This is a genomic window from Citrobacter sp. Cpo089, from assembly GCF_030332695.1.
GTDB lineage: Bacteria > Pseudomonadota > Gammaproteobacteria > Enterobacterales > Enterobacteriaceae > Citrobacter > Citrobacter portucalensis.
The window spans coordinates 57,672-114,735 of record NZ_JAOWHJ010000067.1 but is presented as its reverse complement, the minus strand read 5'-3'; the positions used below and the strand labels follow the sequence as shown (position 1 = coordinate 114,735).

Genomic DNA, 57,064 nt, shown 5'->3' with positions numbered 1-57,064 from the left:
GGCTTTCACGATCATAGAACTGACAGCCGATAAATTCAGTACCACTTAGGTCGGCACCTGAAAAATCACAGTTAAAAAATGTACTATTTTCAATTTTCTCACCGGTGAAACGGTTTCTGTCAATTTTTTCGCCAACGAGTGCCAGAGCCATATTTGTACCTGTTTTTTTATACAGTAATGGCGTCATGGTAAACCCTGATGAGGTTATGCGTCAAATCCGCCAATATGACATCTGCAAATGTGCTTTAAATCTGGTGTTTTTTCAGCAAAGCGCGAAGCTGATGGTAAGTCAGACCCAGTAATTCAGCGGCTTTTTTCTGGTTAAATTTTGCCTGCTGTAAGCTGGTTTGTAGAAAGTCTTTCTCTTGCTGCTGCTGGAATTCACGCAGATCCAGCGGTAACCCTACAGACATCGGTTTAGTTTCCGGCGCCTGCGGCTGCGTAGTGTGGCGGCGGAAGGGGTCAATGATTATCTCATCCAGCGGGTAATCACTGGTTCCATGCCGGTAAACGGATCGCTCCACGACGTTTTTCAGTTCACGAATATTGCCCGGCCAACGGTAGTGGAGAAGCGTTTCTCTGGCCTCGGCACTAAAACCCGGAAACAGAGGTAACCCGATCTCGCGGCACATCTGAATGGCAAAATGTTCGGCCATTAACATAATGTCACTTTGACGCTCGCGTAACGGTGGGAGTTGCACCACGTCAAAGGCCAGGCGATCCAGCAGGTCCGCGCGGAAAGTGCCTTCGCTAACCATGCGAGGTAAGTCGGCATTGGTTGCACAAACAAGTCGTACGTTAACCTGTAATGGTTGGCTACCACCTACGCGCTCAAGCTCGCCATATTCGATAACGCGCAGTAATTTTTCCTGTACCAACATCGGGGCGGTTGCCAGTTCATCGAGAAACAGCGTACCGCCGTCGGCGCGTTCGAAACGTCCCGGATGGCGTTTTTGCGCGCCGGTAAAGGCGCCCGCTTCGTGACCAAACAGTTCGGAATCAAGCAAATTTTCGTTTAGCGCCGCGCAGTTAAGCGAAATAAACGGGCCTTGCCAGCGGGTGGAGAGGTAGTGCAGGCGGTTGGCAATAAGTTCTTTCCCGGTCCCGCGCTCACCTATAACCAGTACAGGTTTATCCAGCGGTGCCAGATGAGAAACCTGCTCCAGCACTTCAATAAAGCTGTCCGCTTCACCCAGAAGATTATCTTTGTATCCAGCCATGATGAAATTCACCATTTGTTAGTGTTATTCACCAATTTACGCTAATTAGCCTGGCAGGTAAAATTATATAATTACAATAAAATCAATCATATAAAAAGTTGGCACGCCAAGTGCATTATGGAAACAGCAGGGCATAGCCCGATATCAGAACAGTAAGTGAGGATTACATTATGGGTATTTTTTCTCGTTTTGCCGACATCGTGAACGCCAACATTAATGCGTTGCTGGAAAAGGCTGAAGATCCGCAGAAACTGGTGCGGTTAATGATCCAGGAAATGGAAGACACGCTGGTTGAGGTACGTTCTAACTCAGCGCGTGCGCTGGCAGAAAAGAAACAATTATCTCGCCGTATCGAACAGGCCAGTGCCCAACAGGCAGAGTGGCAGGAAAAAGCAGAACTTGCGCTGCGTAAAGAGAAAGAAGATTTGGCGCGTTCTGCGTTAATTGAAAAGCAGAAACTGACCGATTTAATTGCCTCTCTGGATCATGAGGTGACGCTGGTTGACGATACGCTGGCGCGTATGAAAAAAGAGATCGGTGAGCTGGAAAATAAACTCAGTGAAACCCGTGCTCGTCAGCAGGCGTTGATGCTGCGTCATCAGGCAGCGAGTTCTTCGCGTGATGTTCGTCGTCAACTGGACAGCGGTAAACTCGATGAAGCGATGGCGCGCTTTGAATCTTTCGAGCGTCGTATCGATCAGATGGAAGCCGAGGCTGAAAGCCATAACTTCGGTAAACAGAAGTCTCTGGATCAGCAATTTGCTGACCTGAAAGCAGATGATGAAATCAGCGAGCAGCTGGCGCAACTTAAAGCCAAAATGCAGCAAGACAAGCAATAATAACATCTGGCGGCGCCCGAACGCGCCGCCGCTCATCACCTGTAAGGAGTACTCATGAGCGCGCTATTTCTGGCCATCCCGTTAACCATCTTTGTGTTGTTCGTTTTACCGATTTGGCTCTGGCTGCATTACAGCAACCGTTCCAGCCGTGGCGAACTGTCGCAAAGTGAACAGCAACGTCTGGTCGAACTCAACGATGACGCACAGCGGATGCGCGAGCGCATTCAGGCGCTGGAAGACATCCTTGATGCTGAACACCCAAACTGGAGGGACCGCTAATGGGAGGCGTTAACCTGAACAAAAAACTGTGGCGTATTCCGCAGCAGGGCATGGTAAAGGGGGGTTGCGCTGGGATTGCGCATTATCTCGATGTGCCTGTGAAGCTGGTACGGATCCTGGTGGTGTTGTCAGTCTTTTTTGGCCTGGCCTTTTTCACCTTCGTCGCTTACATCGTGCTGACCTTTGTGTTGGATCCGATGCCGGACAATGTGGTTTCCGGCGAGCAGCAGCCATCAAGCGGTGAGCTGTTGGATGCCGTCGATCGCGAGCTGGCGGCTAGTGAAAAGCGTTTACGTGAAATGGAGCGTTATGTGACGTCCGATACTTTTTCCTTACGTAGTCGCTTCCGTCAATTGTGAGGATAGAAATGAACAATCGCTGGCAACGTGCCGGGCAAAGGGTTAAGCCGGGCTTTAAAATAGCAGGTAAGCTGGTGCTTCTGACCGCACTGCGCTACGGCCCGGCGGGTGTAGCAGGGTGGGCGGTGAAGTCCGTCGCCAGACGCCCGCTAAAAATGCTGCTGGCGTTGGTTCTGGAACCGGTGTTGAGTCGGGCTGCGGCAAAATTGTCGAAACGTTATTCAGGTAATCAACCCTGATATTTGAATCAGCAAAAGCAAGCAACAATTAATCAACATTCCCTCAGTTAATTTGCGGCAGCTCACAAATATAATTTTGGGGCTGTCAAAATTCTTTTGGGTCGTTACCACGGGTATTGAAGGTGAACTAAAAAATCTATTTCGCAGGGCATTAATACCCAGGTTTTATATCAGGAAGTCGGTCAGCAATATTTGTGTTCCTATAGTGATATTCTGTAATCCTTTCTCACCTGCAATCAGATTAAATAATAAATTACAGATTGGCTCACCTAATTGTTGGGAAGGAACGTCAAATGCGGGTAGAAAAATCAACAGGCTAACTGCAGCATGGGTAACCTGAGTGACAATCGTCCGCGCCTGCAGACGGTGATAATGCGGTCGCAATATTTTCTTAAGAACTGGCGTATAGTGTAGAGGTAAATCCAACTATCAGTCAGGAAGATATTATGTTGAAAAAAGGTGTATTAGCGTTGGCTCTGGTCATCGGCATGCCGGTTTATGCTGCGGAACATTGGATCGATGTTCGCATTCCTGAACAGTATCAACAGCAGCATATTCAGGGGGCCGTCAATATTCCGTTAAAAGAGATGAAGGCACGTATTGCAGCTGAAGTTCCTGATAAGAACGACACTGTGAAGCTGTACTGCAACTCCGGGCGTCAATCGGGACAAGCGAAGGATATGTTGACTGAAATGGGCTATACGCAGGTGACGAATGAAGGTGGCATCAACCAGATCTCGCTTCCTAAAGTAGAGAATAAATAAGCCGTACGCAGTTCTTCTGCTCTTGGCGGTAAGAATAATGCCGCCAGGAACCGCCCAGGTAGTTGATAAGTAAGAATTGACCCCTATCTTTACTTCCTGTTTGTTATAATTTCTTCGGTTCCTTCAGCAAAACGGGATGGCGATGAAGCGACTTAAAAATGAACTCAATTCGCTGGTTAATCGCGGGGTAGACCGGCATTTACGCCTGGCTGTTACCGGACTTAGCCGCAGCGGTAAGACGGCGTTTATCACCGCGATGGTAAATCAGTTACTCAATATTCATGCCGGTGCACGTCTGCCGTTGCTCAGCTGCGTGCGCGAAGAGCGTTTGCTCGGCGTGAAACGGGTTCCTCAACGCGATTTTGGCATTCCGCGCTTTACCTATAATGAGGGACTGGCTCAGCTGTACGGCTCTCCGCCGACCTGGCCGACCCCTACGCGCGGCGTGAGTGAAATACGTCTGGCGCTACGCTATAAATCCAATGACTCTTTACTGCGCCACTTTAAAGACACCTCCACGCTGTACCTGGAGATCGTCGATTATCCGGGGGAGTGGCTGCTCGATTTACCGATGCTTGCCCAGGATTATCTGAGCTGGTCGCGGCAAATGACCGGATTATTGCAGGGGCTGCGGGGCGAATGGTCGGCAAAATGGCGGCAGTTATGCCAGGGGCTGGATCCGTTGGCGCCTGCTGATGAAAACCGTCTGGCGGAAATTGCTGCCGCCTGGACGGAGTATCTGCATCAGTGTAAACAGCAGGGCCTACATTTTATTCAACCGGGCCGTTTTGTCCTGCCCGGGGATATGGCGGGCGCGCCTGCGCTGCAATTCTTCCCGTGGCCGGATGTCGATGCCTGGGGGGAATCAAAGCTGGCGCAGGCTGACAAACACACCAACGCGGGCATGTTGCGCGAAAGATTCAATTATTACTGCGAAAAGGTCGTCAAAGGGTTTTATAAGAATCACTTCCTGCGCTTTGACCGCCAGATTGTGCTGGTCGATTGCCTGCAGCCGCTCAACAGCGGGCCACAGGCGTTCAACGACATGCGCCTGGCGCTTACTCAGTTGATGCAAAGCTTCCATTATGGGCAGCGTACGCTGTTTCGTCGGCTATTTTCTCCAGTGATCGACAAGCTGCTGTTTGCCGCCACCAAAGCCGACCACGTCACGGTGGATCAGCACGCCAATATGGTGTCGTTATTGCAGCAGCTGATCCAGGACGCATGGCAAAACGCTGCGTTCGAAGGTATCAGCATGGATTGTCTGGGGCTGGCATCTGTGCAGGCAACCACCAGCGGCTTGATCGATGTGAAAGGTGAAAAGATCCCGGCGTTGCGTGGTAATCGTCTGAGCGATGGCGAACCGCTGACAGTCTATCCGGGGGAAGTGCCCGCGCGTTTACCTGGGCAGGCATTTTGGGACAGCCAGGGCTTTCAGTTTGAGGCGTTTCGCCCGCAGGTTATGGATGTCGATAAACCCTTACCACATATCCGCCTCGATGCCGCGCTGGAGTTTTTAATAGGAGATAAATTGCGATGAGCGAGCCGTTAAAACCGCGTATCGATTTCTCAGGTCCGCTGGACGTGGAACAAAACACGGCGTTTAAAGCACAACAAATGTTCAACGAAACGGAGGCGCAGACTTTTTCTCCGGCGAAAGTGGATGAACCCCTGGAAGACGAAGGTCAGGCGGAGGCCGTCATTGATGCGGCCTTACGCCCCAAACGCAGTCTGTGGCGCAAGATGGTGATGGGCGGGCTGGCGCTGTTTGGCGTGAGCGTTGTTGCTCAGGGTGTGCAGTGGACCATGAACGCCTGGCAGACTCAGGACTGGGTCGCGCTGGGAGGATGTGCCGCAGGCGCATTGATTATCGGCGCAGGTGTCGGATCGGTGGCGACCGAGTGGCGCAGATTGTGGCGATTGCGTCAGCGCGCGCACGAACGTGATGAAGCGCGAGACTTGCTCCACAGCCATGGAACCGGAAAAGGTCGTGCATTTTGTGAAAAACTGGCGCAGCAGGCGGGTATCGATCAGTCGCATCCAGCATTGCAGCGTTGGTATGCCTCAATTCATGAAACGCAGAACGATCGCGAGGTGGTCAGTCTGTATGCCCATCTTGTGCAGCCGGTACTGGATGCGCAAGCCCGGCGTGAGATTAGCCGTTCTGCGGCAGAGTCCACGCTGATGATTGCCGTCAGCCCATTGGCGCTGGTGGATATGGCGTTTATCGCCTGGCGAAATCTACGGCTGATTAATCGCATTGCATCGCTGTATGGCATTGAACTTGGTTATTACAGCCGTCTGCGTCTGTTCCGCCTGGTGCTGCTGAATATCGCTTTTGCCGGGGCCAGTGAGCTGGTGCGGGAAGTAGGGATGGACTGGATGTCGCAGGATTTAGCCGCCCGCTTATCAACGCGTGCCGCACAGGGCATTGGCGCGGGGTTGTTAACGGCGCGTCTGGGCATTAAAGCTATGGAACTTTGCCGACCGCTGCCGTGGATCGATGATGATAAGCCACGACTGGGCGATTTTCGCCGTCAACTGATTGGTCAGGTGAAAGAGACCTTACAAAAAAACAAATCTCCGCGCGAAAGTTAGCTAAAAAACAGGCGCCGATCGTATAACTTTACGCCCCGGCGCCCAATTTTCCAGCGCGCTGTCAATATTTGTTGACAGAGTTCTTCCTGCGAACCAAATACTGTCTTATCATTTACTACATAATCCCTTGTCCTGATGAAGGTTCCTATGCGTTTGGAAGTCTTTTGTGAAGACCGTCTTGGTCTGACCCGCGAATTGCTCGATTTACTGGTGCTGAGAAGCATTGATTTACGCGGCATCGAAATTGACCCCATCGGGCGGATTTACCTTAATTTTGCGGAGCTGGAGTTCACCAACTTCAGCAGCCTGATGGCTGAAATTCGCCGTATTTCAGGGGTTACGGATGTGCGTACCGTGCCATGGATGCCTTCCGAACGTGAACATCTGGCACTAAGTGCGCTGCTTGAAGCGTTGCCAGAGCCGGTCCTTTCTCTTGATATGAAAAGCAAAGTTGAGATGGCGAACCCTGCGAGCTGTCAACTTTTTGCGCACACCCAGGAGCGGATGCGCAACCATACCGCAGCCCAGTTAATCAATGGGTTTAACTTCCAGCGCTGGCTGGAAAGCAATCCGCAGGATTCCCATAGCGAACATGTCGTGATTAACGGGCAGAATTTCCTGATGGAAATTACGCCCGTCCATTTGCAGGGTGAAAATCAGGAGCAGATGTTGACCGGCGCGGTGGTGATGTTGCGCTCCACCATCCGAATGGGACGTCAGCTGCAAAATATGACAACGCAGGATCTCAGTGCGTTTAGCCAGATTATTGCCGTCAGCACCAAAATGAAACACGTCGTAGAGCAAGCGCGCAAGCTGGCGACGCTGAGCGCGCCGCTACTGATTACTGGTAATACCGGCACCGGCAAAGATCTCTTTGCTCATGCCTGCCATCTGGCAAGCCCGCGTGCGTCGAAACCGTATCTGGCGCTGAACTGTGCGTCAATCCCTGAAGATGCGGTTGAAAGCGAGCTGTTTGGCCATGCGCCGGAAGGTAAAAAAGGGTTCTTTGAGCAGGCGAATGGCGGTTCGGTTCTGTTAGATGAAATTGGCGAAATGTCGCCGCGTATGCAGACCAAATTGCTGCGTTTTCTCAATGACGGTACGTTCCGTCGCGTGGGAGAAGATCACGAAGTTCATGTTGATGTCCGTGTGATTTGCGCCACGCAAAAGAACCTTGTGGAGCTGGTGCAGAAAGGACTTTTCCGTGAAGACCTCTATTATCGTCTGAATGTACTGACGTTAAACCTGCCGCCGCTGCGCGATTGCCCACAAGATATTATGCCGCTCACCGAACTGTTCGTGGCGCGTTTTGCCGATGAGCAGGGCGTGCCGCGTCCGAAGCTGTCCGCCGATCTCAGCACGGTGTTAACCCGTTACGGTTGGCCGGGCAACGTGCGTCAGCTTAAAAATGCTATCTACCGGGCGCTGACCCAGCTTGAAGGCTATGAACTGCGGCCACAGGATATTTTGCTGCCGGATTATGATGCGGCAACGGTTGCGGTCGGAGAAGAGGTAATGGAAGGGTCGCTGGATGAAATTACCAGCCGCTTTGAACGCTCCGTGCTGACGCAGCTGTATATGAATTATCCCAGCACGCGCAAGCTGGCCAAACGCCTCGGCGTTTCGCATACCGCGATTGCCAATAAATTGCGCGAGTACGGCCTGAGCCAACAGAAAAAAAGCGAAGAGTAATGCCGTAAATGAAAATGCCTCCATGTGGAGGCATTTTTGTATGCAAACGCAGCTTACGCTTTCAGTACGTCCAGCGCCGCTGTGTAGTCTGGTTCGTTGGTGATTTCATTGACCAGTTGGCTGAAGACGACGTTGTCATTTTCATCGATAACAACTACGGCACGTGCGGCCAGACCTTTCAGCGGGCCTTCAGCGATTTCAACACCGTAGTTTTTCAGGAATTCTGCGTTGCGCAGGGTGGACAGCGTGATAACGTTGCTCAGACCTTCCGCGCCGCAAAAACGAGAGTGGGCGAATGGCAGGTCGGCCGAAATACACAGTACGACGGTATTGTCGATTTCTGTCGCCAGTTGGTTAAACTTACGTACCGATGCCGCGCAAACGCCAGTATCGATGCTTGGGAAAATATTCAGCACTTTGCGCTTGCCTGCAAACTGGCCCAGCGTAACGTCAGACAGGTCTTTAGCCACAAGGGTAAAAGCCTGAGCTTTGCTTCCAGCCTGAGGAATGGAGCCGGCAACTGCAACCGGGTTGCCCTGGAAATGAACGGTTTGTGACATGGTTATCTTCCTGTTTACATATAGTTAACGTCGAGGCTAGTTTATGCCATCAACAGTTAACACGGCAAACGCTATTTGCGGATATCCGCTTCAGGGACTGCATTAAGGAAAACAAATGAGAACAGTTAAGGTATATGAGGAAGCCTGGCCGCTGCACACTCCCTTTGTCATCGCCCGTGGGAGCAGGACCGAAGCGCATGTGGTTGTCGTCGAATTGACAGAAAATGGCGTCACAGGTATTGGCGAGTGCACACCGTACCCGCGCTACGGTGAAAGCGATGCCTCTGTCCTGGCGCAAATTATGAGCATTGCGCCACAACTGGAAAACGGACTAACGCGTGAAGAGCTGCAAAAGCTGCTGCCAGCAGGGGCTGCGCGAAATGCCGTAGATTGTGCGTTGTGGGATCTGAGTGCGCGTCAACAGCAGACGTCGCTGGCAGAATTGGTGGGAAGTGAACTGGCGGAAGTGGTGACGACGGCGCAAACCGTGGTGATTGGCTCGCCGGAACAAATGGCCGCGAGCGCGGCTGCGCTGTGGGGAAATGGTGCGAGACTGCTGAAAGTTAAACTGGATGCTCGCTTGATTAGTGAGCGGATGGTTGCCATTCGTGCGGCTGTTCCTGACGCCACGATTATTGTCGACGCCAACGAATCCTGGCGGGCAGAAGGCCTTGCGGCACGCTGTCAGCTGTTGGCTGATTTAGGGGTGGCGATGCTGGAGCAGCCGCTGCCGGCTCAGGATGATGCCGCGCTGGAGAATTTTGTGCATCCGCTGCCCATCTGCGCAGATGAAAGTTGCCACACTCGCAGTAGCCTGAAAGCGCTGCACGGACGCTATGAAATGGTCAATATCAAACTGGACAAAACAGGCGGTCTGACGGAAGCACTGGCGCTGGCAACGGAAGCCCGCGAGCAGGGATTTGCGCTGATGCTGGGCTGCATGCTGTGTACCTCCCGGGCGATCGGTGCGGCGTTGCCGCTTACGCCGCAGGTTAACTTTGCCGATCTTGATGGCCCGACCTGGCTGGCCAGCGATGCGGAGCCAGCCCTGCATTTTACGACCGGGCAGCTCCATCTCTAGGGTGCCAGCGCAGCAGATTGGACATGGCCAGCAGGTATTTTTCGCTCGCTTCATCCGATGAAATGGGCGGAAATTCGGCGGTTATGCAGTGTAAATTCAGATCTGCGCACCAGCTCCCAAAAGAGCCGGGCGTTTCATAACCTACGCTGGTGACCAGAGGCAATTCAAACGACTGTGCCAGCCACGAGCCCAGCTCGCTGCTTCTGGGATCTTCAATACAGGCCAGTGGATCGTGGAAAGAGACTACCCAGGCGGGATGAATTCGGTGAATAAGCTGACACAACGCCTGGGTTTCTGGTTCCGAACCCGGACTTTCGCCGGTCAACAACACCACATCACGCTCTTCTGCACTACTGTTCCAGCGATACACCGTTTCGCCCGCTCTCCAGTTTGCGGCGGGAAAATTACGGTTCAGATCGACGCCGTTCGCATTTGCGCGCAGCCCAAGCTGGCAACCGTCAGGGTTTACGGCCAGCACCACATGGTGGCGACGCAGGGAAGGGTTAAGCGTACGCAATGCGCAGGAAAGGGTAACGACCGAGGAGTTTTCGTCGCCGTGCGTTCCCGCCAGTATCAGGCCGCTTTCACGATCGGCTGCCAGTGCAGGAAACCAGATTAGCGGTGCGCCTAACAAGGAGCGTCCGTAATGTTCGGTTCCAGGTGGGAATGCGCCGCGCTCGGCACGGGGACGGGTAACGGTCATAGTCATCTCTGAATGCTTGGATTGTTACTCGCAGTGTTGTGCAAAATGTATGGATAATCAAATCGTTTTCACACACTTATCTTTTCAGGTGTAATATCACTTTCTTGTCGGAAGTTAATTGCATTTCCTGCTGGCGATACAAATAATTACACATTCACTTAGTAGCCGGAATTGAGGGTACCTTATGCAGCATTCTGTTTCAGTAACCTGTTGTGCGTTGTTGGTTAGCAGCATTTCTTTATCCTGGGCTGCTGATGTTCCCAGCGGAACGGTACTGGCAGAGAAACAAGAACTGGTGCGTCATATAAAAGACGAACCGGCGTCGCTTGATCCGGCAAAAGCCGTTGGGCTGCCTGAAATACAGGTGATTCGTGATCTATTTGAAGGGCTGGTCAACCAGAATGAGAAGGGTGAGATCGTGCCTGGCGTCGCTACCCAGTGGAAGAGTAACGATAACCGCATCTGGACGTTTACGCTGCGCGACAATGCGCGATGGGCGGATGGTACGCCAGTAACGGCGCAGGATTTTGTCTATAGCTGGCAGCGTCTGGTTGATCCAAAAACGCTGTCGCCGTTTGCCTGGTTTGCTGCGCTGGCGGGTATTAATAATGCTCAGGCTATTATCGATGGCAAAGCCACACCCGATAAACTTGGCGTTAGTGCTGTCGATGCACGGACCTTGAAAGTTCAACTGGATAAACCGCTGCCCTGGTTTGCCAATCTGACGGCGAGTTTTGCATTCTATCCGGTACAAAAAGCCAACGTTGAGAGCGGCAAAGAGTGGACCAAACCAGGCAATCTGATTGGTAACGGCGCCTATGTGCTCAAAGATCGCGTCGTAAACGAAAAACTGGAAGTGGTGCCGAACACGCATTATTGGGACAACGCCAAAACAGTGCTGCAAAAAGTCACCTTCCTGCCGATCAACCAGGAATCAGCTGCGACCAAGCGCTATCTTGCTGGTGATATTGATATTACCGAGTCCTTCCCGAAAAATATGTACCAGAAACTGTTGAAGGATATCCCGGGTCAGGTTTACACCCCGCCGCAGCTTGGTACTTATTATTATGCCTTCAATACCCAGAAGGGACCGACTGCCGACTCACGCGTGCGCCTGGCGCTCAGCATGACTATCGATCGTCGTCTGATGGCGGAGAAAGTTTTGGGTACCGGTGAGAAACCAGCATGGCATTTTACGCCGGATGTAACGGCAGGATTTGTGCCGGAACCTTCACCGTTTGAGCAAATGAGTCAGGAAGAGCTGAACGCGCAGGCGAAAACGCTGCTGCGCGCGGCGGGCTATGGCCCGCAGAAACCGCTTAAACTGACGCTGCTGTACAACACCTCAGAAAATCATCAGAAGATTGCTATCGCAGTGGCTTCTATGTGGAAGAAGAACCTCGGTGTTGACGTAAAACTGCAGAACCAGGAATGGAAAACGTATATCGACAGCCGTAATACCGGTAATTTTGATGTGATCCGCGCCTCATGGGTGGGTGACTACAATGAGCCTTCTACGTTCTTGTCGCTATTAACATCGACTCATACGGGCAATATCTCCCGCTTTAATGATCCGGCGTACGACAAAGTGTTGACCCAGGCAACTCTGGAGAATACAGAGAAAGCGCGCAATGCCGATTATAACGCCGCGGAGAAAATTCTGATGGAACAGGCACCTATTGCGCCGATTTATCAGTATACCAACGGGCGTTTAATTAAACCGTGGCTGAAAGGGTATCCGATTACTAACCCTGAAGATGTGGCCTATAGCCGCACAATGTATATCGTTAAGCACTAACAGAGATAATGGCTGGTGTGATTTTGCATCAGCCATTTTATGTTTCCGGCGGCTGATGCTCCCGGCAAATCAGCAATGAATCTTCTTCACTCAATCTCTCTTTCGTCAGATTACAAAATCCCTGACCATCAATTTTTTGGTGGAACCGACAGCTATGGCAAAGACCAAAGCCAGGCACATTGTTGGTCCTCTGGATCCCGCGTAACAGTTCTAACAGCAGCTCTCTGAGCACGATCGCCCGTTCACCCATTGCCGATTCACCCTCCACTAAAAACGTGGGGGGCAGCAGGGCTTCAAGTAAGGTATTGGCCGACTCACTTAAGTGTAGATGGACGCTACGTTTATCACGGTCATCCGGCTTGCGAACAATCAACCCTTTGTTTTCCAAAAGCTTCAGCGATTGTGACACGGTACCTTTGGTGAGACCAAGGTAGTCTGTCACGCCAAGCGGCGTATTGGAATAACGGTTGCAACGGGCCAGATACATTAACGCGCTAAGTTGTACTGGCTGGAGATCCGCCAGTAAAGGGTGCTGGCGAAACCACATCCTTGTCAGGCTGGACAGCCGGTCAAGTACGTCGAAAAGTGACATGTCGGGCATAACAAATCCTCCTCGGCATATAGTATCGATTAAAAACTATATTGACAAAGGATAAAAGCAGCGTAGCATGAATTATAGTGTCGAATCGATACTATAATTCAAAGGAGATGTATCATGACTAAAGCTCGTTTCTATCATGCAGGTTGCCCGGTTTGTGTTTCCGCAGAACAGACACTTCTGCAGCATTTGTCTGCGGATGTTGAAATCGATGTGGTTCATCTGGGAGAGCAACCTGATCGGGTTGCTGAGGCTGAAGTGGCTGGCGTGAAATCTGTTCCGGCGCTGGTGATTGACGGCAATGTGCTGCATATTAATTTCGGCGCTCCCATTGAAGCGTTGAAATAGCTGGAAAGTTCGGGAAGTTGCGTTGGCGATTTCCCGAATATACAAGACGTTGGGGAAGATAGCGTGATGAAAACGACCGAAGAGTATCACCCGATAGATTGCGATCTTCATGATTATCTGGAAATCGCCTGCATGTACCACTATTGGTTGCACATTGAACTAACAGATGGCACATGTTTTGATGCTAAAGCGCTGACGACGTGTACCACAGTGGAAAAAGAAGAATTTCTGGTAGTGGAGCAATCTGAAAATCAGCAAAAAATCCGTCTGGATTATCTGTCAGCGATCACCGCGCTGACGCCAGGAGCGACGTTTAGCACAGTAAATTTTCAGCGAGCCTACCGCGGTTAGACGGTATAAATTCGAATGTCATGTGCCTGGAACGCTGTGGCGTACTCTTTGCTGATGTTGTCCTCTACAACAATCACATCGATATTGCTGCTTTCGGTCACGACATATCGGGCGACGGCTGGGATTTTTTCAGCCGTTAGCGCGACGATGGTTTCATTACATTGTTTTATCACCGCTTTTTTGAACTCACAATCCGCATAATCAAATCCCGTTAAGCCGGATTCAGGCGACATCGCGCAGCCGCCAATAAATCCCTGATCGAATAAAATGTCCTGCACTTGTGCGATGGCGGAAGCTCCCACGCACCCACCTGAAGATCTCTGCACCACGCCACCCAGCATAATGACTTCAAACAGCGGTTTTTTTAGCAAAACGGCGGCAATCTCCGGCGAATTTGTCACCACGGTTAACGCCAGTTCGGCGGGCAGAGCTTCTGCCATTGCCAGATTGGTGCTACCCGTGTCGATAAAAATACAGCTTCCAGATTTGACCAGCCTGGCACATCTCTGCGCGATGTTGCTCTTTTTGGCTACATTAATACTCTTGCGCACGTCGATGTCTTCGGATTCAGGGAGTGTAATGACCGCGCCACCATAAACTTTTTTACACACGCCATCTTTGCTCAATTCATGCAAATCACGACGAATTGTGTGTTCAGAAACGCCTAATCGGTTAGCGAGTTCAGAACAAATGACCCTGCCGTTTTCTTGCAGGATCTGAAAGATAAGCGCCTGACGCTGTTCCGGGAATGCGGCGTAATCGAGCATAGATACTCCAGGTGAAATAAACATCGAGCAATAGAGTGCATGATCGTGCATTATGATTAACGATGTCAACATCCCTTACAGGGGGCCGTACTATTCTGGATACAATGGGAAGAGGTTCGCTATGAAGATTGCGCATATGGCGTTATGGACACAGGATCTCGAGCAGCAAGCTCGCTTCTGGATATCGTTTTTTGACGGCAAGATCAACGAGAAATACCGCAGTAAAACCAATCCTGGGTTTGAATCTTATTTTGTCAAAATTGGCGAGGAAATTGCGATTGAGTTAATGACCAAACCGGGTCTTATCGGGCAGCAACCTGACAATAATCGTTGCGGATGGGTACACCTCGCCATTTCTGTTGGCGGCAATGAAAATGTTGATGTCATTGCAATGCAAGCGCAGGAACAGGGGATATTAGTCTCAGGTCCGCGTACTACTGGCGATGGTTATTACGAAGCGGTGATAAAAGATCCTGACGGCAATTTAATCGAGATTGTGGCGTAAGTCTTCAATCAGCTACCTGCAAATAAAGAGTACCTGCTACTGATTATTGATGAGCACAGCTCATAAGTTTGTCCTTCTTTTCCTCTCTAATCACCGACACGTCGAGTCTCTATAATTTTACTGTTTTCAGCCCCCGGTGGTGCAATGTTGCCACCGTTTTGGAGAGTCGAATATGCAATACCAACTGGATGCCAGACAACAGGCAATCATCCCCATTGTGGCATTCACTGCCACAGGACAGATGGAAAAGCTGGACGTCGCGCTCAACGCCGGACTGGATGCGGGACTCACGCTCAGTGAAGTAAAAGAGATCCTGCTACAGCTCTACGCATACTGCGGTTTCCCTCGCAGCCTGAACGGTCTGTCCTGCTTTATGTCGGTGGTGAAAAGTCGAAGCGAGAAAGGGCTTTCAGACGACGAAGGTAGAACGGCCACGCCGCCACCTGCAGACTGGAACAGTGTTCAGGCTGGGAGCCTAACCCAGACGCAACTGGTTGGACAGCCTGTAAGCGGTCCGCTGTTTGACTTTGCACCCGCTATTGATGTCTGGCTTAAAGCACATCTGTTTGGCGATATTTTTCAGCGAGATGTACTTGACTGGCAGGACCGTGAATGGGCGACCGTTTCGGCGCTGGCCGTTCTGGGCGGCGTTAACAGCCAGTTGAAAAGCCATTTTGCAATATGCCTTAACATCGGGATCCTCCCTGAGCAACTCAGTGAGTTTATTACGATACTCGAACAGCACTGTGGAGCCGGGATTGGGGAAAATGCCCGTACGGTTCTTGATGAATGTCTGGCATGAACTCCGCGGACATTATCCATACTGGAGTGACTATGAACGAACAATTTGATGGTAACAGCGTCTTTCCGCGTGGAGAGAAAAATGAAGCGTATGCGAAGTATTTCACTGGCGACAGCTATCTGACCATGCTCTCCATGGAAGGTGTGGTAATTGGCAATGTCGCATTTGAACCGGGTTGTCGTAACTTCTGGCATGTTCATCATGAGGGCGGACAGATATTGCTGGTGACCGGTGGCAGAGGTTGGTATCAGGAGTGGAATAAACCGGCACGTGAGCTGAAAACCGGTGATGTCGTGCACATTCCGGCGGGAATGAAACACTGGCACGGTGCTGCGCGTGATAGTTGGTTTGCTCATATCGCCGTGGAAATCCCGGCCCCTGGCGCGTCGAACGAATGGCTGGAACCGGTTAGCGATGCTGAGTACAACCTGCTGCCCTGAACTATGCTGGTTCTGGTAACACCTAATCCCTGAGGAGATCTCAATGGTCATGAATGTGAAGGGTTATGCTGCTCTGGCGGTGAAAGAAGATTTAGTCCCCTATAATTTTGTTCGTCGCGATCCGCGTGAAGATGATGTGGTTATCGATATTTTATACAGCGGTGTATGCCACTCGGATATTCACAACGCCTACAACGATTGGGGCGGTGCTAAATATCCGATGGTACCAGGGCATGAGATCATTGGCCGCGTGGTGCATGTTGGTAAGTCGGTAACAAAATTCAAAGTGGGCGATCTCGCAGGGGTCGGCTGCATGGTTGATTCGTGCCAACACTGTAGCGCCTGCGAGCAGGGGCTAGAGCAGTATTGCGAAGAAGGTAACACGCTAACGTATAACGATATCGACCGTCATGACGGTCTGCCCACTTTCGGCGGCTATTCTGACAAAATTGTCGTTACCGAAAAGTTTGTGGTGAAGGTCCCTGAAGGGATCGATTTACGCGGTGCGGCGCCGCTGCTTTGCGCCGGGATCACAACATGGTCGCCTCTGCGCCACTGGCAGGTAGGCGAGGGCAGTAAAGTCGCGGTTGTCGGTCTGGGTGGACTCGGGCATATGGCAATAAAACTTGCAAATGCGCTGGGCGCGGAAGTTACGCTGTTTACACGTTCACTGGGCAAAGAAGCTGATGCCAGACGTTTGGGGGCCAGTCACGTTGTGCTTTCCACTGACAGTGAACAGATGAAAGCGACAGCGAATCAGTTTGATCTGATTATCGATACTGTGCCCTACGTTCATGACCTGAACCCTTATATCCCAACCCTGGCGCTAAGCGGTACGCTGGTGTTGGTTGGTTATCTTGGTGCGTTGGATCCGTTGCTGAATACGGTTCCCCTGATCCTTGGGCGTAGGTCTGTGGCGGGTTCAGTTATCGGCGGTATTGCCGAAACGCAGGAGATGATGGATTTTTGCGGTCAGCATGGTATTACCGCCGATGTCGAGGTGATCGATATTCAGGATATTAATCGTGCCTGGCAGCGGATGTTGAAAAGCGATGTGAAATACCGCTTTGTAATTGATATTACCTCATTGAAATAAGTACAAAAAAGACGCGGATTTCCGCGTCTTTTCTTTTGTTAGTGTGTCGATGGCGATGTTTCAGGATTATCCATATACAGCGTCTGGCTGGGGAACGCAAAGTCGGCGCCGTTTGCCTGGACTATCGTGATAATCTTTAAATAAACGTCTTGCTGTACCGCGAGCCATTCCTTCCAGACGGTGGTTTTCGTGAAGCAATACACCATGATATTCAACGATGAATCGGCAAATTCATTAAAATAGACCAACAGAGTTTGTTTCTGGTCTATTCCTGGATGGCTTTGCAGCATTTCTCTAACCGACTCGACAACGGCACCGACTTTATCGGCATCCTCATATCGTAACCCGATCACCGTTTTAATTCGCCGGTTGGTCATGCGCCCTGGGTTTTCTACGCTGATGGAGGAGAAAATCGAGTTTGGCACATACAGTGGACGATGGTCGAAGGTGTTTATTTTAGTCATTCGCCAGCCAATTTCTGCCACCGTGCCTTCAATATTGCGGTCCGGGGAGCGGATCCAATCGCCTATGCTAAACGGTCTGTCGAAATAGAGCATAATGCCTGAGAAAAAGTTGCTCAGAATATCTTTCCCCGCCATACCCACTGCGATACCACCAATACCGCCAAAGGTTAACAGGCCGGATAAGCTCATACCGAAGTGTTCGCCATACAGTAAAATGATGGCAACCACGATGGTAATCTTGATGATACGCGACAGGATCCTCGCGCTGGTGATATCTCTGCCTTTATTAATCTGCGTCTTTTCAAACTGATTAATCACCAGAAAAAGTTTGATGGTCAGGATCAACGCAATCAACGAGGTGCAGATAAAGTCGACCACGCTGGGGGAGATAAATTTCAGGCTGTAACTTTCGATAACGTTATTAGCAATGCTGCCAAACGTCCCAATGATAATGGCATAAACAAAAAATTGTGCGGCATGAAATATGAATCCTTTGCAGCGACGCTCTCCACGATGATACCAGACGCTCATCAGGACCAGCGCGGCACAGCAGCTAAGAATTACCGTCAAATTAAACGCATTATTCATAAACAGTTCAGCGATCATGATTCTTCCTGGCAACTCCGTGTTAGCTAAATATCATCTGACATCCTAATCCCCAGATATTTTACCCAGTTAAGGAGGTCAGATCATTAATCAAAAGGAGAGATAAATAATGCAATCAGCGCTATTTTCAGCGAAATAACGCTGACGTCAACCCTGTATGCGGTTTATGTAGCAGACAGTCAGTTGATGTCATGGTATTGTTAGCGCAAAGTAACAAGGTTTTCATCTGCAAAAGGACAGTACTATGATCATGGCTAAGCTGAAAACAGCGAAGGGACGGAAGTTTCTGTTGTGCCTGCTTGGAGTGTTTATTATCGCAGCGTCGGTCGTGACGCGAGCGACGATCGGTGGCGTTATTGAACAGTATGACATTCCGCTATCCGACTGGACCGCTTCAATGTACGCCATTCAATCGGCAATGATTTGTGTCTACAGCATGGTGTTTACGATTCTGTTGGCTATCCCGCTTGGTATCTATTTCCTCGGCGGTGAGGAGCAACACTAGGCGTTTAAAATGCCGGATGATATCGCCATCCGGCATTTCATTGTGTGGTTAATCGTCTTCGTCGTCGTCCAGTTCAACTGGTGTCTGATATTCATCCGGCTTGATGACCAGCAGGTCACAGCGTAGATGATCGATAACCTGTTCCGCGGTATTACCAAGAAACGCAGCAGAAATACCGGTACGTCCGACGGTCCCCAATACCACAATACCCGCCTGCAAGTGCTCGGCTAAATCAGGAATGACCTCTTCAGGTAAGCCTTTTTCAACGTGCGTCACTTTCTCATCAATACTGAATTTCTGGCGTAGCGCCTTCATGGCCAGCAGGTGCTGTCCACGAATTGCGTCGTTATAAACGCTGGGATCAAATTCAGGCAGTTCAATCGCGATGTTGATTGGTGTGACAGGGTAGGCGCCTACCAGATGTACTTCGGTATGGTTAACCTGTTCTGCAAGCTGTAGCGTCTCCTTGACCAGTTTTTCATTGAGCGCGTTGTGATAAGCCTCTTCACTGGCGAGGTTTACGGCAACCAGTGCTTTACCCCCTTCAGGCCATGGCTGGTCTTTCACCATCCATACCGGACTTGGACATTTACGCAATAAATGCCAGTCGGTTGGCGTAAATATTACGGCTTCGAGGCGGTCGTGTTGGTGCGCCATCTTGAGGACCAGATCATGCCTGGCACTGATGACTTCCTGGATGATGGCTTCAAAGGGTCGGTTATGCCAGACCACTTTAATCTCCAAAGGGATCCCTGCTTCGATGTAGTATTTCGCTTGTTCACGTATCCATGCAGTTCGCTGGCTGATGACCCCCTGACGCATTGCCGTACGCTCATCAGGCGACAGCAGGGTAGTCATCTCATAGGAAAAGTCATAGATCGGCAAAAAGGCTTTAATTTTGCCACCAATCCGTTGATGCAAATAAACAGCTCGCCGTAATGCTGGTTGATCGTCCTGGTTAGGGTCGATGACGACCAGCATATTTTTATACATAGCCATACAGGGTCTCCTTACAACTGTCATCGCAGTTTGTAACTAAAAGAGTAACCCAATAATGAAGATTGAAACAGGGAATAACCTCCTGCCAGATCAATAAATCGGGAAAATTTAGCGATTTGACAGAAGGATAACTGAGAGGCTTGCGGAAAGATTACGCAACGTTACGCGTGTGGCCGGCAAGAACTGCCAGCGCGTCGCTGTTCTCAATAGTGATATATTTGCCTTTCACCGCCAGCATGCCGCTTTTCTGGAAACGACCCAGCAGGCGGCTGATGGTTTCAACCGTCAGACCGAGGTAGTTACCGATGTCGCCACGGGTCATGGTCAGGCGGAATTCACGAGGCGAGAACCCACGCTGGGCGAAGCGACGAGACAGATTGTAGATAAAGGCCGCCAGGCGCTCTTCAGCGTTTTTCTTCGACAGCAACAGGATCATATCCTGATCGCCTTTGATTTCGCCACTCATCAGACGCATCATCTGCTGACGCAGGTTCGGCATCTTACCGGACAGGTCATCAAGGGTTTCGAAAGGAATTTCGCATACCATTGAGGTTTCCAACGCCTGAGCAAAGCTCGGGTGATGGCCGCTGCCAATGGCGTCAAAACCTACCAGGTCACCCGCCAGATGGAAACCGGTAATTTGCTCATCGCCTTGTTCGGTAATGGTATAGCTTTTTATCGTTCCGGAGCGGATAGCGTAGAGTGATTTAAGCTCATCACCTGCTTTAAAGAGCGTCTGCCCTTTTTGGATAGGCTTTTTGCGCTCGATGATGTTATCGAGCTGGTCAAGCTCATGCTCGTTAAGTGTGAACGGGATGCAAAGCTGGCTGATGCTGCAATCCTGGCAATGGATAGCACAACCGCCAGACTGAATGCGCCGTATAATTCGCTTTTCCGGGATCATAGGTCTGCTCAAGCCGTAATTGATATTTGTCAATTTTAACATCTTTTTGGTGAGCACGTAAGCCTGAGCTACTCCCAATAGAGAATAATTCAGGCATAACTGGAGCGAATGTTTGTATCTGCTTGATTAACCACACTTAATTTGGGGTCGCATTATGCGGAAGTGTGATGAATAAGGCATTAATTGCCTGGAATCTAGAGTAGCAAATAACCTTCGTGGCGCAATAACCACTCTTTTCGTTGTACGCCGCCGGCATATCCGGTCATGGTGCCGTTACGTCCAATGACGCGATGACAGGGAACCACAATGCTTACTGGATTGGAGCCATTAGCTGCGCCGACGGCTCTTGCAGCGCCGGGGCGTCCCAACTGTTCGGCCAACTGACCATAATGCATGACCTGCCCGCAGGGGATAGTGCGTAATGCTTGCCAAACTTCACGCTGGAAAGGTGTCCCAGCGGTTGCCGTTTCCAGCGAGTCAATGATGCTGAGGTTTCCGGCAAAATACTCAGAGAGTTTGTCGCTTAATCCACCTGGATTGTTGGCGGTAATGCGCTGATAACCTTCTGTACGGTAATGAATATCAAGCAATTGTTCCATGCGATCGCTGTGCTGATCCCATTCCACTGCGCGCAGGCGAAATTGCTCATCACAAATAACCCACAGCGGGCCCAGCGGCGTGTCTATGGTGTCTTCCAGTAAGTTAAGCATCCGTTTCTCTCATTACAGCATTCAAGCGAGGCTACACATTATCACGCCTGTGACCGTCGCAGCTATACCCCTAAAAACGGATATCAACTTGCCGTGAGTAGATCGGTTCAGCGCGGTGGATCCGGCTAATTATTGGAAATAACCGTAAACCGTTACCGGTATAGTTGTCGGTATAATAGTGCGCGGTTATGATAATGCTCGTCGCAATATGCTGGAGGATGAAACATGAACCTTGATGATGCATCGCTGTTTCTTGACGCAATGGGGGATGTTCAACCGCTGAAAAACCATGCCGATGTGCACTGGCAGCCCATGCGCAATCTTCGCACTCCGGCGCGTGTCGATACGCTTCAACTGGATAATTTTCTCTCGACGGGATTTCTCGATATTGTTCCGTTGAATGTGCCGCTCGAGTTTCGTCGCGAAGGTTTACAGAACGGCGTGACCGACAAGCTGCGAAACGGAAAATACCCGCAGCAGGCGAGTCTCAATCTTATTCGCCAACCTGTTGAAACATGTCGCCAGATGCTCTTTAGCTTTATTCTGCAGGCGCAGCAGGAAGGGTTGCGTAACGTGTTGGTGATACACGGCAAGGGACGTGACGATAACTCCCATGCCAATATTGTTCGCAGCTACGTGGCGCGCTGGTTGACGGAATTTGACGATGTGCAAGCATACTGCGCCGCACTGCCGCATCACGGCGGCAGCGGGGCATGTTATGTGGCATTGCGTAAAACCGCACAGGCAAAACAAGACAACTGGGAGCGTCACGCTAAACGTAGTCGCTGAACGACGTAAACATCAGGCGGCCAGCACTCTGTTCCTGCCTTCGTTCTTGGCTTTGTACAACGCGTCGTCAACGCGTTTGAATAACTCATCGATGCTTTCATTTGTTTCGTGCCGAGCTACGCCAATGCTGACGGTAAAGCGGGGAAGGCCAGGGAGAGTCACTTTGGCCACCGTCGCCCGTATCACTTCTGCGAGATTGAGGGCAGTGTCCAACGAGGTTCGCGGCAGCAGCAGCACAAATTCTTCACCTCCCCAGCGAAAAATCAGATCGTCCTTTCTCGCACAGGATTCCAGTGTGCGTGCCAGAGCGCAAAGTACCTCATCACCTTTTAAATGACCAAAAAGATCGTTAATGCTTTTAAAGCGATCGGTGTCGATCAACAGCAGGCTGTAATCCTGTGTCAGTGACATCGCGTGGGTCTGTTCCGGCCCGGTTACCTGATAAAAATGTCGGCGGTTAAGCAATCCCGTTAAGGCGTCACGCAGGGCCGCACGCTCAAGCTCCTGTTCCAGCCGCTTTTGCTCGGTAATATCATGAATAATGCACAACATGAGCTTATTACCGTAGATTTCGATTGGACCGGCGTAGGTTTGTACGTGACGGGAGGTGCCGTCTGCCAGTTTATGTACAAAATGCAAAGGCTTATGGCCACCGGGAAGATGGGCGATTTCATGCATCACCGGGAGTATATGACGGCCCAGCGTATTGATTTCCCATGTATGTTTCTGGCACATCGTATCATGGCTATAGCCATAAAAATTTAGCGCGCTGAGATTTGCATCGACGATCAGCCCATCACGGGACGGATCGATAAGCAACATTGGTGCCGAGTTGGTCTGGAAAAAACGCGCGTAAAATCCCTGTTTTTTTCGCTGATAATTCGCTGAACGGCTCGCTTTCAGACCTTGCGAAGTCGGTGTTTCAATGCCTTCGAAAAGAATGACGTCACCTGATTCCGGCAGAGAGCGGATGGACAGGCGACATGCCATTGCGACGGCCTCACCTTCGCGGCAAACCGTAAGGATTTCCACAATGTCGTGATGATTTCTCAAATCGCTGAGATACATGGTTAAATCATTCTGGGCATGAGTTGAAAATATACCCTTGCGGAGTAGAGAAAAGCAGGGGGCCTGCATCAGTTCCCGCGCAACGGTATTTGCGAACACCAGTTCTTCGGTATGCGGCGAAACAATCCACACCGGCAGGGTTAATAAATCCAGTGAATGCAGCTCGGTTGTGCTCATCGATAATCCCGTTATCTTTATCTGCTGTGTTGCCCGTTTAATGGCATCTGTTTTTTATATTACAGTCTCATAATGTTATCGATTGTTGAGGAGATAAAGACTGTACGATTCGCTGCTGCTTAATGTTGCTTTCCGTTGGAATCAATTCATGGATCTGATGCGCAGGCAACGGTTTTGCAAACAAGAAACCTTGCAGCACGCCACATCCCATCTGGGTCAGGAGTATTTCCTGCTCCTGGGTCTCTATTCCTTCAGCCACCACTTGCATATTCATGGAGTGGGCTATGTCAATAATAGTAGACACAATCTTTGTATTTTTGCTGTTCTCGTTGATATCTTTAACAAATACTCTGTCAATTTTTAATTCCCGTGTCGGAAGAGACTTTAACATCAATATATTTGAATAACCGGTACCGAAATCATCAATAGAAACGGTGAGCCCTAAAGCTGAAAATGCATTCAAGACTTCAGCGCTACGTTTTAAATTTTTAAGCGCTGTACTTTCAGTCAGTTCCAGCGTGAGATATGCAGGTGATAGTTGATATTGTGCAAGGGCGCTGCAAACCACATCAACGATATCATGTTGTTCAAACTGGGAAGGGGAAAGATTAACGGCGAGGGTCCATTCCGCATGGCCCTGTAACTTCCATTGATGTAACTGCTGGCATGCCTGCTGGATAACCCATTTCCCGACCGGAATGATAAGACCTGTTTCTTCCAGCGCAGGCAGAAACTCTGCGGGTAACAGCATGCCGCGTTCCGGGTGATGCCAGCGTAATAACGCTTCAAAACCGGTCAGGGAATGATCTCCGGCGGTGTATTTGGGTTGGTACCAAAGCTCAAATTGATCGTGTTCCAGTGCTTGTGACAGTTCCTGTAAAAATGTCGGCGGTGTATCGGCGATAGCTTCCATTTCCGGGCTATAAATAGCCCAACCGTTTCTGCCAGCCTGTTTGACATGATACATCGCCATATCAGCCTTTACTTTTAACTCATGCAATGTGGAACCATGTTCAGGATAAATACTGCTTCCCGCACTTAACGAAACCCGAATGGTGTACCCAAACAGCGTGAAAGGATCGCCAATCGCAGCCGCAATCCGGGTCAGCAGAGCGGTGATAGTCTCTTTATTACAGTCAGGAACCAGAAGAATAAACTCATCTCCCCCCAGCCTCGCCAGCGTCATGGTGTCATCAAGGCAGCTGTAGATTCGCTGCGTACTGGCGATCAGCAACTGATCGCCGATGTGATGTCCCCAGGTATCGTTAACGACTTTGAAGCGATCGAGGTCGATGAATACCAGAGCAAATTGATGCTGATGCAGTTTGGAATGTTGTAGACAGGCCTGCAAGCAGGCATCTATATGTGTGCGATTGGCAAGTCCGGTCAGTGCGTCGAAGTGGACCTGATGCTCAAGCTGGCAGTTAAGTTGATGTAAGTTGTCTGCCAGCCGGGAGGTACGCAGTTGCGAATCCACCATCGACACCACCAGCATGATACCCAAAATAACCAGCGTGACGGCGCAGACCCAGACAGAGAGTTCCAGTGTGCTGAGCCCATTGTGTACAGTGTGTCCAAAATGGGTGAATGTTGCCGCTCCCATCCCGGTGTAATGCATAGAGGCAATCGCCAGCGCCATAATAAGGGCGGCGACAAGCCGATTGAACAGGGCTCGACGGGTATTTTGGCGCAAATGAAACGCCAGCCATAAACCCACACCAGATGCAACGATGGCAATCATCACTGAGAGCAGTATCAGCGAATGACTCCATAGGATGGCAACATGCTCAATGATGGCATACATGCCAACGTAGTGCATGGTGACGACACCTGCGCTTAATATTCCTGTGGCTACGACTAATCGTTTTGTTGAAAGCGTATTACCGGAAATGGCGATATTAATGGCGAGAGTTGCAGAAATGAGCGCAATAAAGAAAGAAAATGCCGTGAGCGAAAAATGGTAATTGATCGGCATACTCATTTTCATGGCCAGCATACCGATAAAATGCATTGACCAAATACCCATCCCTAGCGTAGCCCCGCCAGACAGGCGCCAGAAGGTTGATTCACGTCGATTGGAGATTGCCACTTTGCCCGCACTATCGAGAGCAATAAAAGAGGCAATAAACGCGACAACAAAGGAAATCCCAATCAATACAGGGTCCCACGACACGTTCAACATCATACTACCTATCGAAAAAAAGCCGTGGTAATAAATCTAGCAGGTTTTGTCCAGTTAACATGATAAAACCGGGAATGTTCTTATGTTTTTACACTGGTATTAGAGGAAACAGGAAGATAGTGAAAATAACGAGCCATTACTTATATAAACATTCACCAAATTTATAGTTCTGTGTGTTTTATGCTCTCCATGTGCTTGTCATCACAATAACCTGATGACTGGCGCCATCACAGCCATTTGATGGAATAAAACACTGAACTAACAGGAATACAAGGTGTGATTTCTTGCCTTAAGTAAAAGGATTGCAGGCTCTCATTGAAATTTCAGCTTTCGTCGCAGAGCAATGGCATTCTGCATTGCAGGTGCTATAAAAATAATATCTACATAATTTCTTAGTGCACAGGACTAAAATGTTAAATGATATTAGCGTCAGAACCTTTATTATTTTATTTCTGCTTATTTCGGCAGTCGCTCTAAATATTGTTGAGATAATTTTCTCGGCCACGCCGGAAATTATAATTGGTACAAATGTGGTAAGCCTTATTTCTGTATTTTGCTTATGGTGGTATATGACGAAATACCTGGTCATGCCGATCAATACGGTAAAAAGGAGCATTGAGGAAGTGACGTCTGGGAATCTGGCGATCAGTATTCCAGAGTTTGGTAATAATTGTGCGGGTAGACTAATACCGGGCATCAATAGTTTATCGAGTAATATTTCAACACTCGTTAATGAGATCAGAACATCCTCACAAACGGCGATGGCGCTCTCTGAACAGCTTGCGGAACGCAGCGCCGAGCTTTCAGTGAAAACGGAACAACAATCTGGAGCATTGATGCAGACGGCTGCTAATATGGATGAAATAGCCGTTAATACGCGAAATAATGCTGACAACACGCAAATCGCCAGCGTCCAGGCAACAGTTGCCACGCAATGCGCCATTCAGGGTGGCGAATTAATGGTGCAGGTTGCGACAAATATGCGTTCAATCACCGAATGTGCACAGCAGATGACGGAAATTATTACGCTAATTGATGGTATCGCATTCCAGACAAATATTCTGGCATTGAATGTTGCCGTGGAAGCGGCGAGGGCCGGTGAACATGGCAAAGGTTTTTCCGTGGTGGCCGGTGAGGTCAGAATGCTTGCACACCGTAGCGCGGATGCTGCTAAGAATATTAAGCAGCTGATTGCGCAAACCCATCAAAATGTTCAGCAAGGTGCAGCTATTGTGCGTGAAGCAGAAAAAAATATGCATGATATTGTCGGTGGTGCCGGTCAATTAAACCAACTGATGGGCGAGATATTAACCACTACACAGGAGCAGGAGAAAGGAATTATCAGAATTTCTCATGCACTGGCCGAACTGGAGAATGTAACCCAAAGTAATGCCATTATGGTTGATGAGCTTTCTGATTCCTCGGGTATCCTGAAAAACTAGGTGATTGATCTCCAGTCGCGAACACATAAATTTCGCTTAAGTAACGCTCTTGAGTCAGCGAGATGGCAGCGGGCTTAACCGGGTATTTCGAAGCAAGCGTCGCATTCGTCGGCGCTTTTTGTATTATCAGATATTTTTATGAATCATTTCAGCACAATGGGACAATGAGATATTGCTTAACATATTCTGACAGCTAGACTAACGAAAAAGGCTGAATGTTTGTGGAGGCGCTGTGGAAGCCATTAAGGGAACGGATGTTAATGTGCCGGATGCCGTGTTTGCCTGGCTGCTGGATGGTCGAGGTGGAGTAAAACCGCTGAGCGATAATGATGTAATTGATAGTCAGCATCCCTGCTGGCTACACCTTAATTACACTCATCCTGAAAGTGCCCAATGGTTGGCGACAACACCTCTTCTTCCCAACAATGTGCGTGATGCGCTGGCAGGCGAAAGTACACGCCCACGCGTCAGTAGAGTCGGGGAAGGTACGCTGATTACACTGCGCTGCATTAACGGCAGCACCGACGAGCGTCCTGACCAACTTGTGGCGATGCGCTTATATATGGATGAACGTCTGATTGTCTCAACCCGCCAGCGCAAAGTGCTGGCACTGGATGATGTGGTCAGCGATCTCCAGGAAGGGACAGGACCGGCTGATTGTGGCAGTTGGCTGGTGGATGTTTGTGATGCGCTCACCGACCATGCCAGCGAATTTATCGAACAACTGCACGACAAAATTATCGATCTGGAAGATAACTTGCTCGATCAACAAATTCCCCCACGCGGCTTCCTGGCATTGCTGCGCAAACAGTTGATTGTAATGCGACGTTATATGGCTCCTCAGAGAGATGTTTATGCGCGTCTGGCGAGTGAACGTTTACCCTGGATGACCGACGACCATCGGAGACGGATGCAGGATATCGCTGACAGGCTGGGGAGAGGGCTGGATGAAATAGACGCCTGTATTGCCCGGACCGGTATTATGGCGGATGAAATTGCGCAAGTGATGCAGGAGTCTCTTGCTCGCCGAACGTATACAATGTCATTGATGGCAATGGTTTTTCTTCCCAGCACATTTTTAACTGGGCTTTTCGGCGTCAACCTCGGCGGTATCCCCGGCGGTGGTTGGCAGTTTGGTTTCTCACTCTTTTGTATTCTGTTAGTGGTCCTGATTGGTGGTGTTACTTTATGGTTGCATCGTAGTAAATGGTTGTAAAAACAACGTTTTTTAGTGGCTTTTGCGCATGAAAACGTCCTGATTTTTGAGCGAAGTCAATAAACCATCTACCTATTCGGGGCAATATCTCTCTCGCAGGTGAATGCAACGTCAAGCGATGGGCGTTGCGCTCCATATTGTCTTACTTCCTTTTTTGAATTACTGCATAGCACAATTGATTCGTACGACGCCGACTTAGATTAGTCGGCTTTTTTTTGCCTGCAGGAAATCAGCGTCTACCCTAAAAGAGTCAACCTGAATGACTGGAGGGGTATATGACCTGTCTGATTGCAACGTCGCACACTGATTCGCTACCGACCGATCCGGTTCCCATTCCCGATCCCATACCTCGTCCGCAGCCGATGCCGGATCCGCCGCCGGATGAAGAACCGATTAAATTGTCGCATCACGGGCACAGATCTGCGAGGATACGCGCCTGCTGAATGTGAGTTTTTACCGCGAGATTAAATTGTGACCGCTTTTTCAACCCTGAATGTTTTACCTGCTGCTCAACTCGAGAATCTTAACGAGCTGGGCTATCTTGAAATGACGCCTGTTCAGGCTGCTGCGTTACCGGCAATCCTGGCGGGTAAAGATGTTCGCGTGCAGGCTAAAACCGGCAGTGGCAAAACGGCTGCTTTTGGTCTTGGGCTATTACAGCATATTGATGCCGCGCTGTTTCAGACGCAGTCTCTGGTGCTGTGCCCAACGCGCGAGCTTGCCGACCAGGTGGCGGGTGAACTGCGTCGTTTAGCGCGCTTCCTGCCAAACACCAAGATCTTAACGCTGTGCGGTGGGCAACCTTTTGGCGCACAGCGTGACTCCCTGCAACATGCACCACATATTATTGTTGCCACACCGGGTCGTTTACTTGACCACCTGCAAAAAGGCACCGTTTCTCTGGATGCCCTGAATACGCTGGTTATGGATGAAGCCGACCGCATGCTGGATATGGGCTTTAGCGATGCGATTGATGATGTCATTCGCTTTGCGCCTGCGTCACGTCAGACTTTGCTGTTTTCCGCAACCTGGCCGGAAGCCATTGCCGCTATCAGTGGCCGGGTACAGCAAAATCCATTAACGATTGAAATTGATACGGTCGATGCGTTACCGGCGATTGAACAGCAGTTTTTCGAAACCTCCAGCCACGGAAAAATTCCGCTGCTGCAAAAGCTACTCAGCCAGCATCAACCCGCATCGTGCGTGGTTTTTTGTAACACCAAAAAAGATTGTCAGGCCGTTTGCGATGCACTGAATGCGGCAGGGCAAAGCGCACTGTCATTACATGGCGACCTGGAACAGCGCGATCGCGATCAGACGCTGGTTCGTTTTGCCAACGGTAGCGCGCGCGTGCTGGTCGCAACCGATGTGGCCGCACGTGGCCTGGATATCAAATCACTTGAGCTGGTAGTTAACTTCGAACTGGCGTGGGATCCGGAAGTACATGTCCATCGTATCGGACGTACCGCGCGTGCCGGCAACAGCGGTCTGGCGATTAGCTTCTGTGCGCCGGAAGAAGCGCAGCGTGCCAACATTCTTTCTGAAATGCTGCAACTGAAGCTGAACTGGCTAACTGCACCAGCTAATGGCTCAGTCCTGCCGCTGGAAGCAGAGATGGCGACGTTATGCATTGATGGCGGTAAAAAAGCGAAAATGCGTCCTGGCGATGTTCTGGGGGCTCTGACCGGCGACATTGGCCTGGATGGCGCCGATATCGGCAAAATTGCCGTTCACCCGGCACACGTTTATGTCGCCGTTCGCCAGACTGTAGCGCACAAGGCGTGGAAACAATTGCAAAACGGTAAGATTAAAGGCAAGACTTGCCGGGTTCGGTTATTGAAATAACTGCCCGTTGGGGCGCCTGATGACGCTCCGCTTATCAGGCCTACAGACGCTTATGCACGTTGTAGGCCTGACAGACGCTTACTTCACTTCCACCACGTTCAGGCGTAATTCATCCAGTTGAGCATCATCTTCTTCTGGCTGCCAGCCCGCAGGTTGCAGCGGGATCTCTTCACGATCGAACGCTAAATCACCGCCGTCCACAACCTCTGAACCGTGCTTAATGCCTTTAAAATCGAACAGATTGATATCGCTCAGATGTGAAGGTACAACGTTCTGCATTGCGCTGAACATGGTTTCAATGCGGCCTGGATAGCGTTTGTCCCAGTCACGCAGCATGTCAGCAATGACCTGGCGCTGTAGGTTAGGCTGTGAGCCGCACAGGTTGCACGGAATAATTGGGAAACCTTTCGCCTCGGAGAAACGCTCGATATCTTTCTCACGGCAGTAAGCCAGTGGGCGGATCACGATATGCTTACCGTCATCACTCATCAGCTTCGGTGGCATGCCTTTCATTTTCCCGCCGTAGAACATGTTTAAAAACAGCGTTTGCAGGATGTCGTCGCGATGGTGGCCGAGCGCAATCTTGGTGGCTCCTAATTCGGTTGCCGTACGGTACAGAATGCCGCGACGCAGGCGAGAACAGAGTGAGCAGGTCGTTTTGCCTTCAGGGATTTTATCTTTGACGATCCCGTAAGTGTTTTCTTCGACAATCTTGTACTCAACGCCCAGCTGTTCCAGATACTCCGGCAGAATGTGCTCCGGGAAGCCGGGTTGTTTCTGATCGAGGTTAACCGCAACTAAGGAAAAACTGATCGGGGCGCTTTGCTGCAAATTACGCAGGATCTCCAGCATGGTATAGCTGTCTTTCCCGCCGGAAAGGCACACCATAATGCGATCGCCGTCTTCGATCATATTGAAGTCGGCAATGGCTTCGCCGACGTTACGACGCAGACGTTTTTGCAGTTTGTTCAGGTTGTATTGTTCTTTCTTACTAATATCTTGATTTTGCGACATTTAATAGAGGCTCAATTCATAGTGTGGCATCAGAAGAGTATGCATCACGCCGGATCGTCCGGCAAAAGAAGTCTGATATAAAAACTGTGGCGTGTATGGTACGGATAAGCGGGAAAAATGTCAGCACATTTAGGACAGGAATCAAGGGTAAAAGAGGTAGAAACAAAAAGCCCGCAACGATGTGCGGGCCAGACAGCTTAGCGGACTACCAGTACCGAACACTCCGCATGACGCACCACGGCTGCGGCGTTAGAGCCCAGCAGGTAGGTGGTGATGTCAGGTCGGTGTGAGGCAATAATGACCATATCGGCCGGTAATTTTTTGGCGATCTCAAGAATCTTGTCTTTCGGCGCACCTTCTGCGACATGAACGTGCACTCGGTCCGTTGGGATATTGAACTTCTTGATAATCTCTTCCAGTTGAGATTTCGCTTCGGCTTTCAGATCGTCCATGGCCGGTAACTCTGCCGAGTAGGCCAGTCCCAGGGAAGCGTAATAAGGCAAGGACGGAATGACGGTCAAAAAATGAACCTGCGCATCGTCAATCTTTGCTTCTGCTTCAACATGGGCAATAACGCGTTGAGTTAATTCTGAGTCTGAAATATCGATGGGTACAAGAATCGTTCTGTTCATAAAACCTCCTGTTTAAGTATCCAAGTAAAGCTTACCGCGTAATGGCACTTTATGTACAATGACAACGATCACATTTTGGCATCACTTTATTTTGATTTCAGGAAATTTGCCTTTTATTACCCCATCGTAAAATCGGCCTTTAGAGACCACGATCAGGAAATCACGAAAGATACGGGCAGGGACCTGCTGATATTGCAGCGTAGCCAACTGGTGAAAGCGAATTTCTAGCGTGCAAGAGGATTCGTCATAGCCGACGGATGCAATACGGGATGATTTTACAGGATGATGATTCATTGCAGGTATCCTCTACTACAGGTCTTAATGCAAGATATCATCTATCAGAGAAGTGTTTTAACGCAACAGATATAATGTTTTGATCTGGATAAAACAGAATTATTAGAACGTAAAGAGAGCCCGCCGTTGCCAGCGGGCTGACGGATTAGAACTGGTAAACCATACCCAGTGCTACAACGTCATCAGTAGAGATGTCATTGCGAGTGTAGAAGCTGTCGTCTTCGTCCAGCAGGTTGATTTTGTAATCAACATAGGTGGACATGTTTTTGTTGAAGTAGTAGGTAGCGCCTACGGAAGCATATTTAACCAGATCTTTGTCGCCATCGACATTGTTCAGATCTTTACCTTTAGACATCAGGAAAGACACTTCCGGACGTAGACCGAAGTCGAACTGGTACTGCGCAGTAACTTCAAAGTTCTGAGTTTTATTTGCAATGCCACCGCCGTTAACACTATCCGTGCTTCCAAATGGAGTCATGTTACGGGTTTCAGAATACATGGTTGCCAGATAGATGTTATTTGCATCGTATTTCAGACCAGCCGTCCATGCGTCAGCTTTGTCACCGCCCGCATACTGACCAGGCACATTACCAGCACTGACCTGGTCATTCGTACGGTCAGATGATGCGTATGCCGCGCCAGCGCTGAAGCCCATACCAAAGTCATAGGTGGTGGAAATGCCGTAGCCATCGCCGTTTTCATGACGAACATCGCGACCATTATTGGTGCCTTCCTGACCATTAGAAGTACCTTCATTGTTACCTTGATACTGCAGGGCAAAGTTCAGACCGTTAACCAGACCGAAGAAATCGGTGTTACGGTAAGTAGCAACGCCATTAGCACGACCAGTCATGAAGTTATCAGCCTGAGTGTAAGAGTCGCCACCGAATTCTGGCAGCATATCTGTCCAGCCTTCTACGTCGTACAATACGCCGTAGTTACGACCATAGTCGAATGAACCATAATCACCAAACTTCAGTCCAGCAAACGCAAGACGGGTCCAAGACTGATTATCTGAAGATTCAGTATTGTTAGCTTGTACGTTGTATTCCCACTGGCCATAACCGGTGATCATGTCGTTAACCTGGGTTTCACCTTTGAAGCCCATACGCATATAAGTCTGATCGCCATCTTTAGAAGAATCATCAGAGAAATAATGCAGGCCGTCTACTTTTCCATAGAGATCTAATTTGTTGCCGTCTTTATTATAAACTTCAGCAGCGTGAGCAGCGCCTGCAGCCAGCAGGGCAGGAATTACGAGAGCCAGTACTTTTCTGTTCATTGAAATAATCCTTTAGTTTTTTTATTAACCTGTGACTACCCATATAGGGAGTAAAAGCATGCTAAAGGAGAAGTTCCGTAAAGAGATAAATATGAATTGTTACGCCTTAAGTAAAACCTTAAACAAATAATTCTACGGAAATAGTGATAGTTGACATGAATGAGTTAATGAAAATATATATAAAATAAAAATTATACAATTGAATTTTGTTGGGCTATTCTGCGCGTGTTATATGCCTTTATTGTCACGTTTTATTTTTCGTTGGTATATTGATGGCAATTATTAATTAGCCAGCGAATAAATTGACAAGCCCGAACAACTGTTCGGGCTTTTTTTTTGGTTCCGGGCTAATACTGAGAAAAACGTATTATTCGGTACCGCTCTTTTCCGCTTTGCCTGCCAGTTGGGCCAGGAAGTCGTAGCGTTTTTGTAGATCAGCTGCGGCGTCTTTCCACAGCTGTTCTGCAACTTCTGGCTGTTGGGCATTCAGGCGGCGGAAGCGCTGCTCGTTAAGCAATGTTTCAGCCAGCGCGTCTGACGGTGGGCGAGAGTCCAGTGCCAGCGGCAGTTTACCTTCGTCAGCGCGACGTGGATCAAAGCGGTATAGCGGCCAGAATCCGGTCGCCGTCAGCTGACGCATCTGATCGTGGCTTAGTGCGAGGTCATAACCATGTTCTTCGCAAGGACTATAGGCGATAATCAGCGACGGACCCGGATAGGCTTCCGCTTCCTGGATAGCTTTCACCGTCTGGTTCAACTGGGCGCCCAGAGAAATCTGTGCCACATAAACATGCCCGTACATCATCATGCTAACGCCAAGATCTTTGCGAGCCTTGCGCTTGCCATGCTCACCAAACTTGGTAACCGCCCCGAGCGGCGTGGCTTTCGACGCTTGTCCGCCCGTGTTGGAGTAACACTGAGTATCCAGCACCAGAATATTGACGTTCTCGGTCAGACTCAGGACGTGATCCAACCCGCCAAAACCAATATCGTAAGCCCAGCCGTCGCCGCCAATCAGCCAGATGGATTTCTCAACCAGCGCATCAGCATCGGTTAACAGTTGCTGTGCACCTTCGACATCTTTCAGATGCTGGCGCAACGCTACAACTTGTTCACGGCGTACTTCTGGCGTCGCTTCAGCATGCAGGGCATCATTCAGTTCAGCCGGAATATTATCCGCAAACTGCTCCAGCAAACGCATGACGCGCACACGGTGTTGATCCACCGTCAGACGGAAGCCCAGACCAAACTCGGCGTTATCTTCGAACAGAGAGTTTGCCCATGCAGGTCCACGACCATTGGCATCGGTCGTATACGGTGTTGAGGGGAGGTTACCACCATAAATCGATGAACAGCCAGTCGCGTTGGCGATCAGCATGCGGTCACCGTACAGCTGCGTAAGCAGTTTGATATACGGCGTTTCACCACAACCAGAACAGGCGCCGGAATATTCAAACAGCGGAGTGATTAACTGCGAGGTACGGATATCAATGCGTTCAAGCTTGCTGCGGTCGATCTCCGGCAGATTGAGGAAGAAGTCATAGTTAACTTTTTCCTCTTCAACATGCTCAAGGCGCGACATCATATTGATGGCCTTGATTTCCGGGTTTTGGCGATCTTTCGCCGGGCAAACTTCGACGCATAGATTACACCCGGTGCAATCCTCTGGTGCAACCTGCAGGACATACTTCTGACCGCGCATATCGCGAGATTTCACATCCAAAGAATGCAGGCTGGCAGGAGCGTTTTCCATCGCTTCAGGTGAAACCACTTTGGCGCGGATTGCCGAGTGCGGGCAAGCGGCAACGCAGTGGTTACACTGAGTACACAGCTCTTCCTTCCAGATGGGGATCTCTTCGGCGATATTACGCTTTTCCCAACGCGTGGTGCCCATTGGCCAGGTGCCGTCTGGCGGCAGCGCGGATACGGGAAGGGCATCACCCAGACCGGCGAGCATTGCCGCGGTGACTGTTTTCACGAAATCAGGTGCGGCATCAGAAACCACCGGAGGGCGGTTTGCGCTGTGCGGATCAACTGGCTGGAGTGCTACTTCGGCGACGGATTCGCGCGCCAGGGCCAGAGCCTGCCAGTTACGTTCAACCAGGTCCTGTCCTTTACTGCTGTAACTTTTCGCAATCGCCCCCTGCAATTCAGCCAACGCGCTGTCGCCGGGTAAGATTTGCGTCAAATGGAAGAATGCCATTTGCATCACGGTGTTAATACGCGCTGCCAGACCGCATTCGCGGGCGATTTTGGCCGCATTAATCACGTAGAAACGGGCTTTCTTCTGATTTAGTACCGCCTGAACTTCCTGCGGCAAACGCGCCCAGACTTCATCCACACTGTACGGGGTATTGAGCAGGAAGATACCGCCTGGTTTCAGGCGCTCGACCATCTGATACTTATCGATAAATTGCAGCTGGTGACAGCCAACGAAATCGGCTTGCGATACCAGATACGCTGATCGAATAGGCTGCTCGCTGACGCGCAGGTGAGAAACCGTCAGACCGCCTGCTTTTTTCGAGTCGTAGACGAAATAACCCTGCGCATACCATGGCGTCGAGTTACCAATAATTTTGATATTGTTTTTGGTGGCTGACACGCTACCGTCGCTGCCTAACCCATAAAACAGCGCTTCGAGCTTAGCCGTACCGGGCAGGGTGTTTTCTGGTAACGGTAGCGACAAGTTGGTGACATCATCATAGATACCGACAGTAAAGCGAGGTTTCGGCTTCGTGCTGCTCAGCTCATTAAAGACCGCCATCACGCAGTCTGGACCAAACTCTTTGGAAGAAAGGCCATAACGTCCGCCAATCACGCGCGGTAGCGTTTCTCGCTCGCCGCAGTTAAAGGCTTCCGCCAGCGCGGTCATCACATCCAGATACAACGGTTCTGCCTGTGCGCCGGGCTCTTTGGTGCGATCCAGGACGGCGATGCTGCGTACGGTTTCCGGCAGCGCGCGCAGTAAATGTCTGGCAGAGAATGGACGGAACAGACGTACTTTCAGAACGCCGACTTTCTCGCCACGCGCCAGCAGATCTTCAACGACTTCTTCACAGGTTCCAATTGCCGAACCCATTAAGATAATGACGCGCTCAGCCTGAGGATGGCCGTAATATTCAAATGGCTGATACTGGCGACCTGTCGCTGCGGCGAAATCGTTCATCGCCTGTTCTACATGATCGTAAACCGCGTTGTACCACGGGTTTGTTGCCTCGCGTGACTGGAAATAGGTGTCCGGGTTCGCAGACGTACCGCGAATAACTGGATGCTCAGGATTAAGCGCCCGAGCGCGATGAGCATCGATTTCCGCCTGCGGCATCAGTCCGAGGATCGTGTCGTCGGCCAGTGGCACAATTTTATTGATTTCATGGGATGTACGGAAACCATCAAAAAAATGAATGAACGGAACCCGGCTTTTCAGGGTAGCTATTTGCGAAATCAGTGCAAAGTCCTGTGCCTCCTGAACGCTGCTGGCACACAGCATCGCACATCCTGTCTGGCGCACCGCCATCACGTCGGAATGATCGCCAAAGATTGATAATGCGTGAGTAGCAATTGTACGAGCCGCAACGTGCAGTACAAACGGGGTCAACTGACCGGCCAGTTTGTACAGCGTTGGAATCATCAGCAACAGGCCCTGCGATGAGGTAAACGACGTAGAGAGTGCACCGGTCTGCAACGCGCCATGAACGGTTGCGATCGCGCCGCCTTCTGACTGCATTTCTACGACGCGAGGGGTATCCCCCCACACGTTCTTAAGCCCGTTCCCGGCCCAGGCATCCGCCTGTTCAGCCATCGTTGAACTGGGCGTAATCGGGTAGATGGCGATAACCTCGCTGGTACGAAATGCGACTGAAGCAACCGCACCATTACCGTCAATTGTGATCATACTGACACCCTTACATTGCGCAAAAAGAGGGACTCGCGTAACAGCGGCGAATCCTGTAGTTATCCTTCTATTTTAGCAAAAGCGCTAAAGACAGATTTTCGCTTTTGTGTCCCTGGAATAAACAGAATGAATGGTTTGATCAAAGGAGCAGGCAAAAAATTGCCAGAAAATGTAAACAGTGCGCATAAATGCGTATTTTGCCTCTCGACGGCGGTGTTTCCGCTGCCTATTATTTATGGCTGTGTCGTTTGATTAATATTCAGAGGGGAGTAAGATGCGCGCAGCGTTTTGGGTAGGATGTGCCGCGTTATTATTATCGGCTTGTAGCAGCGAACCTGTTCAGCAGGCAACCGCCGCGCATGTCGCACCGGGCATGAAGGCAGCAATGTCCAGTTCTGGAGAAGCTAATTGCGCCATGATTGGCGGTTCGCTCTCTGTTGCTCGTCAACTGGATGGTTCAGCCATCGGGATGTGCGCGCTACCCAACGGCAAACGCTGTAGTGAGCAGTCGCTTGCCGCCGGAAGTTGTGGGAGCTACTGAGTCTCCGCGTTTCCTACATTAAATCCGCGAGTTTATACGTCAGCGTTTGTTCTGCTGTCGCCAGCGTTAACTGGTCAGCAGTTAGATCGACCTGTGCGCCTTGCTTAAACATTTCGCTGACGATCCCGTCGAGCGCGTTAAGCTGCGGATCGGCGCACATCATACGCGTCATCGCCATATCTTTTACCTTCAACTCACCGTCGGACAGCTTGCCCTGGCCGTGGAATTGATTACACATCTTGCCTGATACCGTCATGTTTTCGCCAAAACTTAACTCAGGTGGGTTGTTGGCGGTGGTGACGGCTTTACCATTCACGCTTTGCAAAACGAAGCGGTGATGCTGCAACTGTTCGCGATTGACGGAAACTTTTCCATTGCTCACACAGCCAGCCATCAGCATGCTGAGCGCAATCAACGTGACAACTTTCTTCATTAAATTTCTCTACGTTTGTGACGGGAATACATTCAATATAATAATGATACTGAATGTTTTATCATCGGTGATTGTCTGAAAATGCCCCCCTGACGTCAGGGGAGCTCAGAGATTAGAAGAGGGCGTTTGGACAGGTCTCGCCTTTGGATATTTGGGCCAGATTCTGTAGCGTAGTCTCAGAAATACTGGTCAACGCTTCAGCTGTCAGGAATGCCTGATGACCGGTAAACAGCACGTTATGGCAGGCTGACAGACGACGGAACACATCATCCTGAATGACGTCATTAGATTTATCTTCAAAGAACAGATCGCGTTCGTTCTCATACACGTCCATACCCAGAGAACCAATTTTCTGGTTTTTCAGCGCGTCGATAGCGGCTTGTGAGTCGATCAATGCACCACGACTGGTGTTAATGACCATCACGCCATTTTTCATTTGCTCAAAGGCTTCGTGATTGAGCAGATGATAATTCTCCGGTGTTAACGGGCAGTGCAGAGAGATGACATCGGACTCGGCAAACAGCGTTTTAAGATCGACATATTCAACGCCTAACTCCAGCGCAGCAGCGCTCGGGTAAGGATCGAACGCCAGCAGACGCATACCAAAACCTTTCAGGATCCGCAGTGCAGCGATACCGATTTTACCGGTACCGATCACCCCAGCGGTTTTGCCATACATAGTAAAACCGGTCAGCCCCTCAAGAGAGAAGTTGGCATCACGGGTACGCTGATAGGCGCGGTGAATACGGCGATTCAGCGTCATCATCATGCCAATCGCATGCTCAGCGACGGCCTCTGGTGAATAAGCTGGAACACGAACCACCTGCAGACCCAGCTCTTTTGCTGCGTCGAGATCGACGTTATTGAACCCGGCGCAGCGCAGCGCGATATATTTCACGCCATGCTTTTTCAGTTCTTCCAGAACGGGGCGGCTGCCATCGTCGTTGACGAAAATGCACACGGCTTCGCAGCCATGGGCGGTTTTGGCTGTTTTTTCCGTCAACAGAAAGTCAAAGAATTCAAGTTCAAAACCAAAAGCCTCGTTAACCTGCTGCAGATACTTCTTGTCGTACTGTTTTGTACTATAGATGGCGAGTTTCATAAGACTTTCTCCAGTGATTTTGACGTCACATTAATCCAATTCAAATTATTTTACAAAATCTAAAAAGTTATTGATAGTCATAGGCGTAATGAATAATTTCAGCGTATCTGTTGTTAGTGTGGGCAGGTTACACAATTTCAACAACTGGATATTTTTCTATCCAACTCAACACCCGAATATCGCGGCAGGTAAAAAGCCAGCCGAATCACATCCGGACAGCTACGCTTATACAGGTAGCAATTATCGGGAGGGGTTATGCTGACTCACTCTGAAGCAAAACGATGGGCCACCCTAATGCTCAAGGCGGCATTATGCGATGGTATGAAACCTGATGAGATTTCCCGGCAGGTACATCTGGTCTGCGATCATCATGGTAGGGAGTGCCTCGAAGAACTCATTGAGGAAATTCTGATAGAAGCAGGTCGTATCGGACCTAAACATAGCGATGGACAACTGAGGCCTCATTGAGTCTGAATCTTAATATCCCCGACGGCACGTGTAACAGCGTGCCTGTAAATCGGTTATCTATCCTTAATGTGGGCATATCCAGTTAAACATGCCACAATACAGGCCTAAACCGGCTTAAATTTTTGCTAAATCAGGATATTAACTACCCATGAAGGGTAAATATAAAGCCGTTCTGGCACTCCTCTTATTATTGATTCTCGTGCCGCTGACGCTAGTGATGACGCTTGGCCTGTGGGTGCCTACGTTGGTGGGTATCTGGTTACCCGTTGGAACACGCATCGCGCTGGATGAGAGCCCGCGGCTGACACGGCATGGGTTGCATATACCTGAACTCCGCTATCTGGTTGAAGATTGCCCGCTAGCACGCATCACTCAGGCGGATCTGTCTCACCCCAGCCGCTGGGCGCTGAATGTCGGGACCATTGAGTTGGATTCAGCTTGCCTGGCCAAATTGCCGCAGGCAGAGCCATCGCCGGTAGCGCCTAAAACGCTGGCTGAATGGCAGTCAATGCTGCCCAATACCTGGATTAACATCGACAAACTTATCCTTTCTCCATGGCAGGAATGGCAGGGAAAACTGTCACTCTCGCTCACTCCCTCTACTCAACAGCTGCGTTACCAGGGTGAAAAAGTTAAATTTCAGGGGCGTTTGCACGGGCAAAACCTCACGGTAACGGAGCTGGATGTTGCGGCATTTGAAGGCCAGCCGCCAGTAAAACTGGTCGGTGAATTTACTATGCCACTGGTGCCCGATGGACTACCGGTAAGCGGTCATGCGGTTGCGACGTTAAGTTTGCCGCAAGAGCCTACGCTTGTGGACGCCGAACTGGAGTGGCAACAAAACAGCGGACAACTGATCGTGATGGCGCGGGATAATGCCGATCCGCTGCTTGACCTTCCGTGGGAAATAACACGACAGCAACTGACCATCAGCGACGGACGCTGGAACTGGCCTTATCAGGGATTCCCGTTAAGTGGCCGGCTGGGCATGAAGGTTGAAAACTGGCAGGCCGGACTGGAAAACGCGGTGGTGAGTGGACGTCTGAACATTCTGACGCATGGCGATGCCGGTAAAGGAAACGTCGTATTAACGCTGGGGCCAGGTAAGCTTGGTATGGATAGTAGCGATATGCCGCTACAGTTGACCGGTGAAGCGAAACAGGGCGATCTGATCTTCTACGCGAAATTACCCGCCAGACTCACCGGAAGTCTGAACGATCCGCAATTGGCTTTCGAGCCAGGGGCGTTGCTGCGCTCACGTGGACGGGTGATTGATTCGCTGGATATTGACGAGATTCGCTGGCCGCTGGCAGGGGTTAAAGTTACGCAACGCGGCGTGGATGGCCGTCTGCAGGCTATTTTACGTGCGCATGAAAACCAGATGGGGGGCTTTGAACTGCATCTGGATGGCCTGGCAAATGATTTTCTTCCTGATGCCGGGCGTTGGCAATGGCGATATTGGGGTGAAGGCAGCTTTACGCCGATGCATGCGCGCTGGGACGTGGCGGGTAAAGGGGAATGGCATGACAACACCCTGAAGCTATTTGATCTTTCCACCGGATTTGATCATCTGCAATACGGCACGATGAAGGTGGAAAACCCACGTCTGGTGATGGACGAACCGATAGTCTGGGTGCGTGATGCAACCAAACCAACATTTAGCGGCGCACTGTCGCTGGACGCAGGGAGCACCACCTTCACCGGGGGAAGCGTGTTACCACCATCGACGCTGAAGTTCAGCGTGGAAGGTAGCGATCCGACAATTTTCCAGTTCAAAGGCCAGCTTCACGCGGGGGCGATTGGGCCCGTACAGCTGAATGGTCGTTGGGACGGTATCCGCCTGCGCGGACAGGCCTGGTGGCCAAAACAATCGCTCACCGTATTCCAGCCTCTGGTCCCACCTGACTGGAAAATGAAGCTACGAGAAGGTGAGCTGTATGCGCAGGTCGCGTTTTCGGCAGCCCCGGAGCAGGGCTTTGAAGCGGGCGGTCATGGAGTGTTAAAAGGCGGTAGCGCCTGGATGCCCGACAACCAAATCAACGGTGTCGATTTTGTATTGCCTTTCCGGTTTAGTGAAGGTGCATGGCAGCTGGGTACGCGTGGACCTATTTCACTGCGTATTGCGGAAGTGGTCAATCAGGTGACGGTGAAGAATATCGCCGCTGACCTCCAGGGGGCGTACCCCTGGAGTGAAAACAACCCGTTACTGTTGAGCGATGTCAGCGCCGACCTGCTGGGGGGCAAAATTATCATGCAGCAACTGCGAATGCCGCAGCACGACCCGGCCTTATTGCGGGTGCAGAATATCTCTTCCAGCGAGCTTATCAGTGCGGTTAACCCCAAACAGTTCGCCATGTCTGGCCCGGTCAGTGGCGCGTTGCCATTATGGCTGGATAACGAAAAATGGATCATTAAAGACGGCTGGTTGACTAATCCAGGGCCGATGACATTGCGTATTGATAAGGACACTGCGGATGCGGTCGTCAAAGATAACATGGCGGCGGGGGCGGCCATTAACTGGCTGCGTTATATGGAAATAAGCCATTCGTGGACGAAAATAAATCTGGATAACCTCGGTGTCTTAACCATGCAGTCAACCGTGACTGGCAATAGTCGGGTAGATGGCAAAGTAGGTACGGTTAATTTGAATTATACCCACGAGGAAAACGTCTTTACGCTATGGCGCAGTTTGCGTTTTGGCGACAATTTACAGGCATGGCTTGAACAAAATGCAGCGCTGCCGGAAACCCATTGCCCGGAAGGCAAGGAATGTGAGGAACAACAATGAAAACGATAGCTGCCATGCTGGGTCTGCTGGCTTCATCTCTGCTGGTAGGGTGCACTCCCAGAATCGAAGTGGCTGCGCCAAAAGAGCCCATCACCATTAATATGAACGTCAAAATCGAGCATGAGATCCATATCAAAGTTGATAAAGACGTCGAAAGTTTATTGAAATCGCGCAGCGATTTGTTCTGAGGTCATGATGAGAAAACAGTTTGCAGTGGCGCTGGTTGTCCTGAGTTTACTCAGTAGCAATGCGTGGGCATTGACCCTGAATGAAGCCAGAACTCAGGGACGAGTAGGGGAAACGCTCAATGGCTATCTGGTTGCATTGCAAACCGATGCCGAAACGCAGGCGCTGGTGAGTGAGATTAATAAAGCGCGCAACGCCAGCTATCAGCAACTGGCTGAGAGCAATAATATTCCGCCAGATGAAGTGGCAAAAATGGCCGGGCAAAAGCTGGTTGCTCGCGCTAAACCGGGAGAGTATGTGCAGGGTATTAATGGTAAGTGGTTGAAAAAAGAGTAAATCGCTTTTTCACACAGCCAGAGGGACACGACGCTGAATTATTCATCGACATCGCAATAGTTGCCACACGGCATAAAATGGATGCTGGTATAGTCCAACACCGGTCGCGTCGTGGGGTGAAATCATGTGGCTTCTCAAGTGGTACGTCTGGAATCGTTGGGTATTCAAGCTGTTAAGCCGGGATGTCGCGGAGCCTGAACAATTTTTGCTTCATTGCTGGGAAGAGAATCTGGCGAAATGCAGGGATTATGCAACCATCTGGCGTGATATTAATCGCATTCACGGCAAACAGATACAGATGCAGGGAAAGAAGTAAGTGTCGGAGAAACCCTCCCACCGGATGGTGAGAGGGGGAATTATCAGGCAGCTACCACGCTGTCGATAGCGGCTTTCGCGTCGGACTGTGCTTTAGACGCCACTTCCGGGCCGTAAGCAATACCTTCAGCAAAGACGACATTCACGTCGGTGATGCCGATAAAGCCCAGGAATACGTTCAGATACGGCGTGATCAGGTCGGTTGGTGTGTCTTTATGAATACCACCACGGCTGGTCAGCACCACAGCGCGTTTACCAGTCACCAGACCTTCCGGGCCTTTCTCGGTATAACGGAAAGTCACACCGGCGCGGGCAATCAGGTCAAAGTAGTTTTTCAGCTGCGTTGGGATGTTGAAGTTGTACATCGGCGCGGCGATAACAATCACATCATGCGCTTTCAGCTCAGCAATCAGCTCATCGGACAGCGCCAGCGCTTCTTGCTGACGCGGTGTCAGCGGTGTATCGCTCGGGCGCATCGCACCCACCAGTTCGCCATCCAGTACCGGTACAGGATTTGCAGCCAGGTCACGGACAGTGATTTCATCAGCAGAGTGCTTTTCACGCCACTGTTCAACAAAATAATCAGACAACTGACCAGACTGAGAGTACCCTGCCAGAATACTGGATTTAAGAACTAATACCTTGCTCATGGGTGTTTCCTTTTATGTGTTTGAAGGGGGAGTGCCCCGTTGCTTGTTGACACTTTATTCACAATCCTGTCGCAGTGATAGCGCAATATATCGAATCCTATGTTCGAAATTATTGAACAACACATGAAAAGCGCCGATGTGGTACTCTATACCCATCATCTAAAAGAGATTTAACCCGGCAGAGCACTGCCTTTTAACGCTATGACAGAACAACAAAAATTAACCTTCAACATGTTGCAGCAACAGCTGGATTCACTGATGCTGCGTGACAGGCAGCGTTTTGCCCGCCGCCTGCACGGTGTGAAGAAGGTTAAAAATCCTGATGCACAACAGGCCATTTACCAGGAGATGGCGAAAGAGATTGAGCAGGCAGCCGGTAAAGTTGTGCTGCGTGAAGCGGCGCGTCCGGAAATCAGCTATCCGGAAAACCTGCCCGTCAGCCAGAAAAAACAGGATATTCTGGAAGCAATTCGCGACCATCAGGTGGTGATTGTTGCCGGTGAGACCGGTTCGGGGAAAACCACCCAGTTACCCAAAATCTGTATGGAGCTGGGGCGCGGGGTAAAAGGGCTGATCGGCCATACCCAGCCGCGTCGTCTGGCGGCGCGTACTGTGGCGAACCGTATTGCGGAAGAACTGCAAACCGAGCCGGGCGGCTGTATCGGTTATAAGGTTCGTTTTAGCGATCATGTCAGTGATAACACTATGGTCAAGCTGATGACGGACGGTATCCTGTTGGCGGAAATCCAACAGGATCGGCTGCTAATGCAGTACGACACCATCATCATCGATGAAGCGCATGAACGCAGTCTGAATATCGACTTTCTGCTCGGCTATCTGAAAGAACTTCTACCGCGTCGCCCGGATCTAAAAATTATCATCACGTCGGCGACCATCGATCCTGAACGTTTTTCAAAGCATTTCAATAACGCGCCGATTATCGAAGTCTCCGGCCGGACGTATCCGGTGGAAGTGCGCTATCGCCCGATTGTTGAAGATGCAGATGACACAGAGCGTGACCAACTGCAGGCAATTTTTGATGCCGTAGATGAACTGGGACGTGAAGGGCCAGGCGATATTCTGATCTTCATGAGCGGCGAACGTGAAATCCGTGATACCGCCGATGCCCTGAATAAGCTGGATTTACGCCACACCGAAGTGCTGCCGCTGTATGCGCGCCTTTCAAACAGCGAACAGAACCGCGTGTTCCAGTCGCACAGTGGTCGCCGTATCGTGCTGGCGACCAATGTGGCGGAAACGTCGCTGACCGTTCCGGGAATCAAATACGTAATAGATCCGGGCACCGCGCGTATCAGTCGCTACAGTTACCGTACCAAAGTTCAGCGCTTGCCGATTGAACCGGTGTCGCAGGCCTCTGCTAATCAGCGTAAAGGCCGCTGCGGTCGTGTTTCGGAAGGGATCTGTATTCGTCTGTATTCCGAAGACGATTTCCTGTCGCGTCCGGAGTTTACCGACCCGGAGATCCTGCGTACCAACCTGGCATCCGTTATTTTGCAGATGACCGCGTTGGGGCTGGGCGATATCGCCGCGTTCCCGTTTGTTGAAGCGCCGGATAAGCGCAATATTCAGGACGGTGTACGTCTGCTCGAAGAGCTGGGGGCGATAACCACCGACGAACAGGCAACCGCTTACAAGTTAACGCCGTTGGGCCGTCAGCTGTCGCAACTGCCGGTGGACCCGCGCTTGGCACGCATGGTGCTGGAAGCGCAAAAACATGGCTGTGTGCGTGAGGCGATGATCATTACCTCGGCGCTGTCCATTCAGGATCCGCGCGAGCGTCCGATGGACAAGCAGCAGGCTTCCGACGAGAAGCATCGCCGTTTCCATGACAAAGAGTCTGATTTCCTCGCATTTGTGAATCTGTGGAACTATCTCGGCGAGCAGCAAAAAGCACTGTCGTCAAACCAGTTCCGTCGCCAGTGCAAAGTCGATTTCCTGAACTACCTGCGCGTGCGCGAGTGGCAGGATATCTACACGCAACTGCGCCAGGTGGTGAAAGAGTTGGGTATTCCGGTTAACAGTGAACCTGCTGAATATCGGGAGATCCACGTCGCGTTGCTGACCGGTTTACTGTCGCACATCGGGATGAAAGATACCGATAAACAGGAGTTTACCGGGGCGCGTAACGCTCGCTTCTCGATCTTTCCGGGGTCGGGTTTATTCAAAAAACCGCCGAAGTGGACGATGGTGGCAGAGCTGGTAGAAACCAGCCGCCTGTGGGGACGTATTGCCGCGCGTATCGATCCTGAATGGGTGGAACCGGTAGCCCAGCATCTGATCAAACGTTCATACAGTGAACCTCACTGGGAGCGCGCGCAGGGTGCTGTGATGGCGACAGAAAAGGTCACCGTCTACGGTTTACCGATTGTGGCGGCCCGTAAGGTGAACTACAGCCAGATCGATCCCGCACTGTCGCGTGAGTTGTTCATCCGCCATGCGCTGGTGGAAGGCGACTGGCAAACGCGCCATGCGTTTTTCCGCGATAACCTGAAGCTACGGGCGGAAGTGGAAGAGTTAGAGCACAAATCGCGCCGTCGCGACATTCTGGTCGATGATGAGACGCTGTTTGAGTTTTACGACCAGCGCATCAGCCATGATGTGGTCTCTGCGCGTCACTTTGACAGCTGGTGGAAAAAGGTCAGCCGTGAAACGCCGGATCTGCTCAACTTTGAAAAGAGCATGCTTATCAAAGAGGGCGCAGAGAAAATCAGTAAGCTGGATTACCCGAACTTCTGGCATCAGGGTAACCTCAAACTTCGCCTGAGCTATCAGTTCGAACCCGGAGCCGATGCGGACGGTGTGACCGTACATATTCCACTCCCGCTGCTTAATCAGATCGAAGAGAGCGGTTTTGAATGGCAAATCCCGGGACTGCGCCGCGAACTGGTGATAGCCCTGATTAAGTCGTTGCCAAAACCGGTACGACGCAACTTTGTGCCCGCGCCGAACTATGCGGAAGCGTTTTTAGGCCGCGTCACACCGCTGGAACTGCCGCTGCTGGACTCGCTGGAGCGTGAACTGCGCCGCATGACCGGCGTTACCGTTGACCGTGAAGACTGGCACTGGGATCAGGTGCCAGATCACTTAAAAATCACCTTCCGGGTGGTGGATGATAAAAATAAGAAACTGCAGGAAGGACGTTCGCTACAGGGCCTGAAAGATGCGCTGAAGGGCAAAGTTCAGGAAACATTGTCCGCGGTGGCCGATGACGGCATCGAACAGAGTGGGTTGCACATCTGGAGCTTCGGTCAGCTTCCGGAAAGTTACGAACAAAAACGCGGTAACTATAAGGTGAAAGCGTGGCCGGCGCTGGTCGATGAGCGTGACAGCGTTGCCATCAAACTGTTTGATAATCCGTTGGAACAACTGCAGGCGATGTGGTGCGGTTTACGCCGCCTGTTGCTGCTGAATATTCCTTCGCCAATCAAATATTTGCACGAGAAGCTGCCCAATAAAGCCAAGCTGGGGCTGTACTTTAACCCGTACGGTAAAGTTCTGGATTTGATTGACGACTGTATCTCCTGCGGTGTGGATCAGTTAATTGACGCCAACGGTGGTCCGGTGTGGACCGAAGAAGGCTTCGCGGCGTTGCATGAAAAAGTGCGGGCTGAACTGAACGATACGGTGGTGGAGATTGCGAAGCAGGTCGAACAGATCCTGACCGCAGTGTTTAATATCAACAAACGTCTGAAAGGGCGCGTGGATATGACCATGGCGCTGGGTCTTGCGGATATCAAATCGCAAATGGGCGGCCTGGTGTATCGCGGGTTTGTTACCGGCAATGGTTTCAAACGTCTGGGCGATACGTTGCGTTATTTGCAGGCTATTGAAAAACGTCTGGAAAAACTGGCTATCGACCCGCACCGTGACCGTGCACAGATGCTGAAAGTGGACAGTGTGCAGCAGGCCTGGCAGCAGTGGTTCAATAAACTGCCTCCCGCGCGCCGTCAAGATGCCGATGTCAAAGAGATCCGCTGGATGATAGAAGAGCTGCGCGTCAGCTATTTTGCCCAGCAGCTTGGTACACCGTATCCGATCTCCGATAAACGTATTCTGCAGGCGATGGAGCAGATTTCGGGATAAATCGGTGCAGGGCCGTAGGCCGGATAAGGCGTAGTCGCCATCCGGCATCTGTACCCGGTAAAGATAAACACCAGGAGTCATCAATATGAGTCAGTTTCCGACACTTTCCGCAACCACTCTTGCGGCTATCAATACCGTAGGGCGATGGCTGGCGCAGAATGATTTTACGGGGAATATCTCCGTTCAGTCAGATTGCGTGATTCTGGCAGGGAACGCGGTTATTCCGACCATCGACGCTGCTTGTCGGATCGCGAAAGAGCAACAGGTTCCCTTGCTGATTAGCGGTGGTATCGGTCATTCCACGCGCTTTCTGTATGATGCGATTGCCCGGCATCCGCGTTATAACATCATTCGTACTACCGGGCGCGCGGAAGCGGCGATCCTTGCCGATATTGCTCACCAGTTCTGGCAAATTCCAGGTGAGAAAATTTGGGTGGAAGATCAGTCGACAAACTGCGGTGAAAATGCCCGATTTAGCTGTGCGTTACTGAATCAGGCGGCAGAAAGCATTCATACCGTCATTGTGGTGCAGGATCCCACTATGCAACGCCGCACAATGGCCACGTTTCAGCGCGTAACCCGCGATGAGCAACATGCGCCGCGCTGGTTGAGTTTCCCTGGTTTCATTCCTGAACTGGCCCAACAGCACAACGGCGTGGATTTTGTGCCCGCGGCAGAAGGTCTGTGGTCGGTAGACCGCTATCTTTCTCTCATTACCGGTGAACTTCCGCGCCTGCGGGATGATGCTGCCGGGTATGGGCCCTGTGGACACGATTTTATCGTACATGTTGATATTCCCCAGGACGTTGAGCAAGCCTGGCAGCAGCTAAAAAATGATACCGCGCTGACCGACTTACTGGAGAGCCGTTCTCTGTAATTTTTGCTGCCCGTTTGTCGGCGTTTTATGGCAAACGGGCAGAAAGCCCACCCGTTTTTTCTCTTCATCATCACTTTTCCAGATGCTTTTATGAAGCAGTTCACAGAACCGCCACTCCAGCGATAATGCGTCATGCATGATTGATATTAATTAACAATAGTTTTACTTGTTAAAAACAAATCAATCACAGGAGAGCCGCATGTCAGTACCCGTACAACATCCTATGTATATCGATGGGCAGTTTGTGACCTGGCACGATGACGCCTGGATTGATGTCGTCAATCCGGCCACGGAAGAGATTATCTCGCGTATTCCCGATGGGCGTGCCGAAGATGCGCGTAAAGCGATCGATGCTGCGGATCGCGCTCAGCCGCAATGGGAAGCGTTGCCTGCCATTGAACGGGCAAACTGGTTACGCAAAATTTCTGCAGGTATCCGCCAGCGAGCCGATGAAATCAGCGCGTTGATTGTGGCGGAAGGTGGAAAAATTCAACAACTGGCTGACGTTGAAGTCGCGTTTACCGCCGACTATATCGATTACATGGCGGAGTGGGCGCGTCGTTATGAAGGCGAGATCCTGCAAAGCGATCGCCCGGGTGAGAATATCCTGCTGTTTAAGCGTGCACTGGGCGTGACGACGGGCATTCTACCGTGGAACTTCCCGTTTTTCCTGATTGCCCGCAAACTGGCTCCCGCCTTGCTGACGGGGAATACCATCGTCATTAAGCCGAGTGAATTCACACCGAATAACGCCATCGCCTTTGCCAAAATTGTTGATGACATTGGTTTACCGCGCGGAGTCTTTAACCTGGTGCTGGGACGCGGTGAAACGGTCGGTCAGGAGCTGGCCGGAAACCCGAAGGTCGCCATGGTGAGCATGACCGGTAGCGTCGGCGCAGGTGAGAAAATTATGGCCGCAGCGGCCAAAAACATCACCAAAGTTTGTCTGGAGTTGGGTGGTAAAGCTCCAGCTATCGTGATGGACGATGCTGACCTTGAGCTGGCAGTGAAGGCCATTGTTGACTCACGGGTGATTAATACCGGACAGGTATGCAACTGTGCCGAGCGCGTATACGTTCAGAAAGGTATCTATGACCAGTTCGTTAATCGTCTGGGTGAGGCGATGAAAGCCGTGCTGTTTGGCAATCCGGCCGAGCGCAATGACATTGCGATGGGGCCGCTGATTAACGCCGCTGCGCTGGAGCGTGTAGAGCAGAAAGTCGTACGAGCGGTGCAGGAAGGGGCCAGAGTGGTGCTGGGCGGTAAAGCCGTTGCCGGCAAAGGTTATTACTATCCGCCGACGTTACTGTTAGACGTGCGTCAGGAAATGGCGATTATGCACGAGGAGACGTTTGGTCCGGTGCTGCCGGTGGTGGCGTTTGATACGCTGGAACAGGCGCTGACGATGGCCAACGACAGCGACTACGGACTGACCTCATCGATTTATACGCAGAATCTGAATACGGCAATGAAAGCGATTAAGGGGCTGAAGTTTGGCGAAACCTATATTAATCGTGAAAACTTCGAGGCGATGCAGGGCTTCCACGCTGGCTGGCGTAAGTCCGGGATTGGCGGGGCAGACGGCAAACATGGTCTGAACGAATACCTGCAAACGCAAGTGGTGTATCTGCAGTCCTAATTTTTTCGCCGGGTGAGCCTGTAGGTCACCCGGCGCCATTCTCACACTTTGGTGGCTATCCAGTTCATCATCATTTCCGGCCAGATGGCCAGCGGTAACCCTTGCGCATCGCGAATACCAAATCCGTGCTTACCGCGTTCAAACAGATGCATTTCGACCGGAACTCCCTGCTCACGTAGCGCATTAAAGAAGACCAGGCTGTTTTCCACTTTCACCGCCGGATCGTCGATGGCGTGTAGCAGGAACGTCGCCGGCGTTGTGCTATCCACGCGTTCTTCCAGAGAATAGTGGCGCAGATCTTCCTTTTCGGGCGTAGCGCCAACCAGCTCAAGACGAGAGCCCGGGTGACCGATGTCTTCGCGCAGAGTAATCACCGGGTAGACCAACGCCATGAACGCAGGACGCGTTGGTTGCTCGTCTATGCTATCAATCGGTGTATAAACCGGTTCGGCAAACCGGGTTCCCAGACTGGCGGCCACGTGACCACCGGAAGAGAAGCCCAACACACCGATACGATCAGGGTTAATTTTCCATTCATGGGCGTTGGCACGAATGTAGCGCATGGCGCGCTGGGCATCGGCCAGCGGCGCGTTTGCACCTTCCTCATGGCCATCACCCGGCATGCGGTAGGTCATCACAAACAGGGTATAACCGCGGGCGTTAAAGAATGGTGCCAGTACGCTGCCTTCTTTATCCATCACCACGCGACGGTAAGAACCTCCCGGTGTAACAAGGATCCCTACGCCGTTAGGTTTTTCGGGGGCATAAACGGTAATTTCCGGGGCGCGAATACCGGTGACAGCACGATCATACTGAGATGTTCCTGTATGTCGGGGTTCTGGCGTAAAGATCGCATCGCTGTTTTTTGCTCCGGGGGCTTCACTCTGCGGCCAGAATGAGACGGTGGTTGCGTGGGCAACGGCTTGCTCCATCATGTTTTCTAACGTTTCACGACTCAGTGCTTCCATTACTATGCTCCCTCAGTGGCAAAGGTTAGCTATAGCACAGTCAGTGAATCGAAAACGGGGAGAGACTCACAACGTATTGAATTCGCGGGAAATGAAAGAGGGCGGAGGCAGGCCTCCGCCAGAACATTAGAGCTTGATAAATTTATCCAGCGTACGAATAAGCTGGGTGACAAAACCGTATTCGTTATCGTACCAGGCGACGGTTTTTACCAGTTGCAGATCGCCCACTTCGGTAATCTCGGTTTGTGTTGCATCAAATACCGAACCGAAATGCGAGCCAATGACATCTGATGAGACAATCTCCTCATCGGTATAACCAAATGACTCATTATTTTGCGTGGCTTTTTTCAGCGCGTTGTTGACCTCTTCAGCAGTGACTTTTTTCCCCAATATCGAAACCAGTTCCGTAACGGATCCGGTTTTCACCGGAACACGCTGGGCGTGGCCTTTTAATTTTCCGCTCAACGCCGGAATGACCAGACCAATGGCTTTGGCGGCTCCGGTGGTATGGGGAATGATATTTTCTGCCGCAGCCCGTGAGGCGCGCAGATCTTTCCCGCGTGGACCATCAACCAGCGACTGCGTTCCCGTGTAGGCGTGGATGGTGGTCATAGTGCCAAGCTGAATACCGAAGCTATCGTGCAGCGCTTTCGCCATCGGTGCCAGGCAGTTGGTGGTGCACGATGCGACCGAGATAATCCGATCGTTCGCATCCATTGTGTCGTCGTTGACGTTAAAGACAATGGTCTTCATGTCGCCAGCCGGGGCGGATATCAGCACTTTTTTGGCACCTGCATCCAGGTGTGCGTTGGCTTTTTCTGTCGAGGTATAAAAACCGGTGCATTCGATGATTATCTCAGCGCCAGTGGTTTTCCACGGGATATTTTTGGCCTCTTTTTCTGCGTAAACCGCGATTTTTTTACCGTCGACAACCAGCGCGTCTTCGGTAAAGTCGATGCTCCAGGGAAACGGGCCGTAGTTTGAATCGTGCTTTAACAGATAGGCGAGGATTTTGGGCGAGGTGAGGTCATTAATGGCCACAACCTCCACGTTGCTTTTGACTTCCAGTAGCCGACGCAATACCAGACGACCGATACGACCAAAACCGTTAATGCCAATTTTACTCATGGTTTTCTCCTGTCAGGATGAGGCGGTACGACATATTTTCCCTACCAGGCTTAGTCCAGACAGGCATCCTCGGCAATAGCGGTTCTTGCGGTTAAGCGTAAGCGACTGAAAATGGGTGAACAAAAGTTAATGAATTTTTAACAAAAGCCCGTTATGTTGACGCATTATTGTTTTTATTCAGGAAGTGTTATGGGGAATAAGTATTCTGGCCTGCAAATCGGTATTCACTGGCTGGTCTTTTTGTTAGTTATTGTGGCCTATAGCGCCATGGAGTTTCGCGGATTTTTCCCGCGCAGCTATCGTCCCTTATTCAACATGGTGCACGTATCCTGTGGTATCACGATATTAACGCTGATGGTGGCGCGTCTGCTGGTCAGGCTGAAATACCCGGCACCGCCGATTGTGCCGAAACCGAAGCCAATGATGACCGGCATGGCGCATCTGGGGCATCTGGTTATCTATCTGTTGTTTATTGTCCTGCCGATTATTGGGCTGGTGATGATGTACAACCGGGGTAACCCGTGGATTGCATTCGGCATCGTTATGCCGCATGCGGCAGAGGCCAACTTTGATTTAGTGGATATGCTGAAGTCCTGGCACGTGACGCTGGCAAACCTGGGCTATTTTGTTATTGCCCTGCATGCCGTTGCGGCCCTGATGCATCACTATTTCTGGAAGGATAATACGCTGCTGCGCATGATGCCGCGCAAACGCTCCTGAGGTAACGCCCCGCAAATGCGGGGCATTTTTTTAGCCGATTAATTTTCGCAGGGTGGTGCTTTTCGTACGCTTTGAACCTGGGAGACGCGTTTTTTCAGGCTGACGATAGCTAGCGCAACAACAATCAGCACAATACCGCAGCCTTCAACAACACCAGGCTCTTCACCCAGCAACCACCAGGAAAACAGAACGCCACAGACAGGTACCGCCAGCGTACTTAAGCTGGCAATACTGGCTGGTAAGTTACGCAACACAAACAGCCATAAACTCCATGCCAGCGCCGTCGCCAGCACGGCGCTATAAGCTAATGCCCAGAAAACGACAGGTTGCCAGTCTGGAGCTCGCTGTGGAACCAGCCAGGCCACCAGGCTCATCACCAGCGCGGCATACAGCATCTGCCATGCGGTCAACCCTAACAGATCGATATTCGGATGGCGGGTATACATTCGCTTGGCGACAATCGCGCTGGCCCCCCAACTGATCCCAGAAAGGATCGCCAGTAGCGCGCTTTGCATTGAGGCAAAGTTCAGTTGCCATGGCTGTAAAACCAGCAATAATCCCGCAGCTGCCACGGCAATGGCGAAATACTGTAAACGCCGCATGCGTTCACCGAGGAAAATGGCGGCCATAATCACCACCCAGAATGGCATGGTATAACTCAGTATGGCTACTTTACCTGCGCCGCCGCTGACTAGCGCCCATTGTGATAATCCAACCATGCCGCATGTTTGTAGTAAGGCGATCGCTAACGTATAGCCGAAAGGTGTCGGGCGCATTCCTCGGCCACGCAGTAACAGAACGATGAATAACAATAATGCGCCAAAAGAACAGCGTAGTGCGGTGAAGTCGAACGCGCCGATGTAGTGCGTGACCTGTTTCATCGCGATCCAGCTGTAGCTCCAGATGAGCGTTAAGGTGATGAGGCCGCCAATGGCCAGCGGATGACTTTTCCCTGCGGTGGTCATAATGTGTCCGTTTTAATGATTTTAGTACGCCACTATACGCGCTTTAAGGGCACCGTAGTCGTTATCATTCCGGCTGAGTACATGTTGCGAAAATTTGTACTTTCTTCTGTGGAATAAAACCGAAAATTATTTTTCCAGACAGCATAAACGCTTACCGGCAAGATGATTAAACAACGCTCAGTTCGCCACGTCTGTCACTTGATCACTGTCCTCATTAAAACTACTGTATATAAATACAGTTATATGAGAGGCAGATTATTATGTTGTTTTTCCAGCCAGTTGAACACCCCGAAATCAAACACTTCCCGCTATTTAGCGATCTCGTGCCCTGCGGTTTTCCTTCTCCGGCGCAGGATTACGTTGAGAAACGTATCGATCTTAACGACCTGTTGGTGCAGCATCCCAGCGCAACCTATTTTGTTAAATCGTCTGGCGACTCCATGATGGGGGCAGGGATCGGTGCTGGCGACTTGCTGGTAGTCGACAGTGCCAGAAAAGCGGCCCACGGAGACATTGTGATTGCTGCTATTGAAGGCGAATTCACCGTTAAGCGCCTGCAATTGCATCCGGTGGTGATGTTGAGGCCAGAGAACAGCGCCTACGCACCGATCATGATCGGCAGCGAGGACACGCTGGATATATTTGGCGTGGTGACATTTATCATTAAATCCGCGGGCTGATTATGTTTGCGCTGGTGGATGTTAATTCGTTTTATGCCAGTTGTGAATCGGCATTCCGACCGGACCTGAAAGGTAAACCCGTTGTTGTTCTTTCAAATAACGATGGTTGTGTCATTGCCAGTAGCGCGGAAGCGAAGGCGCTTGGCGTCAATATGGGAGCACCATACTTCAAACAGAAAGATCTGTTCAGGCGCTGCGGCGTGTTCTGCTTTAGTTCGAACTACGAGCTGTATGCGGATATGAGTAGCAGGGTAATGTCGATTCTGGAGGAGCTGTCTCCGCGCGTGGAAATGTACAGTATCGATGAAGCCTTTTGTGATTTAACCGGCGTGCGAAACTGCAGGGATCTTACAGATTTTGGTCGTGAAATCAGAGAAACCATTTTACAGAAAACACGCCTCACGGTTGGGGTCGGTATCGCCCAGACCAAAACCCTGGCCAAGCTGGCGAACCATGCTGCCAAAAAGTGGCAGGAACAGACTGGCGGGGTGGTGGATCTCTCGAATATTGAGCGTCAGCGTAAGCTGATGGCTGCGCTCCCGGTTGATGAAGTCTGGGGTGTCGGACGCCGTATCAGTAAAAAACTGGACGCCATGGGTATTAAAACAGTATGCGACCTGGCGGATACCGATATTCGCTTTATCCGCAAACATTTCAACGTCGTGCTTGAGCGCACTGTGCGGGAATTGCGCGGTGAACCTTGCCTGGCGTTGGAAGAGTTTGCGCCAGTTAAGCAGGAGATCATTTGTTCAAGATCGTTTGGTGAAAAACTCACGGATTACAATGCGATGAGAGAGGCTATTTGTACCTATGCTGCACGTGCTGCGGAAAAATTACGCAGAGAGCACCAGTTCTGCCGGTTTATCTCTACGTTTATCAAAACCAGCCCATTTTCCCTGAATGAACCGTATTACGGTAACAGCGCATCGATAAAACTGCTGACACCAACCCAGGATAGTCGGGAAATTATAAGGGCGGCCACACGTAGCCTGGACGCAATATGGCGAGAGGGACAACGTTATCAAAAAGCAGGGGTCATGCTGGGCGATTTTTTTAGCTCAGGCGTTGCACAGTTGAATCTTTTTGATGACAACGTTCCACGGCATAACAGCGATAAGCTGATGGCCGTTCTGGATACACTCAATGCTGAAAAGGGTAAAGGAACACTCTATTTTGCCGGACAAGGTATACAACAACCGTGGGCAATGAAGCGAGATATGCTTTCACCGCGTTATACAACGAGATATAGCGATTTACTGCGGGTGGGATAGCCATTGTTATCGTAAATAAGCGTCCAGAGCGATTCTAAAACTGTCCAGAAATAAATAAAAAAACGATTATCAGCCGCCATTAAAAATTTTATTGTAGCGCCGACTAACAGATAACTAACTGACAAACGGCAAGTCTATAATAGGAAATTTATGAAAAAGACGCTTATTACACTCATTATTGCAAATGCGCTGACCGCGACTACGGCATTTGCCGCAGCGGATGCGGGAACCTGGTATGCTGGTGGGAAATTTGGTTGGTCACATTACTTTGATACCAGCGCAAGCCAGCAAACGGGGGCCAATGGTAATAAATATGGTGATGTTGGTTTTGATAGCGATAACGTCGGTGGCGGGGTCTTTACAGGCTACCAGATTACTCCATGGCTGGCAGTTGAAGGCGGCTATGATTATTTAGGTAATATGCAATTCAACGGTAAAAATGGTTCTTCTGGTTCTCAAATGAAAAGCCAGGGTCTGCAATTGTCGCTGAAAGCAAGTTATGGTTTGACTGCTGATTGGGATATCTACGGTCGTGCAGGGGCAATGGGATATCGCGCGGAGTCAGATATTAAAGGCAATAACCGCTTTGATACTGGTGTGCGTCCGGTTGTGGCTGTTGGTACGGAATATGCCTTTAACAAGAACTGGGCTGGACGCGTGGAATATCAATGGGTGAGCAATGTGGGTAATGAAAACCAGATTGGCGTATCAAGTGATGTTAGTTCCGTTACCGCTGGGTTGTCATATCGCTTTGGCCAGCATGACGACGCGGAGGTTACGCCTGCACCGGCAGTTGCCGCAACTCCTGCGCCTGAACCTCAGCGTTTTAACTT

At 50.7% G+C, this 57,064-nt stretch carries 56 protein-coding genes and 1 pseudogene (2 of these 57 only partly in view); 34 read left to right on the top strand and 23 right to left on the bottom strand.

Annotated features, from left to right (window positions below; genetic code table 11):
- Window positions 1-151: the 5' portion of a quinolone resistance pentapeptide repeat protein QnrB78 gene (locus tag OGX92_RS16340; RefSeq protein ID WP_065825699.1), read on the bottom strand. The gene continues 494 nt to the left of window position 1, outside the view; only the first 151 of its 645 coding nucleotides appear in the window; it begins with the start codon at window positions 149-151; the stop codon falls past the left edge of the window.
- Window positions 152-245: 94 nt separating this feature from the next.
- A complete protein-coding gene (gene pspF / locus OGX92_RS16335) occupies window positions 246-1,235 on the bottom strand; it encodes a phage shock protein operon transcriptional activator (RefSeq protein ID WP_286586830.1) in 990 nt (329 codons plus the stop codon).
- Between the two features lie 155 nt (window positions 1,236-1,390).
- On the opposite strand from pspF, the gene pspA reads away from it, so the two are divergent.
- The 8 genes from pspA (at window position 1,391) to tyrR (ending at window position 7,990) form a co-directional block, all read left to right on the top strand.
- On the top strand, window positions 1,391-2,059 hold the full coding sequence (gene pspA, locus OGX92_RS16330) for a phage shock protein PspA (RefSeq protein ID WP_096890255.1): 669 nt from the start codon (window positions 1,391-1,393) through the stop codon (window positions 2,057-2,059).
- Between the two features lie 54 nt (window positions 2,060-2,113).
- Window positions 2,114-2,338 (top strand): envelope stress response membrane protein PspB, encoded by a 225-nt coding sequence (pspB, locus tag OGX92_RS16325; protein WP_003020509.1) that lies wholly within the window; start codon window positions 2,114-2,116, stop codon window positions 2,336-2,338.
- The gene (gene pspC, locus OGX92_RS16320) at window positions 2,338-2,697 is read left to right on the top strand and encodes an envelope stress response membrane protein PspC (protein ID WP_286586828.1); all 360 of its coding nucleotides are present in this window, start codon (window positions 2,338-2,340) and stop codon (window positions 2,695-2,697) included. The genes pspB and pspC overlap by 1 nt, the downstream gene beginning before the upstream one ends.
- A gap of 8 nt (window positions 2,698-2,705) precedes the next feature.
- Window positions 2,706-2,936, top strand: a complete 231-nt coding sequence (gene pspD / locus OGX92_RS16315) for a phage shock protein PspD (RefSeq protein ID WP_003833267.1) — start codon at window positions 2,706-2,708, stop codon at window positions 2,934-2,936.
- A gap of 446 nt (window positions 2,937-3,382) precedes the next feature.
- Window positions 3,383-3,700 (top strand): thiosulfate sulfurtransferase PspE, encoded by a 318-nt coding sequence (gene pspE, locus OGX92_RS16310; protein WP_004201265.1) that lies wholly within the window; start codon window positions 3,383-3,385, stop codon window positions 3,698-3,700.
- 142 nt (window positions 3,701-3,842) lie between these two features.
- On the top strand, window positions 3,843-5,240 hold the full coding sequence (locus tag OGX92_RS16305; protein ID WP_286586827.1) for a YcjX family GTP-binding protein: 1,398 nt from the start codon (window positions 3,843-3,845) through the stop codon (window positions 5,238-5,240).
- Entirely contained in the window at window positions 5,237-6,298 is a 1,062-nt protein-coding gene (locus OGX92_RS16300; protein WP_032943592.1) for a YcjF family protein, read from the top strand. The genes OGX92_RS16305 and OGX92_RS16300 overlap by 4 nt, the downstream gene beginning before the upstream one ends.
- Before the next feature lie 147 nt (window positions 6,299-6,445).
- Window positions 6,446-7,990: a transcriptional regulator TyrR gene (gene tyrR, locus OGX92_RS16295; protein WP_003833259.1), complete on the top strand. Its 1,545-nt coding sequence runs from the start codon at window positions 6,446-6,448 to the stop codon at window positions 7,988-7,990.
- Between the two features lie 53 nt (window positions 7,991-8,043).
- Here tyrR and tpx read toward each other — a convergent pair whose 3' ends face one another.
- Window positions 8,044-8,550, bottom strand: a complete 507-nt coding sequence (tpx, locus tag OGX92_RS16290) for a thiol peroxidase (RefSeq protein ID WP_003020437.1) — start codon at window positions 8,548-8,550, stop codon at window positions 8,044-8,046.
- Window positions 8,551-8,665: 115 nt separating this feature from the next.
- Between tpx and ycjG the strand changes: the two genes are divergently transcribed.
- Window positions 8,666-9,631, top strand: a complete 966-nt coding sequence (gene ycjG / locus OGX92_RS16285; RefSeq protein ID WP_126317911.1) for an L-Ala-D/L-Glu epimerase — start codon at window positions 8,666-8,668, stop codon at window positions 9,629-9,631.
- Here ycjG and mpaA read toward each other — a convergent pair.
- Entirely contained in the window at window positions 9,606-10,334 is a 729-nt protein-coding gene (gene mpaA / locus OGX92_RS16280; RefSeq protein ID WP_003833255.1) for a murein tripeptide amidase MpaA, read from the bottom strand. The two genes, ycjG and mpaA, sit on opposite strands and share 26 nt — an antisense overlap.
- 184 nt (window positions 10,335-10,518) lie before the next feature.
- Between mpaA and mppA the strand changes: the two genes are divergently transcribed.
- Window positions 10,519-12,132 (top strand): murein tripeptide ABC transporter substrate-binding protein MppA, encoded by a 1,614-nt coding sequence (gene mppA / locus OGX92_RS16275; RefSeq protein ID WP_003833254.1) that lies wholly within the window; start codon window positions 10,519-10,521, stop codon window positions 12,130-12,132.
- Between the two features lie 37 nt (window positions 12,133-12,169).
- On the opposite strand, the gene OGX92_RS16270 is transcribed toward mppA, so the two are convergent.
- Window positions 12,170-12,733: a MarR family winged helix-turn-helix transcriptional regulator gene (locus OGX92_RS16270; RefSeq protein WP_003833252.1), complete on the bottom strand. Its 564-nt coding sequence runs from the start codon at window positions 12,731-12,733 to the stop codon at window positions 12,170-12,172.
- A gap of 114 nt (window positions 12,734-12,847) precedes the next feature.
- On the opposite strand from OGX92_RS16270, the gene OGX92_RS16265 reads away from it, so the two are divergent.
- On the top strand, window positions 12,848-13,078 hold the full coding sequence (locus OGX92_RS16265) for a glutaredoxin family protein (RefSeq protein WP_008784905.1): 231 nt from the start codon (window positions 12,848-12,850) through the stop codon (window positions 13,076-13,078).
- A 66-nt stretch (window positions 13,079-13,144) separates the two neighbouring features.
- A complete protein-coding gene (locus tag OGX92_RS16260; RefSeq protein WP_003833248.1) occupies window positions 13,145-13,429 on the top strand; it encodes a Rho-binding antiterminator in 285 nt (94 codons plus the stop codon).
- Here the strand turns inward: OGX92_RS16260 and OGX92_RS16255 are convergent.
- Window positions 13,426-14,196 (bottom strand): DeoR/GlpR family DNA-binding transcription regulator, encoded by a 771-nt coding sequence (locus tag OGX92_RS16255; protein WP_008784903.1) that lies wholly within the window; start codon window positions 14,194-14,196, stop codon window positions 13,426-13,428. The two genes, OGX92_RS16260 and OGX92_RS16255, sit on opposite strands and share 4 nt — an antisense overlap.
- A gap of 121 nt (window positions 14,197-14,317) precedes the next feature.
- On the opposite strand from OGX92_RS16255, the gene OGX92_RS16250 reads away from it, so the two are divergent.
- The 4 genes from OGX92_RS16250 (at window position 14,318) to OGX92_RS16235 (ending at window position 17,039) form a co-directional block, all read left to right on the top strand.
- The gene (locus tag OGX92_RS16250; RefSeq protein ID WP_286586825.1) at window positions 14,318-14,701 is read left to right on the top strand and encodes a VOC family protein; all 384 of its coding nucleotides are present in this window, start codon (window positions 14,318-14,320) and stop codon (window positions 14,699-14,701) included.
- A gap of 172 nt (window positions 14,702-14,873) precedes the next feature.
- On the top strand, window positions 14,874-15,503 hold the full coding sequence (locus tag OGX92_RS16245; RefSeq protein WP_063940807.1) for a carboxymuconolactone decarboxylase family protein: 630 nt from the start codon (window positions 14,874-14,876) through the stop codon (window positions 15,501-15,503).
- A 32-nt stretch (window positions 15,504-15,535) separates the two neighbouring features.
- The gene (locus OGX92_RS16240; RefSeq protein WP_020996378.1) at window positions 15,536-15,943 is read left to right on the top strand and encodes a cupin domain-containing protein; all 408 of its coding nucleotides are present in this window, start codon (window positions 15,536-15,538) and stop codon (window positions 15,941-15,943) included.
- Window positions 15,944-15,986: 43 nt separating this feature from the next.
- Window positions 15,987-17,039, top strand: coding sequence for an NAD(P)-dependent alcohol dehydrogenase (locus OGX92_RS16235; protein ID WP_286586823.1), 1,053 nt, complete (start codon window positions 15,987-15,989; stop codon window positions 17,037-17,039).
- A 38-nt stretch (window positions 17,040-17,077) separates the two neighbouring features.
- Here the strand turns inward: OGX92_RS16235 and OGX92_RS16230 are convergent, their stop codons facing one another.
- A complete protein-coding gene (locus tag OGX92_RS16230) occupies window positions 17,078-18,109 on the bottom strand; it encodes a mechanosensitive ion channel family protein (protein WP_063940805.1) in 1,032 nt (343 codons plus the stop codon).
- 244 nt (window positions 18,110-18,353) lie between these two features.
- Here OGX92_RS16230 and OGX92_RS16225 point away from each other — a divergent pair, with 244 nt between their 5' ends.
- Window positions 18,354-18,614 carry a DUF2534 family protein gene (locus OGX92_RS16225; protein WP_003020403.1) on the top strand — a complete coding sequence of 87 codons (261 nt, stop codon included), beginning with the start codon at window positions 18,354-18,356 and terminating at the stop codon, window positions 18,612-18,614.
- Between the two features lie 48 nt (window positions 18,615-18,662).
- On the opposite strand, the gene uspE is transcribed toward OGX92_RS16225, so the two are convergent.
- From uspE to ogt, 3 genes are all read right to left on the bottom strand, one after another.
- Window positions 18,663-19,613: a universal stress protein UspE gene (uspE, locus tag OGX92_RS16220; protein ID WP_164562747.1), complete on the bottom strand. Its 951-nt coding sequence runs from the start codon at window positions 19,611-19,613 to the stop codon at window positions 18,663-18,665.
- A 151-nt stretch (window positions 19,614-19,764) separates the two neighbouring features.
- Complete coding sequence (gene fnr, locus OGX92_RS16215; protein WP_003020397.1) at window positions 19,765-20,517, bottom strand: fumarate/nitrate reduction transcriptional regulator Fnr; 753 nt, start codon at window positions 20,515-20,517, stop codon at window positions 19,765-19,767.
- A 194-nt stretch (window positions 20,518-20,711) separates the two neighbouring features.
- Window positions 20,712-21,227 carry a methylated-DNA--[protein]-cysteine S-methyltransferase gene (ogt, locus tag OGX92_RS16210; RefSeq protein ID WP_003833227.1) on the bottom strand — a complete coding sequence of 172 codons (516 nt, stop codon included), beginning with the start codon at window positions 21,225-21,227 and terminating at the stop codon, window positions 20,712-20,714.
- 225 nt (window positions 21,228-21,452) lie between these two features.
- Between ogt and smrA the strand changes: the two genes are divergently transcribed.
- Window positions 21,453-22,016 carry a DNA endonuclease SmrA gene (smrA, locus tag OGX92_RS16205; protein ID WP_003833225.1) on the top strand — a complete coding sequence of 188 codons (564 nt, stop codon included), beginning with the start codon at window positions 21,453-21,455 and terminating at the stop codon, window positions 22,014-22,016.
- Between the two features lie 12 nt (window positions 22,017-22,028).
- Here the strand turns inward: smrA and OGX92_RS16200 are convergent, their stop codons facing one another.
- Both OGX92_RS16200 and OGX92_RS16195 read right to left on the bottom strand, forming a co-directional pair.
- The gene (locus OGX92_RS16200; protein WP_286586821.1) at window positions 22,029-23,261 is read right to left on the bottom strand and encodes a GGDEF domain-containing protein; all 1,233 of its coding nucleotides are present in this window, start codon (window positions 23,259-23,261) and stop codon (window positions 22,029-22,031) included.
- A 67-nt stretch (window positions 23,262-23,328) separates the two neighbouring features.
- Window positions 23,329-25,443: a putative bifunctional diguanylate cyclase/phosphodiesterase gene (locus tag OGX92_RS16195; protein ID WP_286586882.1), complete on the bottom strand. Its 2,115-nt coding sequence runs from the start codon at window positions 25,441-25,443 to the stop codon at window positions 23,329-23,331.
- A gap of 410 nt (window positions 25,444-25,853) precedes the next feature.
- Between OGX92_RS16195 and OGX92_RS16190 the strand changes: the two are divergent.
- The 4 genes and pseudogenes from OGX92_RS16190 to dbpA form a co-directional block, all read left to right on the top strand.
- Window positions 25,854-26,882, top strand: a pseudogene (locus OGX92_RS16190) (methyl-accepting chemotaxis protein); the annotation flags it as partial.
- A gap of 235 nt (window positions 26,883-27,117) precedes the next feature.
- Window positions 27,118-28,101 (top strand): zinc transporter ZntB, encoded by a 984-nt coding sequence (zntB, locus tag OGX92_RS16185; RefSeq protein WP_003833215.1) that lies wholly within the window; start codon window positions 27,118-27,120, stop codon window positions 28,099-28,101.
- Window positions 28,102-28,376: 275 nt separating this feature from the next.
- Window positions 28,377-28,544: a proline-rich small protein YnaL gene (gene ynaL / locus OGX92_RS16180; protein ID WP_003833213.1), complete on the top strand. Its 168-nt coding sequence runs from the start codon at window positions 28,377-28,379 to the stop codon at window positions 28,542-28,544.
- 28 nt (window positions 28,545-28,572) lie between these two features.
- Window positions 28,573-29,946: an ATP-dependent RNA helicase DbpA gene (gene dbpA, locus OGX92_RS16175; RefSeq protein ID WP_063940801.1), complete on the top strand. Its 1,374-nt coding sequence runs from the start codon at window positions 28,573-28,575 to the stop codon at window positions 29,944-29,946.
- Window positions 29,947-30,024: 78 nt separating this feature from the next.
- On the opposite strand, the gene ttcA is transcribed toward dbpA, so the two are convergent.
- The 5 genes from ttcA to nifJ form a co-directional block, all read right to left on the bottom strand.
- Window positions 30,025-30,960 carry a tRNA 2-thiocytidine(32) synthetase TtcA gene (gene ttcA, locus OGX92_RS16170; protein WP_003833209.1) on the bottom strand — a complete coding sequence of 312 codons (936 nt, stop codon included), beginning with the start codon at window positions 30,958-30,960 and terminating at the stop codon, window positions 30,025-30,027.
- A gap of 197 nt (window positions 30,961-31,157) precedes the next feature.
- Entirely contained in the window at window positions 31,158-31,592 is a 435-nt protein-coding gene (gene uspF, locus OGX92_RS16165; RefSeq protein WP_003833207.1) for a universal stress protein UspF, read from the bottom strand.
- 81 nt (window positions 31,593-31,673) lie between these two features.
- Complete coding sequence (locus OGX92_RS16160) at window positions 31,674-31,886, bottom strand: KTSC domain-containing protein (protein ID WP_003833205.1); 213 nt, start codon at window positions 31,884-31,886, stop codon at window positions 31,674-31,676.
- A 145-nt stretch (window positions 31,887-32,031) separates the two neighbouring features.
- Entirely contained in the window at window positions 32,032-33,168 is a 1,137-nt protein-coding gene (ompC, locus tag OGX92_RS16155) for a porin OmpC (protein ID WP_286586819.1), read from the bottom strand.
- 367 nt (window positions 33,169-33,535) lie between these two features.
- Complete coding sequence (nifJ, locus tag OGX92_RS16150; protein WP_286586817.1) at window positions 33,536-37,060, bottom strand: pyruvate:ferredoxin (flavodoxin) oxidoreductase; 3,525 nt, start codon at window positions 37,058-37,060, stop codon at window positions 33,536-33,538.
- Window positions 37,061-37,334: 274 nt separating this feature from the next.
- Between nifJ and OGX92_RS16145 the strand changes: the two genes are divergently transcribed.
- Window positions 37,335-37,601 (top strand): putative hemolysin, encoded by a 267-nt coding sequence (locus OGX92_RS16145; RefSeq protein ID WP_003833199.1) that lies wholly within the window; start codon window positions 37,335-37,337, stop codon window positions 37,599-37,601.
- 13 nt (window positions 37,602-37,614) lie between these two features.
- Here OGX92_RS16145 and hslJ read toward each other — a convergent pair whose 3' ends face one another.
- Both hslJ and OGX92_RS16135 read right to left on the bottom strand, forming a co-directional pair.
- Entirely contained in the window at window positions 37,615-38,034 is a 420-nt protein-coding gene (gene hslJ / locus OGX92_RS16140; protein WP_003833197.1) for a heat shock protein HslJ, read from the bottom strand.
- A gap of 112 nt (window positions 38,035-38,146) precedes the next feature.
- Window positions 38,147-39,136, bottom strand: coding sequence for a 2-hydroxyacid dehydrogenase (locus OGX92_RS16135; protein WP_003833196.1), 990 nt, complete (start codon window positions 39,134-39,136; stop codon window positions 38,147-38,149).
- Window positions 39,137-39,752: 616 nt separating this feature from the next.
- Here OGX92_RS16135 and OGX92_RS16130 point away from each other — a divergent pair.
- The 4 genes from OGX92_RS16130 to OGX92_RS16115 all read left to right on the top strand — a co-directional run bounded on the left by OGX92_RS16130 (window position 39,753) and on the right by OGX92_RS16115 (window position 43,230).
- A complete protein-coding gene (locus OGX92_RS16130) occupies window positions 39,753-42,392 on the top strand; it encodes a YdbH family protein (protein WP_286586814.1) in 2,640 nt (879 codons plus the stop codon).
- A complete protein-coding gene (locus tag OGX92_RS16125; protein WP_003020350.1) occupies window positions 42,389-42,580 on the top strand; it encodes a YnbE family lipoprotein in 192 nt (63 codons plus the stop codon). Before OGX92_RS16130 ends, OGX92_RS16125 begins: the two co-directional genes overlap by 4 nt.
- A gap of 7 nt (window positions 42,581-42,587) precedes the next feature.
- Window positions 42,588-42,914, top strand: coding sequence for a YdbL family probable chaperone protein (locus tag OGX92_RS16120; RefSeq protein ID WP_003833190.1), 327 nt, complete (start codon window positions 42,588-42,590; stop codon window positions 42,912-42,914).
- Between the two features lie 124 nt (window positions 42,915-43,038).
- Window positions 43,039-43,230, top strand: a complete 192-nt coding sequence (locus OGX92_RS16115) for a hypothetical protein (RefSeq protein WP_008784880.1) — start codon at window positions 43,039-43,041, stop codon at window positions 43,228-43,230.
- A gap of 43 nt (window positions 43,231-43,273) precedes the next feature.
- Here OGX92_RS16115 and azoR read toward each other — a convergent pair whose 3' ends face one another.
- Window positions 43,274-43,879 carry an FMN-dependent NADH-azoreductase gene (gene azoR / locus OGX92_RS16110; protein ID WP_003020341.1) on the bottom strand — a complete coding sequence of 202 codons (606 nt, stop codon included), beginning with the start codon at window positions 43,877-43,879 and terminating at the stop codon, window positions 43,274-43,276.
- Between the two features lie 201 nt (window positions 43,880-44,080).
- Here azoR and hrpA point away from each other — a divergent pair, with 201 nt between their 5' ends.
- The 3 genes from hrpA to aldA all read left to right on the top strand — a co-directional run bounded on the left by hrpA (window position 44,081) and on the right by aldA (window position 50,499).
- Window positions 44,081-47,983: an ATP-dependent RNA helicase HrpA gene (hrpA, locus tag OGX92_RS16105; RefSeq protein WP_286586812.1), complete on the top strand. Its 3,903-nt coding sequence runs from the start codon at window positions 44,081-44,083 to the stop codon at window positions 47,981-47,983.
- A gap of 85 nt (window positions 47,984-48,068) precedes the next feature.
- A complete protein-coding gene (locus OGX92_RS16100; protein WP_003833187.1) occupies window positions 48,069-48,860 on the top strand; it encodes a YdcF family protein in 792 nt (263 codons plus the stop codon).
- A gap of 199 nt (window positions 48,861-49,059) precedes the next feature.
- The gene (gene aldA, locus OGX92_RS16095; protein ID WP_286586809.1) at window positions 49,060-50,499 is read left to right on the top strand and encodes an aldehyde dehydrogenase; all 1,440 of its coding nucleotides are present in this window, start codon (window positions 49,060-49,062) and stop codon (window positions 50,497-50,499) included.
- Window positions 50,500-50,540: 41 nt separating this feature from the next.
- Here aldA and OGX92_RS16090 read toward each other — a convergent pair whose 3' ends face one another.
- Window positions 50,541-51,467, bottom strand: a complete 927-nt coding sequence (locus tag OGX92_RS16090; RefSeq protein WP_286586807.1) for an alpha/beta hydrolase — start codon at window positions 51,465-51,467, stop codon at window positions 50,541-50,543.
- A gap of 126 nt (window positions 51,468-51,593) precedes the next feature.
- A complete protein-coding gene (gene gap / locus OGX92_RS16085) occupies window positions 51,594-52,595 on the bottom strand; it encodes a type I glyceraldehyde-3-phosphate dehydrogenase (protein WP_003833184.1) in 1,002 nt (333 codons plus the stop codon).
- Between the two features lie 189 nt (window positions 52,596-52,784).
- On the opposite strand from gap, the gene cybB reads away from it, so the two are divergent.
- Window positions 52,785-53,315 (top strand): cytochrome b561, encoded by a 531-nt coding sequence (gene cybB, locus OGX92_RS16080; protein WP_003833183.1) that lies wholly within the window; start codon window positions 52,785-52,787, stop codon window positions 53,313-53,315.
- A 38-nt stretch (window positions 53,316-53,353) separates the two neighbouring features.
- On the opposite strand, the gene OGX92_RS16075 is transcribed toward cybB, so the two are convergent.
- On the bottom strand, window positions 53,354-54,280 hold the full coding sequence (locus OGX92_RS16075) for a DMT family transporter (protein WP_063940792.1): 927 nt from the start codon (window positions 54,278-54,280) through the stop codon (window positions 53,354-53,356).
- Between the two features lie 260 nt (window positions 54,281-54,540).
- Between OGX92_RS16075 and OGX92_RS16070 the strand changes: the two genes are divergently transcribed.
- The 3 genes from OGX92_RS16070 to ompA all read left to right on the top strand — a co-directional run.
- The gene (locus tag OGX92_RS16070) at window positions 54,541-54,960 is read left to right on the top strand and encodes a translesion error-prone DNA polymerase V autoproteolytic subunit (RefSeq protein WP_286586805.1); all 420 of its coding nucleotides are present in this window, start codon (window positions 54,541-54,543) and stop codon (window positions 54,958-54,960) included.
- A gap of 2 nt (window positions 54,961-54,962) precedes the next feature.
- Window positions 54,963-56,231, top strand: a complete 1,269-nt coding sequence (locus OGX92_RS16065) for a Y-family DNA polymerase (protein WP_003833181.1) — start codon at window positions 54,963-54,965, stop codon at window positions 56,229-56,231.
- A 150-nt stretch (window positions 56,232-56,381) separates the two neighbouring features.
- On the top strand, window positions 56,382-57,064 hold the 5' portion of the coding sequence (gene ompA, locus OGX92_RS16060; protein ID WP_003833180.1) for a porin OmpA. 364 nt of this gene lie beyond the right edge of the window; only the first 683 of its 1,047 coding nucleotides appear in the window; its start codon is at window positions 56,382-56,384; its stop codon lies beyond the right edge, outside the window.

Coding starts and splice junctions, on each gene's coding strand:
- OGX92_RS16115 (WP_008784880.1), top strand. CDS start 43,039: ATGTGGCTTCTCAAGTGGTACGTCTGGAATCGTTGGGTATTCAAGCTG.
- OGX92_RS16245 (WP_063940807.1), top strand. CDS start 14,874: ATGCAATACCAACTGGATGCCAGACAACAGGCAATCATCCCCATTGTG.
- tpx (WP_003020437.1), bottom strand. CDS start 8,550: ATGTCACAAACCGTTCATTTCCAGGGCAACCCGGTTGCAGTTGCCGGC.
- OGX92_RS16160 (WP_003833205.1), bottom strand. CDS start 31,886: ATGAATCATCATCCTGTAAAATCATCCCGTATTGCATCCGTCGGCTAT.
- fnr (WP_003020397.1), bottom strand. CDS start 20,517: ATGATCCCGGAAAAGCGAATTATACGGCGCATTCAGTCTGGCGGTTGT.
- OGX92_RS16090 (WP_286586807.1), bottom strand. CDS start 51,467: ATGGAAGCACTGAGTCGTGAAACGTTAGAAAACATGATGGAGCAAGCC.
- smrA (WP_003833225.1), top strand. CDS start 21,453: ATGAACCTTGATGATGCATCGCTGTTTCTTGACGCAATGGGGGATGTT.
- ynaL (WP_003833213.1), top strand. CDS start 28,377: ATGACCTGTCTGATTGCAACGTCGCACACTGATTCGCTACCGACCGAT.
- pspE (WP_004201265.1), top strand. CDS start 3,383: ATGTTGAAAAAAGGTGTATTAGCGTTGGCTCTGGTCATCGGCATGCCG.
- mpaA (WP_003833255.1), bottom strand. CDS start 10,334: ATGACCGTTACCCGTCCCCGTGCCGAGCGCGGCGCATTCCCACCTGGA.
- OGX92_RS16255 (WP_008784903.1), bottom strand. CDS start 14,196: ATGCTCGATTACGCCGCATTCCCGGAACAGCGTCAGGCGCTTATCTTT.
- OGX92_RS16305 (WP_286586827.1), top strand. CDS start 3,843: ATGAAGCGACTTAAAAATGAACTCAATTCGCTGGTTAATCGCGGGGTA.
- ttcA (WP_003833209.1), bottom strand. CDS start 30,960: ATGTCGCAAAATCAAGATATTAGTAAGAAAGAACAATACAACCTGAAC.
- tyrR (WP_003833259.1), top strand. CDS start 6,446: ATGCGTTTGGAAGTCTTTTGTGAAGACCGTCTTGGTCTGACCCGCGAA.
- cybB (WP_003833183.1), top strand. CDS start 52,785: ATGGGGAATAAGTATTCTGGCCTGCAAATCGGTATTCACTGGCTGGTC.
- OGX92_RS16235 (WP_286586823.1), top strand. CDS start 15,987: ATGGTCATGAATGTGAAGGGTTATGCTGCTCTGGCGGTGAAAGAAGAT.
- OGX92_RS16135 (WP_003833196.1), bottom strand. CDS start 39,136: ATGAAACTCGCCATCTATAGTACAAAACAGTACGACAAGAAGTATCTG.
- OGX92_RS16230 (WP_063940805.1), bottom strand. CDS start 18,109: ATGATCGCTGAACTGTTTATGAATAATGCGTTTAATTTGACGGTAATT.
- OGX92_RS16270 (WP_003833252.1), bottom strand. CDS start 12,733: ATGCCCGACATGTCACTTTTCGACGTACTTGACCGGCTGTCCAGCCTG.
- OGX92_RS16100 (WP_003833187.1), top strand. CDS start 48,069: ATGAGTCAGTTTCCGACACTTTCCGCAACCACTCTTGCGGCTATCAAT.
- uspF (WP_003833207.1), bottom strand. CDS start 31,592: ATGAACAGAACGATTCTTGTACCCATCGATATTTCAGACTCAGAATTA.
- azoR (WP_003020341.1), bottom strand. CDS start 43,879: ATGAGCAAGGTATTAGTTCTTAAATCCAGTATTCTGGCAGGGTACTCT.
- OGX92_RS16145 (WP_003833199.1), top strand. CDS start 37,335: ATGCGCGCAGCGTTTTGGGTAGGATGTGCCGCGTTATTATTATCGGCT.
- OGX92_RS16200 (WP_286586821.1), bottom strand. CDS start 23,261: ATGAGCACAACCGAGCTGCATTCACTGGATTTATTAACCCTGCCGGTG.
- OGX92_RS16130 (WP_286586814.1), top strand. CDS start 39,753: ATGAAGGGTAAATATAAAGCCGTTCTGGCACTCCTCTTATTATTGATT.
- gap (WP_003833184.1), bottom strand. CDS start 52,595: ATGAGTAAAATTGGCATTAACGGTTTTGGTCGTATCGGTCGTCTGGTA.
- OGX92_RS16225 (WP_003020403.1), top strand. CDS start 18,354: ATGATCATGGCTAAGCTGAAAACAGCGAAGGGACGGAAGTTTCTGTTG.
- OGX92_RS16070 (WP_286586805.1), top strand. CDS start 54,541: ATGTTGTTTTTCCAGCCAGTTGAACACCCCGAAATCAAACACTTCCCG.
- OGX92_RS16120 (WP_003833190.1), top strand. CDS start 42,588: ATGAGAAAACAGTTTGCAGTGGCGCTGGTTGTCCTGAGTTTACTCAGT.
- OGX92_RS16125 (WP_003020350.1), top strand. CDS start 42,389: ATGAAAACGATAGCTGCCATGCTGGGTCTGCTGGCTTCATCTCTGCTG.
- OGX92_RS16300 (WP_032943592.1), top strand. CDS start 5,237: ATGAGCGAGCCGTTAAAACCGCGTATCGATTTCTCAGGTCCGCTGGAC.
- ycjG (WP_126317911.1), top strand. CDS start 8,666: ATGAGAACAGTTAAGGTATATGAGGAAGCCTGGCCGCTGCACACTCCC.
- hslJ (WP_003833197.1), bottom strand. CDS start 38,034: ATGAAGAAAGTTGTCACGTTGATTGCGCTCAGCATGCTGATGGCTGGC.
- OGX92_RS16195 (WP_286586882.1), bottom strand. CDS start 25,443: ATGTTGAACGTGTCGTGGGACCCTGTATTGATTGGGATTTCCTTTGTT.
- uspE (WP_164562747.1), bottom strand. CDS start 19,613: ATGGCTATGTATAAAAATATGCTGGTCGTCATCGACCCTAACCAGGAC.
- OGX92_RS16250 (WP_286586825.1), top strand. CDS start 14,318: ATGAAGATTGCGCATATGGCGTTATGGACACAGGATCTCGAGCAGCAA.
- mppA (WP_003833254.1), top strand. CDS start 10,519: ATGCAGCATTCTGTTTCAGTAACCTGTTGTGCGTTGTTGGTTAGCAGC.
- aldA (WP_286586809.1), top strand. CDS start 49,060: ATGTCAGTACCCGTACAACATCCTATGTATATCGATGGGCAGTTTGTG.
- OGX92_RS16240 (WP_020996378.1), top strand. CDS start 15,536: ATGAACGAACAATTTGATGGTAACAGCGTCTTTCCGCGTGGAGAGAAA.
- pspA (WP_096890255.1), top strand. CDS start 1,391: ATGGGTATTTTTTCTCGTTTTGCCGACATCGTGAACGCCAACATTAAT.
- pspB (WP_003020509.1), top strand. CDS start 2,114: ATGAGCGCGCTATTTCTGGCCATCCCGTTAACCATCTTTGTGTTGTTC.
- ogt (WP_003833227.1), bottom strand. CDS start 21,227: ATGCTTAACTTACTGGAAGACACCATAGACACGCCGCTGGGCCCGCTG.
- ompC (WP_286586819.1), bottom strand. CDS start 33,168: ATGAACAGAAAAGTACTGGCTCTCGTAATTCCTGCCCTGCTGGCTGCA.
- pspD (WP_003833267.1), top strand. CDS start 2,706: ATGAACAATCGCTGGCAACGTGCCGGGCAAAGGGTTAAGCCGGGCTTT.
- OGX92_RS16065 (WP_003833181.1), top strand. CDS start 54,963: ATGTTTGCGCTGGTGGATGTTAATTCGTTTTATGCCAGTTGTGAATCG.
- nifJ (WP_286586817.1), bottom strand. CDS start 37,060: ATGATCACAATTGACGGTAATGGTGCGGTTGCTTCAGTCGCATTTCGT.
- pspC (WP_286586828.1), top strand. CDS start 2,338: ATGGGAGGCGTTAACCTGAACAAAAAACTGTGGCGTATTCCGCAGCAG.
- hrpA (WP_286586812.1), top strand. CDS start 44,081: ATGACAGAACAACAAAAATTAACCTTCAACATGTTGCAGCAACAGCTG.
- OGX92_RS16075 (WP_063940792.1), bottom strand. CDS start 54,280: ATGACCACCGCAGGGAAAAGTCATCCGCTGGCCATTGGCGGCCTCATC.
- OGX92_RS16260 (WP_003833248.1), top strand. CDS start 13,145: ATGAAAACGACCGAAGAGTATCACCCGATAGATTGCGATCTTCATGAT.
- pspF (WP_286586830.1), bottom strand. CDS start 1,235: ATGGTGAATTTCATCATGGCTGGATACAAAGATAATCTTCTGGGTGAA.
- OGX92_RS16265 (WP_008784905.1), top strand. CDS start 12,848: ATGACTAAAGCTCGTTTCTATCATGCAGGTTGCCCGGTTTGTGTTTCC.